This window comes from Bacillus sp. MUM 116 (genome assembly GCF_001866655.1).
Taxonomy (GTDB): Bacteria; Bacillota; Bacilli; order Bacillales; family Cytobacillaceae; genus Neobacillus.
In genome coordinates, this window is record NZ_MLYR01000046.1 from 1 (window position 1) to 57,671 (window position 57,671).

At 39.5% G+C, this 57,671-nt stretch carries 53 protein-coding genes (1 of these 53 running past the window's edge); all 53 read right to left on the reverse strand.

Annotated features, from left to right (window positions below; genetic code table 11):
* Positions 1 to 188: 188 nt before the first annotated feature.
* The gene (locus BIV60_RS12505) at positions 189 to 1,427 is read right to left on the reverse strand and encodes a M16 family metallopeptidase (protein WP_071356072.1); all 1,239 of its coding nucleotides are present in this window, start codon (positions 1,425 to 1,427) and stop codon (positions 189 to 191) included.
* A 66-nt stretch (positions 1,428 to 1,493) separates the two neighbouring features.
* Complete coding sequence (locus BIV60_RS12510) at positions 1,494 to 2,444, reverse strand: polysaccharide deacetylase family protein (protein ID WP_071356073.1); 951 nt, start codon at positions 2,442 to 2,444, stop codon at positions 1,494 to 1,496.
* Between the two features lie 157 nt (positions 2,445 to 2,601).
* Positions 2,602 to 4,719 carry a polyribonucleotide nucleotidyltransferase gene (gene pnp / locus BIV60_RS12515; RefSeq protein WP_071356074.1) on the reverse strand — a complete coding sequence of 706 codons (2,118 nt, stop codon included), beginning with the start codon at positions 4,717 to 4,719 and terminating at the stop codon, positions 2,602 to 2,604.
* Between the two features lie 230 nt (positions 4,720 to 4,949).
* Positions 4,950 to 5,219: a 30S ribosomal protein S15 gene (gene rpsO / locus BIV60_RS12520; protein WP_071356075.1), complete on the reverse strand. Its 270-nt coding sequence runs from the start codon at positions 5,217 to 5,219 to the stop codon at positions 4,950 to 4,952.
* A gap of 133 nt (positions 5,220 to 5,352) precedes the next feature.
* On the reverse strand, positions 5,353 to 6,339 hold the full coding sequence (gene ribF, locus BIV60_RS12525) for a bifunctional riboflavin kinase/FAD synthetase (RefSeq protein ID WP_071356076.1): 987 nt from the start codon (positions 6,337 to 6,339) through the stop codon (positions 5,353 to 5,355).
* A 29-nt stretch (positions 6,340 to 6,368) separates the two neighbouring features.
* Positions 6,369 to 7,292, reverse strand: coding sequence for a tRNA pseudouridine(55) synthase TruB (gene truB, locus BIV60_RS12530; RefSeq protein WP_071356077.1), 924 nt, complete (start codon positions 7,290 to 7,292; stop codon positions 6,369 to 6,371).
* A gap of 53 nt (positions 7,293 to 7,345) precedes the next feature.
* Positions 7,346 to 7,717 carry a 30S ribosome-binding factor RbfA gene (gene rbfA, locus BIV60_RS12535; RefSeq protein ID WP_071356078.1) on the reverse strand — a complete coding sequence of 124 codons (372 nt, stop codon included), beginning with the start codon at positions 7,715 to 7,717 and terminating at the stop codon, positions 7,346 to 7,348.
* Between the two features lie 17 nt (positions 7,718 to 7,734).
* On the reverse strand, positions 7,735 to 8,016 hold the full coding sequence (locus BIV60_RS12540; RefSeq protein ID WP_071356079.1) for a DUF503 domain-containing protein: 282 nt from the start codon (positions 8,014 to 8,016) through the stop codon (positions 7,735 to 7,737).
* The gene (infB, locus tag BIV60_RS12545) at positions 8,013 to 10,280 is read right to left on the reverse strand and encodes a translation initiation factor IF-2 (RefSeq protein ID WP_071356080.1); all 2,268 of its coding nucleotides are present in this window, start codon (positions 10,278 to 10,280) and stop codon (positions 8,013 to 8,015) included. Before infB ends, BIV60_RS12540 begins: the two co-directional genes overlap by 4 nt.
* Before the next feature lie 19 nt (positions 10,281 to 10,299).
* Positions 10,300 to 10,602, reverse strand: coding sequence for a YlxQ family RNA-binding protein (locus tag BIV60_RS12550; protein ID WP_071356081.1), 303 nt, complete (start codon positions 10,600 to 10,602; stop codon positions 10,300 to 10,302).
* Positions 10,599 to 10,883: an RNase P modulator RnpM gene (rnpM, locus tag BIV60_RS12555; protein WP_071356212.1), complete on the reverse strand. Its 285-nt coding sequence runs from the start codon at positions 10,881 to 10,883 to the stop codon at positions 10,599 to 10,601. The genes BIV60_RS12550 and rnpM overlap by 4 nt, the downstream gene beginning before the upstream one ends.
* 19 nt (positions 10,884 to 10,902) lie before the next feature.
* Positions 10,903 to 12,027 (reverse strand): transcription termination factor NusA, encoded by a 1,125-nt coding sequence (gene nusA, locus BIV60_RS12560; protein WP_071356082.1) that lies wholly within the window; start codon positions 12,025 to 12,027, stop codon positions 10,903 to 10,905.
* A gap of 38 nt (positions 12,028 to 12,065) precedes the next feature.
* A complete protein-coding gene (gene rimP / locus BIV60_RS12565) occupies positions 12,066 to 12,536 on the reverse strand; it encodes a ribosome maturation factor RimP (protein WP_071356083.1) in 471 nt (156 codons plus the stop codon).
* A 331-nt stretch (positions 12,537 to 12,867) separates the two neighbouring features.
* Positions 12,868 to 17,193: a PolC-type DNA polymerase III gene (locus BIV60_RS12570; RefSeq protein WP_071356084.1), complete on the reverse strand. Its 4,326-nt coding sequence runs from the start codon at positions 17,191 to 17,193 to the stop codon at positions 12,868 to 12,870.
* Positions 17,194 to 17,343: 150 nt separating this feature from the next.
* A complete protein-coding gene (gene rseP, locus BIV60_RS12575; protein WP_071356085.1) occupies positions 17,344 to 18,603 on the reverse strand; it encodes an RIP metalloprotease RseP in 1,260 nt (419 codons plus the stop codon).
* A gap of 88 nt (positions 18,604 to 18,691) precedes the next feature.
* Positions 18,692 to 19,834: a 1-deoxy-D-xylulose-5-phosphate reductoisomerase gene (gene dxr / locus BIV60_RS12580; protein WP_071356086.1), complete on the reverse strand. Its 1,143-nt coding sequence runs from the start codon at positions 19,832 to 19,834 to the stop codon at positions 18,692 to 18,694.
* Between the two features lie 144 nt (positions 19,835 to 19,978).
* Positions 19,979 to 20,770, reverse strand: coding sequence for a phosphatidate cytidylyltransferase (locus BIV60_RS12585; protein WP_071356087.1), 792 nt, complete (start codon positions 20,768 to 20,770; stop codon positions 19,979 to 19,981).
* 15 nt (positions 20,771 to 20,785) lie between these two features.
* Complete coding sequence (locus BIV60_RS12590; RefSeq protein ID WP_071356088.1) at positions 20,786 to 21,568, reverse strand: undecaprenyl pyrophosphate synthase; 783 nt, start codon at positions 21,566 to 21,568, stop codon at positions 20,786 to 20,788.
* 270 nt (positions 21,569 to 21,838) lie between these two features.
* Positions 21,839 to 22,396 (reverse strand): ribosome recycling factor, encoded by a 558-nt coding sequence (gene frr, locus BIV60_RS12595; protein WP_071356089.1) that lies wholly within the window; start codon positions 22,394 to 22,396, stop codon positions 21,839 to 21,841.
* Entirely contained in the window at positions 22,396 to 23,121 is a 726-nt protein-coding gene (gene pyrH / locus BIV60_RS12600; RefSeq protein ID WP_071356090.1) for a UMP kinase, read from the reverse strand. Before pyrH ends, frr begins: the two co-directional genes overlap by 1 nt.
* Positions 23,122 to 23,207: 86 nt before the next feature.
* A complete protein-coding gene (tsf, locus tag BIV60_RS12605; RefSeq protein ID WP_071356091.1) occupies positions 23,208 to 24,092 on the reverse strand; it encodes a translation elongation factor Ts in 885 nt (294 codons plus the stop codon).
* A 126-nt stretch (positions 24,093 to 24,218) separates the two neighbouring features.
* Positions 24,219 to 24,929 carry a 30S ribosomal protein S2 gene (gene rpsB / locus BIV60_RS12610; RefSeq protein WP_071356092.1) on the reverse strand — a complete coding sequence of 237 codons (711 nt, stop codon included), beginning with the start codon at positions 24,927 to 24,929 and terminating at the stop codon, positions 24,219 to 24,221.
* 212 nt (positions 24,930 to 25,141) lie between these two features.
* Positions 25,142 to 25,921 carry a GTP-sensing pleiotropic transcriptional regulator CodY gene (gene codY / locus BIV60_RS12615; RefSeq protein WP_071356093.1) on the reverse strand — a complete coding sequence of 260 codons (780 nt, stop codon included), beginning with the start codon at positions 25,919 to 25,921 and terminating at the stop codon, positions 25,142 to 25,144.
* A 114-nt stretch (positions 25,922 to 26,035) separates the two neighbouring features.
* Positions 26,036 to 27,442, reverse strand: a complete 1,407-nt coding sequence (hslU, locus tag BIV60_RS12620) for an ATP-dependent protease ATPase subunit HslU (RefSeq protein ID WP_071356094.1) — start codon at positions 27,440 to 27,442, stop codon at positions 26,036 to 26,038.
* A 20-nt stretch (positions 27,443 to 27,462) separates the two neighbouring features.
* Positions 27,463 to 28,005: an ATP-dependent protease subunit HslV gene (gene hslV / locus BIV60_RS12625; protein ID WP_071356095.1), complete on the reverse strand. Its 543-nt coding sequence runs from the start codon at positions 28,003 to 28,005 to the stop codon at positions 27,463 to 27,465.
* Positions 28,006 to 28,267: 262 nt separating this feature from the next.
* The gene (trmFO, locus tag BIV60_RS12630; RefSeq protein ID WP_071356096.1) at positions 28,268 to 29,575 is read right to left on the reverse strand and encodes an FADH(2)-oxidizing methylenetetrahydrofolate--tRNA-(uracil(54)-C(5))-methyltransferase TrmFO; all 1,308 of its coding nucleotides are present in this window, start codon (positions 29,573 to 29,575) and stop codon (positions 28,268 to 28,270) included.
* 172 nt (positions 29,576 to 29,747) lie between these two features.
* Entirely contained in the window at positions 29,748 to 31,826 is a 2,079-nt protein-coding gene (gene topA, locus BIV60_RS12635; RefSeq protein WP_071356097.1) for a type I DNA topoisomerase, read from the reverse strand.
* 462 nt (positions 31,827 to 32,288) lie between these two features.
* Positions 32,289 to 33,179, reverse strand: a complete 891-nt coding sequence (dprA, locus tag BIV60_RS12640; protein WP_071356098.1) for a DNA-processing protein DprA — start codon at positions 33,177 to 33,179, stop codon at positions 32,289 to 32,291.
* 295 nt (positions 33,180 to 33,474) lie between these two features.
* The gene (gene sucD, locus BIV60_RS12645; protein WP_071356099.1) at positions 33,475 to 34,377 is read right to left on the reverse strand and encodes a succinate--CoA ligase subunit alpha; all 903 of its coding nucleotides are present in this window, start codon (positions 34,375 to 34,377) and stop codon (positions 33,475 to 33,477) included.
* 23 nt (positions 34,378 to 34,400) lie between these two features.
* Entirely contained in the window at positions 34,401 to 35,561 is a 1,161-nt protein-coding gene (sucC, locus tag BIV60_RS12650; RefSeq protein WP_071356100.1) for an ADP-forming succinate--CoA ligase subunit beta, read from the reverse strand.
* Between the two features lie 252 nt (positions 35,562 to 35,813).
* Entirely contained in the window at positions 35,814 to 36,590 is a 777-nt protein-coding gene (locus tag BIV60_RS12655) for a ribonuclease HII (RefSeq protein ID WP_071356101.1), read from the reverse strand.
* Positions 36,591 to 36,643: 53 nt separating this feature from the next.
* Positions 36,644 to 37,516, reverse strand: coding sequence for a ribosome biogenesis GTPase YlqF (ylqF, locus tag BIV60_RS12660; protein WP_071356102.1), 873 nt, complete (start codon positions 37,514 to 37,516; stop codon positions 36,644 to 36,646).
* 22 nt (positions 37,517 to 37,538) lie between these two features.
* On the reverse strand, positions 37,539 to 38,099 hold the full coding sequence (gene lepB / locus BIV60_RS12665) for a signal peptidase I (RefSeq protein ID WP_071356103.1): 561 nt from the start codon (positions 38,097 to 38,099) through the stop codon (positions 37,539 to 37,541).
* A 211-nt stretch (positions 38,100 to 38,310) separates the two neighbouring features.
* A complete protein-coding gene (gene rplS / locus BIV60_RS12670) occupies positions 38,311 to 38,655 on the reverse strand; it encodes a 50S ribosomal protein L19 (protein WP_071356104.1) in 345 nt (114 codons plus the stop codon).
* Positions 38,656 to 38,798: 143 nt separating this feature from the next.
* Positions 38,799 to 39,539, reverse strand: a complete 741-nt coding sequence (gene trmD, locus BIV60_RS12675) for a tRNA (guanosine(37)-N1)-methyltransferase TrmD (protein ID WP_177177290.1) — start codon at positions 39,537 to 39,539, stop codon at positions 38,799 to 38,801.
* The gene (gene rimM / locus BIV60_RS12680; protein WP_071356106.1) at positions 39,539 to 40,057 is read right to left on the reverse strand and encodes a ribosome maturation factor RimM; all 519 of its coding nucleotides are present in this window, start codon (positions 40,055 to 40,057) and stop codon (positions 39,539 to 39,541) included. The genes trmD and rimM overlap by 1 nt, the downstream gene beginning before the upstream one ends.
* Positions 40,058 to 40,065: 8 nt before the next feature.
* A complete protein-coding gene (locus tag BIV60_RS12685) occupies positions 40,066 to 40,458 on the reverse strand; it encodes a YlqD family protein (RefSeq protein ID WP_071356107.1) in 393 nt (130 codons plus the stop codon).
* Positions 40,459 to 40,553: 95 nt separating this feature from the next.
* On the reverse strand, positions 40,554 to 40,784 hold the full coding sequence (locus BIV60_RS12690) for a KH domain-containing protein (RefSeq protein ID WP_071356108.1): 231 nt from the start codon (positions 40,782 to 40,784) through the stop codon (positions 40,554 to 40,556).
* A gap of 10 nt (positions 40,785 to 40,794) precedes the next feature.
* On the reverse strand, positions 40,795 to 41,067 hold the full coding sequence (gene rpsP / locus BIV60_RS12695) for a 30S ribosomal protein S16 (RefSeq protein ID WP_071356109.1): 273 nt from the start codon (positions 41,065 to 41,067) through the stop codon (positions 40,795 to 40,797).
* Between the two features lie 88 nt (positions 41,068 to 41,155).
* The gene (gene ffh, locus BIV60_RS12700) at positions 41,156 to 42,508 is read right to left on the reverse strand and encodes a signal recognition particle protein (protein ID WP_071356110.1); all 1,353 of its coding nucleotides are present in this window, start codon (positions 42,506 to 42,508) and stop codon (positions 41,156 to 41,158) included.
* Positions 42,509 to 42,520: 12 nt separating this feature from the next.
* Positions 42,521 to 42,853: a putative DNA-binding protein gene (locus tag BIV60_RS12705; protein WP_071356111.1), complete on the reverse strand. Its 333-nt coding sequence runs from the start codon at positions 42,851 to 42,853 to the stop codon at positions 42,521 to 42,523.
* Positions 42,854 to 43,020: 167 nt separating this feature from the next.
* Positions 43,021 to 44,010 carry a signal recognition particle-docking protein FtsY gene (gene ftsY / locus BIV60_RS12710; protein ID WP_071356112.1) on the reverse strand — a complete coding sequence of 330 codons (990 nt, stop codon included), beginning with the start codon at positions 44,008 to 44,010 and terminating at the stop codon, positions 43,021 to 43,023.
* Positions 44,011 to 44,027: 17 nt separating this feature from the next.
* On the reverse strand, positions 44,028 to 47,594 hold the full coding sequence (smc, locus tag BIV60_RS12715) for a chromosome segregation protein SMC (RefSeq protein WP_071356113.1): 3,567 nt from the start codon (positions 47,592 to 47,594) through the stop codon (positions 44,028 to 44,030).
* Between the two features lie 35 nt (positions 47,595 to 47,629).
* The gene (gene rnc, locus BIV60_RS12720; RefSeq protein ID WP_071356114.1) at positions 47,630 to 48,373 is read right to left on the reverse strand and encodes a ribonuclease III; all 744 of its coding nucleotides are present in this window, start codon (positions 48,371 to 48,373) and stop codon (positions 47,630 to 47,632) included.
* Positions 48,374 to 48,531: 158 nt separating this feature from the next.
* A complete protein-coding gene (gene acpP / locus BIV60_RS12725) occupies positions 48,532 to 48,765 on the reverse strand; it encodes an acyl carrier protein (RefSeq protein WP_071356115.1) in 234 nt (77 codons plus the stop codon).
* 217 nt (positions 48,766 to 48,982) lie between these two features.
* Positions 48,983 to 49,726, reverse strand: a complete 744-nt coding sequence (gene fabG, locus BIV60_RS12730; RefSeq protein ID WP_071356116.1) for a 3-oxoacyl-[acyl-carrier-protein] reductase — start codon at positions 49,724 to 49,726, stop codon at positions 48,983 to 48,985.
* A complete protein-coding gene (gene fabD, locus BIV60_RS12735) occupies positions 49,723 to 50,670 on the reverse strand; it encodes an ACP S-malonyltransferase (RefSeq protein ID WP_071356117.1) in 948 nt (315 codons plus the stop codon). The genes fabG and fabD overlap by 4 nt, the downstream gene beginning before the upstream one ends.
* A gap of 14 nt (positions 50,671 to 50,684) precedes the next feature.
* The gene (gene plsX, locus BIV60_RS12740) at positions 50,685 to 51,689 is read right to left on the reverse strand and encodes a phosphate acyltransferase PlsX (protein WP_071356118.1); all 1,005 of its coding nucleotides are present in this window, start codon (positions 51,687 to 51,689) and stop codon (positions 50,685 to 50,687) included.
* 12 nt (positions 51,690 to 51,701) lie between these two features.
* Positions 51,702 to 52,268, reverse strand: a complete 567-nt coding sequence (fapR, locus tag BIV60_RS12745) for a transcription factor FapR (protein ID WP_071356119.1) — start codon at positions 52,266 to 52,268, stop codon at positions 51,702 to 51,704.
* Positions 52,269 to 52,399: 131 nt separating this feature from the next.
* On the reverse strand, positions 52,400 to 54,448 hold the full coding sequence (recG, locus tag BIV60_RS12750; RefSeq protein WP_071356120.1) for an ATP-dependent DNA helicase RecG: 2,049 nt from the start codon (positions 54,446 to 54,448) through the stop codon (positions 52,400 to 52,402).
* Positions 54,445 to 55,329: an L-serine ammonia-lyase, iron-sulfur-dependent, subunit alpha gene (gene sdaAA / locus BIV60_RS12755; protein ID WP_071356121.1), complete on the reverse strand. Its 885-nt coding sequence runs from the start codon at positions 55,327 to 55,329 to the stop codon at positions 54,445 to 54,447. Before sdaAA ends, recG begins: the two co-directional genes overlap by 4 nt.
* 95 nt (positions 55,330 to 55,424) lie before the next feature.
* On the reverse strand, positions 55,425 to 56,087 hold the full coding sequence (sdaAB, locus tag BIV60_RS12760) for an L-serine ammonia-lyase, iron-sulfur-dependent subunit beta (protein ID WP_071356122.1): 663 nt from the start codon (positions 56,085 to 56,087) through the stop codon (positions 55,425 to 55,427).
* A gap of 127 nt (positions 56,088 to 56,214) precedes the next feature.
* Positions 56,215 to 57,671, reverse strand: partial view of a DAK2 domain-containing protein gene (locus BIV60_RS12765; protein ID WP_071356123.1) — the 3' portion only. Its footprint extends 226 nt past the window's final position; only the last 1,457 of its 1,683 coding nucleotides appear in the window; its start codon lies beyond the right edge, outside the window; its stop codon occupies positions 56,215 to 56,217.

The following is a 57,671-nucleotide window of genomic DNA, read 5'->3' on the forward strand; positions in this document are numbered from 1 at the left end:
CAAGAAATCGGAAGCGCATTGTTCAGCCTCGGGCATAGTGCTTTAGGCCCTTCGGTGAAGTCGTTCTTTGACTTCATCGTCAGGGCCTAAGCAACCTAGGAAAAAAGCAGTTCATTTTTTCCCTCGAGGGGCAGGACGCTTGCGCTAGACTATAAAAAAACAGTTCGAGTTCACGAACTGTTCCCTTTTTATTTTAGGTCCTTTGGAAGCTCTCCATCAGGACTGATTAATGTAATTGAATATTTATCGGTAAAAACCGAACTTGCCATCTCATTAGCACTTTGCTTGGTTACTTGATCAATTTGTTCAATAATTTCATCTAATGAACGATGACGCTTCAACAATAATTCATTTTTCCCATTACGGCTCATTCTGCTGTTGGTGCTCTCCAAACTCAGCATTAAGCTTCCTTTTAATTGTTCTTTTGTATTGGTAATCTCTTTATCAGTAATACCATCCTGTTTTAATTTTTCTAGTGTTTCTTGGATTGTATCATATAATAAATCAAGCTGTTTGGCCCCTGTTCCCCCATAAACTGTAACGATCCCACTATCTTGATAAGCAGAATGATAGGAGAAAACTGAATAGGCTAACCCCTTCTGTTCCCGAACATCCTGGAACAATCGACTGCTCATACTGCCGCCAAGGACATTATTAACGATAATTAAACTATAAATATCCTCATGTCCAATCTTTAGTCCTTCAAAACCGATGCATAAATGGGCCTGTTCAGTATCTTTTTTTCTGGATATACGATTGGAATGAAACACTGGTGTATTTTCATGGGTCTCATGATTACCCCCAGAATAGGAACCAAAATATTTTTCTACCTCGTAAATAAATGCATCTGAAACATTTCCGGCAATGGAAATGACGACGTTTTCCGGAGTATAGCGGTCATGGATATATTCCTTTAGCTTTTCACCCGTAAATGTATTAAGTGTTTCTTCTGTTCCAAGGATTGGGTAGCCTAGTGGATGATTCTCATAAACAGCACGGCTTAATAAATCATGTACGATATCATCAGGAGTATCTTCATACATTTTAATTTCTTCTAAAACAACATTTCTTTCTTTGTTTAATTCTTCTTCAACGAAAGTTGAATTAAAAAACATATCCGCTAATACATCCAGAGCAAATTTAGAGTGTGTATCAAGGACTTTCGCATAATAGCATGTATATTCTTTTGAAGTAAAAGCATTTACCTGACCACCAATGCTATCAAATGATTCGGCAATTTCTTTTGCAGACCGTGTGGTTGTACCTTTAAAAAACATATGTTCTAAAAAGTGGGAAATCCCATTGTTTTCGGGACTCTCGTTCCTGGACCCGGTTCCTATCCATACACCAATTGCTACAGACCTCACGGTAGGAATTTGTTCTAATACAATTCTTACTCCATTTTGGCATGTGTATTTATTTATCATCGAATTCCTCCTGAATATAACGACTCTAAAAACTCATACTTCTATTTTATTCTATTCTCCCGAATGTTATTTCATCAATCTTTCCTCGCTCATTAACTCTGAGACGGTACCAATGGTAAGATTTTTTTTCTCAATTAATGTGATTAAACTGTCAAGCGATTTTGCTGTAGCTTCAGTTGGATGCATCAAAACCATTGAACCATTCCCGATTTTACTCATTACACGGTTAATCAATGTATCCGGAGTTGGTTTTTTCCAGTCCACTGTATCAACAGTCCACATGACGGTTTCCATATTAAGATCATTTGCGACGCTAACTGTTTCATCCCTATAGCTTCCGCTTGGAGGTGCAAACCATTCACATTTGACTCCTGTTGCAGCCTCAATTACTTCATTCGTTTTAATCAATTCAGATCTCGTTTGTCCAGCAGTAAGCCTTTTCATGTCCGGATGGGAATAAGAATGATTGCCGATTTCATGGCCAGCACTCACAATCATTTTGGCAAGTTCAGGATTTTTTTTAACCCAATTCCCTTCCAGAAAAAAACTGGTTGTGACATGGTGTCTTTTTAAAGTGGCGAGCATATCTGACAAATATTCATTTCCCCATGCTACATTAATTATAAAGCTAACCATCGGTTTATCCGGGTGTCCTTTATAGATAGGTGAGGGAGGTAAATCCCTTAAATGTACCTTTGGATTTATTTGGGTAAAGACCAATTTCTTTTCATCATATTGGTCTTTATTTTTCATCTTTTTATAAGAAGCTAAAATATCAACCTTCAACCCATTATATCCTGGAATTGCCTTCCAAACCCGATCTATTTTGGCATCAGAGGGTGGAATCTCATATTTGGCAGCGTTTTTTACAATATTTTCATAAAGAGGATTGGAATTTTGCTTTGAAACCATAATTGCGGATTCCTTCAATGTTTCCACATATGGATTTACAATTGGATTATTTACCGAGATCCACCCAGCCAAACAAATAAGCATAAAAGTAACAGCTTTTTTCATCTTTCCTTTCCCCCTTCCATAAACATTATGAAAGAAGGGGACAAGGTAGAACTTCAAAAGCGCAAGCACCCTGATCCGTCAAATAGTACATGGAAAAAGTCAGGGTGAACCCTGACTTTCTAATTCCTGGAAGCTTTAACAAGACCAGGGCTTTCCATTATTGCTGTTCTTCAGCCTTTTCTTTCTGTTCTTTCAAAACAGCTTTCCGTGAAAGGTTAACGCGGCCTTGTTTATCAATTTCAGTGACTTTAACTAGAATTTCATCACCAATTTTCACAACATCTTCTACTTTTCCTACCCGCTCTTCGGCAAGTTCGGAAATATGGACCAATCCATCTTTTCCGGCAAAAATTTCAACAAATGCGCCGAATTTTTCAATCCGTTTTACTTTGCCGAGATACATTTGACCAATTTCAACTTCACGGACAATATCTTCAATAATCTTCTTCGCTTTTTGATTCATTTCCTGGTCTGCTGATGCGATAAAGATGGTTCCATCTTGCTCAATATCAATTTTCACACCAGTTTCTTCGATAATTTTATTAATTTGTTTTCCACTTGGTCCAATAACATCGCGGATCTTATCCGGGTTAATGGTCATGGTTAAAATTTTCGGTGCAAATTTTGATAACTCAGTTCTAGGTTCACGAAGGGTTGCCAGCATTGAATCTAAAATTTGCATTCTTCCTTTTTTCGCTTGTTGAAGTGCCTCTTCTAAAACTTCACGGGACAGACCTTCAATTTTAATGTCCATTTGAAGTGCAGTTACCCCTTTAGACGTTCCTGCTACTTTAAAGTCCATATCGCCAAGATGGTCTTCCATTCCTTGGATATCCGATAAAACAGTGTAATGTTCACCGGATTTTACTAGACCCATAGCAATACCTGCCACCGGGGCTTTAATCGGCACACCTGCATCCATCATGGCTAGAGTACTTGCACAAATACTTGCCTGCGAGGTGGAACCGTTTGATTCTAAAACTTCTGATACCAGACGAATTGTATAAGGAAAATCTGTTTCAGATGGAACAATTGGTTCAAGTGCCCTTTCTCCCAATGCCCCGTGACCGATTTCCCGGCGGCCTGGACCGCGGATTGGACCCGTTTCCCCAACACTAAAGGAAGGAAAATTATAATGATGCATAAAGCGTTTTTCTTCCTCAATGCCTAAGCCATCAAGAATCTGAACATCTCCCATTGCACCAAGTGTACAAATGCTTAAAGCCTGAGTCTGACCGCGTGTAAACAATCCGGAACCATGTGTACGTGCAAGCAGTCCAACTTGTGATGATAATGGACGGATTTCATCTATTTTACGGCCATCAGGACGAACTTTTTCAACTGTAATTAAGCGGCGAACCTCACCTTTAACAATTTTGTCAAGGATTTGTTTCACTTGCTTTAAATTCTCTTCTGTTGTTTCTTGTTCTTCATATTTGGCTAAAACATGTTTTTTCACTTCTGTAATTGCAGCTTCACGGGCATGCTTTTCTTGAACTTGAATGGCGTTAATCATATCTGCTTCGCAGATTGCTCTTACTTCTGCTTCAAGTTCTTGATTAATTTCGAAAAGCGTGATCTGCATTTTTTCTTTGCCGATTTCAGTAGCAATTTTCTCTTGGAATTCAATTAAGCGTTTGATTTCTTTGTGTCCAAACATAATGGCTTCCAGCATAATTTCCTCTGGTACCTCGTTTGCACCTGCTTCAACCATGTTGATTGCATCTTTTGTACCAGCAACGGTTAAGTGGATGTCACTAAGTTCTGATTGCTCCACAGTCGGATTAATCACAAATTCCCCATTTACCCGTCCGACTACAACTCCGGCAATTGGACCTTCAAACGGTATATCAGATGTGCTTAGCGCTAAAGAAGAACCAAACATCGCTGCCATTTCAGTAGAGCAGTCTTGATCTACACTCATGACAATACTGATAACTTGTACATCATTACGGAATCCATCAGCAAATAATGGACGGATTGGTCGGTCAATTAAACGGCTGGCTAAAATGGCTTTTTCACTTGGACGGCCTTCGCGTTTAATAAAACCTCCTGGAATTTTCCCAACAGCATATAAACGTTCCTCATAGTTTACAGTTAGCGGAAAAAAGTCTAGATTTTTTGGTTCTTTTGATGCAGTTGCTGTACTTAAAACTGCTGTATCACCATAACGGACAAGGACAGCTCCATTTGCTTGTTTTGCTAATTGTCCAATTTCGACAGTCAGCTTGCGGCCTGCCCACTCCATGGAATACTCATGTTTCGTTTGTTCCATATTGTTACCCCTCTCAGGTCAAAATCATTTCAGAGGATGATTCGAAAATTTTTTTCGTAGTATCATCTTTTTTCATATATAAAAAGCCGTAAATAGCTTATGTTAGAAATTCCAAATATAAAATTAGTATGCACATAATTTCGCGATTTTAAATATGTATAGAGGATTCTTTAATAGAAAACTTCGTTAAAAAACTAACAAAAAAGCGGGAAAAATCCCGCTTCTGTTGATTATCGACGAAGACCAAGCTTATTGATTAGCACACGGTAACGTTGAACATCTTTGTTACGTAGGTAAGTTAAAAGATTACGACGCTTACCAACCATTTTCAACAAACCACGACGTGAGTGGTGATCCTTTTTATGAGTACGTAAGTGCTCATTCAAGTTGTTGATTGATTCAGTAAGGACAGCGATTTGAACTTCTGCAGATCCAGTGTCGTTTTCATGAGTTTTATACTCAGCGATAATTTCATTTTTACGCTCTTGAGTGATTGCCATCCTAATTCACCTCCAAAAATAGAATCCCCTGTTACTGAGCAAGCGTCGGTGACTCGACTTGCCAAGCAAAGGTTTTTTAATACGTTAATAAGAATACAATGTTTCCATGAAAAATGCAAGAGAAACCTTGATTTTAATGTAAGAAAGAGGTTGATTCACTACAATTTTCGGAGACTTTGTCGAATTTTTTAAAGTAATTTACCGCATATTGTTTATCTCTTTCAATTTGAGCGATTAATTCTTCAATACCCGAAAACTTTTGTTCTTTCCGTAAAAATTGATGCCATTCGATCTTAACCTCTTTACCATAAATCATTTGATTAAACTCAAATAAATGGACTTCAACTGAGGGTTTGATTTCTTCTTTATTAAAGGTAGGTTTATATCCAAGATTACAAACCCCATTATACCACTTACCATCTACTTCCATTCTTACCGAGTAAACTCCAATTGGAGGCAAAAGATATACATCCTCAACACTCACATTGGCGGTAGGAAAACCAATGGTCCTTCCCCGTTTATCGCCATGAATAACAGACCCTGTCGTTGTATAGTATCTACCTAAAAAATCGGGAAGCTCATTCGTCATGCCTTCTTTTAATAATTTCCTTATCCGGGTTGAACTTACCTTTTTTTTCTTCTTAGTTAACTCTGGAATGACTGAAAAAGTGAATTGACCTCTTGAATGGAATGGCAATGTTTCCATTGTCCCTTTCCCCATCCTGCCGTAGGTAAAATCAAAACCAGCTACGGCATGTTTTACATTTAAATTAATGAGATATTGATCGATAAATTCCTGTGGAAGGAGGTTGGCGAACTCTATTGTAAAATGAACGACGAATACATAATCAATTCCCATTTTTTCAAGAATTTGAATTTTTTCTGTTATTGGCGTAATATATTGAACATGCTGTTCAGATTTCCCCAGCACCACGGATGGATGCGGGTCGAATGTCATGACCGCACTACTCAGTCCTTTTTCCTTCGCTTGTCTCTTTGCTTCTAAAATGACTTGCTGATGTCCAAGATGTACCCCGTCAAAATATCCAAGTGCCATTGATAATGGCGGTAATTCACTTTTCTCTATATGATTCGGAAAATTAAGCTTCTTTACTTCCACTTGAAACTCACTCTTTCTATACCGTACCCTTATTGATCTTGATTGTTTCTTAGCACCTTAACTGGTTTTAACAAATCAGACTTGCTAGGATGCTTTGCATAGATAGCAAGTGCCTGTCCTTCCCTCGTTTCAGTGACTATAGGTCCGTTACTATTTTTTAGATGTTCTGGAATCGGTAAAATTGCACCATTCTTTACTTTCTCTGCTACTGTATCATTTATTACGTATTTCGGCAAATGGGAAATTGCTGATTCAAGGGGTCTTAATTCACTTGTTATAGTACCCGACTGCATTAAATTTTCTATTTCATCAAATGTGAGGCAATCTTCTAACTTAAATGAAGCGGACTGGATTCTGACTAGCTTTGACATATGTGCTGGGAATCCTAATTGTTCCCCAATCATTACTGCAAGTGTCCGAATATAGGTCCCTTTGCTGCAGCTGACACGAAAACGAAAAGTGATTGTTTGTCCACTAAATTCTTCCCTTTTATCAAGCAATTCGATTGAATAAATCGAAACCTTACGTGTAGGGCGTTCCACAATAATCCCTTTTCTGGCATATTCGTAAAGGCGTACACCATCGACCTTTACTGCTGAAAACATCGGGGGTGTCTGTTCAATTTCTCCTGTCAGGGATTGTAAGACTTGAAGAATTTCCGCTCTGGAAAACGAGCGGTCAACTGGTTTTTCCTCAACTACCTCTCCTGATGCATCCTCGGTTGTCGTTGAATACCCGATTGTCACTTCTCCCTCATACGCTTTGCCGGCATCTGTTATGTATTCCGCTATCTTTGTTGCCTTTCCAATACAAATTGGCAAAACTCCGGTTACATCCGGATCAAGTGTCCCAGTGTGCCCAACTTTTTTTGTCTTCAATATTTTTCGTAATTTAAAAACACAATCATGTGACGTCAATCCGGCTGGCTTAAATAATGGTAAAATACCTTCCAACTAGCTCACTCCTTATCAAAAAAATGGATAGACATTTGTCTATCCATTGATATCTAGTCTTCATCATTTTTATGAAGTGGTTTTTCTTCATGGTGTAATTGATGAAGAAGGTTTTCAATTCGATTTCCGTAATCAATGGATTCATCGAATTCAAAGATAATTTCAGGTGTTTTCCGCAGTCGAATACGATGGCCGATTTCTGTGCGAATAAAGCCTTTGGCTTTTGCAAGACCTTTTAAAGTATTCTCCTTTTGTTCATCATCACCCAATACAGATATATATACTTTAGCTTGTTGGAGATCTCCTGTAACTTGGACATCTGTAACCGTCACAAAACCAATCCGAGGATCTTTAATTTTACGTCCGATGATGTCACTCAGCTCTTTTTTCATTTGTTCTCCCACACGATTTGCTCTGTGGCTCATCAAATTCACCTCTTAATCTAAAGCCATTCAATATCGGTGATCGTCCTCTCTATCTCTGGAAACGAATCAATAAACCGTAAGGCACTTTGCAGTTCCTGCTCAGTCGAAACCCTTGCACAAGTAACCACAACAATGGCAATCTTGGTCCTTTGCCATACATCCTGATAATCAACTTCCGAAACAGAAACATTATATTTTTGCCTTAACCGAGTAAGGATTCGCTGCAGAACGGAACGCTTATCCTTTAAAGAATGGGCATCATAGATGATGCATTCACATACGGCCGTGCCGATGATCATTTCCGTTCTACTTCTTCCATTACAAATGCTTCAATAATATCTGCTTCTTTGACATCATTGAAGTTTTTAATCGTAATCCCGCATTCGTACCCTTGGGAAACTTCTTTTGCATCGTCCTTAAATCGTTTTAAGGCATCAATTTCACCTTCAAAAATAACAACCCCATTACGAATTAAACGAACGCCGCTGTCACGGGTAATTTTACCATCTGTAACATATGAACCGGCAATCGTTCCCACTTTGGAGACCTTAAAGGTTTGGCGGACCTCAGCTTGACCAATGATTTTTTCTTCAAATTCAGGGTCAAGCATACCCTTCATAGCCGCTTCAATTTCTTCAATTACTTTATAAATAATGCGGTGCAGACGTACGTCTACATCCTCTGCATCAGCTGCACGCTTAGCGTTTGCATCCGGACGTACATTAAAACCAATCACAATCGCATTCGAAGCCGCAGCTAGCGTAATATCGGACTCATTAATCGCACCTGCTCCGCTGTGAATAATTTTAATATTAACGCCTTCTACATCAATTTTCATTAAGGAAGCAGCAACAGCTTCGGCTGATCCTTGAACGTCCGCTTTAATAATAACATTCAAGTCCTTCATTTCGCCTTGTTTTAATTGCTCAAATAAGTTTTCTAAGCTAACGCGGGACTTTTCACCACGTTGCGCTGCAAGTGCCTGCTGTGCACGTGCTTCCCCAACTTGACGAGCTGATTTTTCATCATCAAAAACAACAAAACGATCTCCAGCCTGAGGCACTTCGTTTAACCCTGTAATCTCAACAGGAGTCGATGGACCAGCATCTTTAACACGGCGTCCTTTATCATTCACCATTGCACGAACACGGCCAAAAGTATTTCCAACAACAATTGGATCTCCAATTTTTAAAGTACCGTTTTGAACCAATAAAGTTGCAACTGACCCGCGCCCTTTATCTAATTGAGCTTCTATAACAGTACCTAAAGCCTTCCGGTTTGGATTCGCTTTATATTCCTCTACTTCACTTACAAGAAGAATCATTTCTAATAGGTTATCGATTCCATCCCCTGTTTTTGCAGAAAGTTGTACAAAGATAGTATCCCCGCCCCATGCTTCTGCAACCAAGCCATGTTCTGTTAATTCTTGCATAACACGGTCAGGGTTTGCGGCTTCCTTATCCATCTTATTAACAGCAACAATAATTGGAACCTCGGCAGCCTTCGCATGGTTAATCGCTTCAACTGTTTGTGGCATTACACCGTCATCTGCGGCAACAACAAGAATAGTAATATCGGTAATTTTTGCACCACGAGCACGCATCGTTGTAAAGGCAGCGTGTCCCGGTGTATCTAAGAAGGTAATTTTCTTACCATTTTCAACTACTTGATAGGCACCGATATGCTGGGTGATTCCACCTGCTTCTCCTTCAGTTACCTTTGTATTACGAATAGAGTCAAGTAATGTTGTTTTCCCATGGTCAACGTGTCCCATAATCGTAACAACAGCAGGTCGTTCTATAAGCTCTTCAGCGGTATCCTCAGAAAAATAAACCTCTAAATCGGTTGTATCGATTTTGATTTCTTCTTCAACCTCAACACCGTATTCACTTGCAATCAATTCAATCGCATCTTTGTCTAATACCTGGTTAATTGTAGCCATTACACCAAGTAAAAAGAGCTTTTTAATAATTTCCGATGGCTCACGGTATATTTTTTTAGCAAGCTCTCCAACAGTCAAAGATTCGCTAAACGTAATTTTAGCCGGAAGTTCTTTTTCTTTCTTCTTTTGTGGCTGTGCTTGTTGAACAGGTGCGTGGTTCTTTTTACGATTGTTATTATTATTGCGATGTTGATTATTATTAAAAGGCTTTTTATTACCTTTTCCAGAATTGAATACTTTATTTTCCTTTGATTGGAATTCCTGGTTTTGCTTTTTACCTTCACCCGTTTTTGGAGGAGAGACTACTTTTACCTTGCTTGGAGCAGCGCTCTTTGAGTCATCATCCTCAAAAGCCTTTGGACTTGTTTTACTCTGCACCTGTGGCTTTACTCCCTGCTGTTGTCTTTGATTGGGACGATTTTGTTGTTGCGGCTTTGTTTGCTTCTGTTGTGTATTGCTTGTGTTTTTATTATAGGTTGCGTCCAGCTTTACGATATCTGCATCTTCTATTGTTGCCATATGGTTAGAAACCTCAATATTCATTTCTTTTAATTTTGTAATTACGTCCTTGCTTGAAACATTATGTTTTTTTGCATATTCATAAACACGTATTTTACTCATTCTTTCACCCCCGCTAAATTTAATCGAGCAACGTCACCAATTTTTTAGCAAATCCATCATCCAATACAGCTACAACAACGCGGGCTTCTTTACCAATTGCCTGGCCAAGAAGATGGCGATTTTCCACAATTTTTAATGGAACATTATATGATTTACACTTATCTGTAATTTTTTTGGTTGTATTTCCAGATGCATCTGCTGATAATAAAATGAGCTTTGCGCCACCCCTCTGAATCTGTTTGACGGTTAGCTCCTCACCTGATGTGATTTTACGTGCTCGATTGGCTAAGCCAAGCAATGACATCCATTGTTGCTGGTTCATTTGGATAGTCTGTTCTCCTTCTCTATCAACTCTAATAGCTCTTCGTACAATGATTCATCTATAGAAACCTGTAGATGGTTTGATAAGATATTCTTCTTCTTGGCTTGAAGGACAGCTTCTTTGTCCTTTGAAAGATATGCACCCCTGCCTGATTTTTTACCTGTCAGGTCAATGGATACTTCACCTTCCTTTGAGCGAACGATGCGAACAAGTTCTTTTTTCGGCTTCATTTCACCTGTTGCCACACATTTACGCATTGGAACTTTTTTTTGAGTGTTCACAATCATTCACCTCCACCTGTTAATCTAATTCATCTTCAAAATCAAAAGTATCTTCATCAACTTGATCATCAAAGAGCCTTATTGGTTCTTCACGTGGATAAATCCCTAATTCACGTGCTTCTGTTTCCGATTTAATATCAATTTTCCAACCAGTTAATTTCGCCGCCAATCTTGCATTTTGACCGCGTTTACCGATTGCAAGAGAAAGTTGATAATCCGGTACAACCACTGTTGTTGCTTTATCCGCTTCATTTACCATTACATCTAAAACCTTAGAGGGGCTTAAAGAATTTGCAACAAACACTACGGGATCATCAGACCATTTGACAATATCAATTTTTTCCCCTTTTAACTCATTTACAACAGCTTGAACACGAGTTCCCTTTGGTCCAACACATGAACCTACCGGATCAACCTCATGATTATCGGAATGCACGGAGATTTTTGAACGATCTCCAGCCTCACGGGCAACTGATTTAATTTCAACCGTTCCATCATAGATCTCAGGTACTTCGATTTCAAATAATCGTTTTAGTAATCCTGGATGTGTACGAGATACAAAGATTTGCGGGCCTTTTGTGGTTTTTTCAACCTTTGTAATAAATACCTTAATACGATCATGCGGTTTGTATCGTTCATTTGGCATTTGTTCATTCACTGGAAGCAGTGCCTCGATTTTCCCAAGGCTTACATAGATAAATTTGGAATCAAGTCTTTGAACAATTCCTGTCATGATATCTTCTTCTCGGTCAATAAACTCAGAATAAATAATGCCTCTCTCTGCTTCTCTTACACGCTGTGTTACCACTTGTTTCGCAGTTTGAGCAGCAATTCTGCCAAAATCTTTCGGAGTTACTTCCATCTCTACTATATCTTCAACTTGATAGTTTGGATTAATTCTTCGCGCATCTTCAATTGAAATTTCAAGGCGAGGATCAAAGACCTGATCCACGACTTCTTTTCTGGCAAAAACCCTCATGGACCCTGTTTGTAAATTCAAATCGATTCTAACGTTTTGTGCCTGATTAAAATTACGGCGATAAGCTGAAATCAATGCCGCTTCAATCGCTTCGATTAGAACATCCCTGGAAATTCCTTTTTCTCTTTCCAGTATTGTAAGAGCATCTAATAATTCGCTGCTCATTTGCTTGTATCCCCCTAACTTTTATTTAAATTTCATAATTATGAAAAAGAAACAGCCAGGCGTGCATTAGCTACTTTTTCATACGGAATTTCAATGGTTTTTTTGCGGGTTTTTATTTTTACCTCTATTATTACGGTCTGCCCATCAAACCCTTGTAATACGCCTTCGAAGCTTTTTTCACCATCAATAGGTTCATATGTTTTTATAAATACATTTTTTCCAATCGCTTTTTCAAAATCCCTGCTTTTTTTCAAAGGACGTTCAGCACCAGGTGAAGACACTTCAAGGAAATAATTATGGGGAATCGGATCTAACTCATCAAGTTTTTCACTAAGACGTTCACTCATTACTCCGCAGTCTTCAATATCTACGCCTTTTTCTTTATCGATATATACTCGGAGAAACCAGCTTTTTCCTTCTTTTACATACTCAATTTCGACTAATTCCAAGCCAAGTTCTTGAAGAATTGGTTCTGCCAGCTTTTCTACTATTTCTATTACTTTGCTCATGCTTAACCTCCTTTTACCGATTTTTTCACCCATATTGTATGTAGTTCACGGAAAGAATTATCAATTACCCTTTTTACAAACAAGAAAGAGTGGGTTTCCCCACTCCTTGCATACGAGAGTATTTCTTAGTATTTCCAATAAAACTATACCATAGTCAACATATATATGCAAACACGAAAAGCGGAAGCGCCTTGGTCAGCCTCAGGTATAGCATAAGACGAGTTGGAGAGAAGGTTGCTCTTTACCTTCTTGACGGATCGGCTATAGACCATCGAGGGGCTAGGCGCTGGAGCTAGACATCAAGAAACGAAGAGGTTATTTTCATACGTCCCTAGAAAAGGGATAGCTGGTTTTGTTCAGGGAGGGATTCCAAGCACCCCTGTTTGTCCAAATATTCTAGAATGGTCTTGGATACTTTTCCGCGCTGCTGCAGGTCTTCTTTTGATAAAAATTCCCCTTCTTCCCTCGCCTTTACTATGCTTAAGGCAACGTTTGTTCCTAAGCCAGGGATGGAATTAAACGGTGGAATTAATGAATCTCCCTCTATAATAAACTCTGATGCGGAAGATTTGTATAAATCGATTCTTTTGAATGAAAATCCTCTTTCGCACATTTCCAGCGCTAACTCCATAACGGTCAAGAGGTTTTTCTCCTTGTTTGACGCCTCAAGACCCTTCGCATTAATTTCCTCAATTTTTGCCCGAATGGCTTCGGAACCGCGCGCCATTGCTTCCACATCAAAATCCTCAGCACGTACTGTGAAATAGGCTGCGTAATAAAGAAGCGGGAGATGGACTTTAAAATAGGCAATCCTTACGGCCATTAACACGTATGCTGCAGCATGGGCCTTAGGAAACATATATTTTATTTTTTTACAGGAATCAATATACCATTCCGGCACTTCATTTTTGCGCATTTCCGCTTCCATTTCTTCACTTAAGCCTTTCCCTTTACGGACGGATTCCATAATTTTAAAGGCAAAGGAGGGTTCAAGTCCTTGGTATATTAAATAAACCATAATATCATCGCGGCAGCCGATTACTTCACTTAGGTTACAAATTTTGTTATGGATTAATTCTTGGGCGTTTCCAAGCCATACATCCGTTCCATGGGAAAGTCCTGAAATTTGCACGAGCTCAGAAAATGTCGTTGGTTTTGTATCTTCAAGCATTTGCCGAACAAATCGTGTACCAAATTCAGGGATTCCCAAGGTTCCGGTTTTACACATAATTTGCTGTTCGGTTACGCCAAGCGACTCAGTTCCGCTAAATATCTTCATGACTTCCGGATCATCTGTGGGAATTGTTTTAGGGTCTATTCCACTTAGATCTTGAAGCATCCTGATTACAGTCGGGTCATCGTGCCCCAGTATATCAAGTTTTAAAACATTATCATGAATCGAATGGAAGTCAAAATGAGTTGTCTTCCACTCGGAATTTTTATCGTCAGCAGGAAACTGAATCGGTGTAAAGTCATAAACATCCATGTAATCCGGGATAACAATAATTCCCCCCGGGTGCTGTCCTGTCGTTCGTTTTACTCCCGTACATCCGGAAGCAAGTCTTTCTACTTCCGCATTTCTCATATGGAGATTATTATCCTGCTGATAAGCCTTTACATAACCAAAGGCAGTCTTATCGGCAACCGTTCCGATTGTTCCGGCACGATAGACATAATCCTCTCCGAAAAGGACCTTTGTATAGTTATGGGCACGAGGTTGGTACTCTCCTGAGAAGTTTAAGTCAATATCTGGTACCTTATCTCCTTTAAAGCCAAGGAAGGTTTCGAACGGAATATCATGTCCGTCCTTCCGGTATTTCCCGCCGCATTGCGGGCAATCTTTATCAGGTAAATCAAAACCTGAACCAACAGAACCATCATTAAAGAACTCGGAATGTTTACAGGTTGGACAAATATAATGCGGCGGCAGAGGATTTACCTCTGTGATCTCCGTCATCGTTGCAACTAATGATGAACCGACAGATCCACGTGAACCAACAAGATAGCCATCATCAAGCGATTTTTTTACAAGCTTATGAGAAATTAAATAAATAACAGCAAAGCCGTGGCCAATAATACTCTTTAATTCTTTTTCCAGACGGGCTTCCACAATCTCCGGAAGAGGTTCACCATAAATTTTCCGGGCCATGGCATAACTCATTTCTCTCATTTCCTCATCGGCGCCTTCAATTTTCGGTGTATACAAATCATCTTTAATTGGTTTTATAACATCAATCATATCCGCAATTTTATTTGTATTGGTTACAACTATTTCCTTCGCTTTTTCCGCACCTAAAAACGAAAATCCCTCGAGCATCTCATTCGTTGTCCTAAAGTGCACATCCGGAAGCTGATGACGGTTTAGTGGATTGGCGCCACCTTGAGAATTGATTAAAATTTTACGATAGATTTTATCATTTTCATTTAAGTAATGAACATTTCCTGTCGCAACAACGGGAATTCCAAGTTTGTCCCCAAGCTTCACAACATTTCCAATAATTTCTTCTAACGCTTTTTCATTACGGATTAATTCCATTTCGATCATTGGTGCATACACTGGTTTCGGCATCACCTCAAGATAATCATAGAAGCGGGCAAATGCTTCAACTTCTTCAGGAGATTTTTGCATCATCCCTTCAAATACTTCCCCTTTATTACAGGCTGAACCGACAAGGATTCCTTCGCGATATTTTTGAAGGACAGAGCGAGGAATTCTTGGTACACGATAAAAATACTCAAGGTGCGAGATCGAAATCAATTTGAATAAGTTTTTTAATCCAACATCATTTTGGGCAAGCAGCGTACAGTGATAAGGACGTGCTCTCTGATAGGCATTCCCTTTCCCCATGTTGTCATTGAACTGATCGTGGTATTCAATTCCTTTTTCATGGGCATCCTTAAGCATTTTTAACAATAAATATCCTGTTGCCTCTGCATCATAAATAGCACGGTGATGCTGGGTCAATTCGATATCAAACTTTTTAGTCAATGTATTTAATCGGTGGTTTTTGAGTTCAGGATAAAGAAAACGCCCTAACTCCAGCGTATCAATGACCGGATTTTTCGCTTTTTCAAGACCAATATTTTTGTAGCCGACATTTAGAAATCCCATATCAAAGGATGCATTATGGGCGACTAGAACAGAATCTGCAACCCAGTCGTGGAAATTTCTGATTACCTCCGCTACTTCTGGTGCATTTTCGACCATATCGTCGGTAATCCCTGTCAAATTAATCGTTGTTGCCGATAATCGGTGATGAGGGTTTGCAAATGACTCAAAACGATCGATGATTTCTCCATCTCTTACTTTAACGGCAGCAAGTTCAATGATTGTATCGTATACCGCTGAAAGTCCAGTGGTTTCGACGTCAAAAACAACATAGGTGTCTTCTGTAAGGAGTCGATGTGCATCATTATAAGCAATCGGTACACCGTCATCGATTAAATTGGCTTCAATACCAAATAGAATTTTTATATCATTCTTCTTTCCTGCTCCAAATGCTTCCGGAAACGATTGGGCCCCCGCATGGTCGGTAACGGCAATCGCCTTATGGCCCCATTTTTTGGCTTGTGCAATTAGGGCACTTACTGGTGTAACAGCATCCATTTGACTCATCGGTGTGTGCAGATGGAGTTCAACCCTTTTCTCATCTTCCGGTGCTGTATCCTTTCGGCCGTTTGGTTTTATTTCATTGATATCATTTCCAATCATCACAAGGTCTCGGACGAATGTATCATTTTGGATACTTCCTCTTACCTTAACCCACATACCTTTTTTAACAAGCTGAAATAATGCTGCATCCTCTTTATCTCTCGAGAACATTTTCACCATAATTGAGCTCGTATAGTCGGTAATTTTAAAGGTTAACAGGGTCCGGCCGCTTCGAAGTTCCTTCGTTTCTGCATCAAAAATATACCCTTGGAGTGTCACTCTTCTTTCCTCGTCCACGATATCAATCATCGTGCGGTAATCTTGATCATCCTTAATGGTAAGACCAATATTGAGCGGTCCTTCCGGAACTTCAACTCCAGATTGCTCTTTTTCAGCTTCCTTCTTCTGCAGCTCAATAAGTGCTTGAACACCGCGTTCGTGGTCCTCCTTTTGTTTCGCCAGTAAAAACTTTTCGTACTCCTCGTTCTTTTCCTTACTTTGAATTGTTGTATCAATTGTAAGAACCGGAAAACCAAATGATTGATAGATATTACTGATTACCCCGCCATATTTTCGCGATAGTGCAAGCCCTTCCGTTTCATTTCTTACTGAAATTGAAAGTTTATTCCCGTTCACGCTAGGGATTTGTTCATTTAATAGCTTTAATAAAGGCGGGGCTATACCATCGATTTGTTGGATGCAATGGTTCCAGTATTCCAATAATAACTCTGGTGAAAAGGTGGGCTCCGTAACATTAATATCATACGTAATACGGGCAATATTTGAAAATGCTCTTTCCAATTGGGTCGTAAAGCGAGTGTATACATTATAGGGAAGGATTTTTTCTAATAAAAATTGAAAATGCCACTTGCGGGCTTTTTTTTCAACGATCAGTTTTTCAATTTGTGCATTTGGAAAATGTGCCACCACAGCATCTTCTTGCATTTGGAGCTGCTGGAGCAAGAGTAAGAATCGCTCTTTATTGCCTAAGGCATTTTCGCTCATCATTCTCTCTCCCATCTATTAAAAATCTCATGTCTCTATTATTCAGAAAGTAATTATATCATAACTAACAAAATGATTCGGCTAAATTCGACAGGAAACTTCAACAAATTTTGATCAAAAAAATAGGCACCATAAAATGGTGCCTATACTTTATAAGAAAAATCTTTGAATATCATTCCACGTTACGACAAGCATTAAGAGCATCAATAGGGCGAACCCGATAAAGTGAACCATCCCTTCTTTTTGACGGTCAATTGGTTTCCCTCTAAGTGCTTCGACTGCAAAAAACATTAACCTGCCGCCGTCAAGCGCCGGTATTGGCAGTAAATTCATGATCCCTAAATTAATACTTAAGATTCCAGCCCATTTCATTAAATAATAAATACCTGATTTCGCTACTGTATCGGTAGCTTGATAAATCCCGACCGGTCCAGAAAGCATATTTATAGAAAATTGACCAGTAACCAATTTTCCAAGCATCATGATAATTTGCGTTGTCCAAGAATACGTATCTTTAAATCCCGATGAAATGGCTTGAATTGGTGATTTTTCAACAGGGCTGTAAACACCAATTAACCCCATTTTCTTTCCATCAACCGTTTTTTCAATTGGTGTTACTTGAACATCCATTTCTTTTCCATCACGGGTAATGGTAAAATCTAATTTTTTATTTGGGCTATTTCGAATAATTTCCACTACATCAGCCCAACTGCTTACCTCTGCACCATTAATACTTTGAACCACATCACCCTTATGAAGTCCTGCAGCTTTTGCAGCTCCGTCAGAGGTAATTTCTCCTAATTTGGAATCATTGGTAGGAACCCCTTGTAAAAGAGCTATCACAATAAAAATGATAAATGCCAGTACAAAATTCATCATTGGTCCTGCAAAAATGGCCATCGTTCTTTGCCATAACGTTTTCGATCCAAATTGGCGATCAAGCGGAGCAATTTGGGATTCAATTCCATTTTCAACAATCATTGCTTTTGGATGAATCTCAAAGGTATTGAGTTGATCATCCTCGTCATCCGGGTATCCTTTGATGATAAGATCCTTCTCCACATCAGCATATTCAACCTCGATGATCCGGCAATCAGGGTACTTTTCTTTATTGTTAAGAATTATTTTATTTACCTTTTCATCTTTATCAAATAATAAACCAATACGGTACCCTGGCTTGATTTCAACCATTTCAGGGTCCTCACCTGCCATACGGACAAATCCACCGATTGGCAGCAAGCGAATGGTATACGTTGTTTCCCCTTTTTTATGTGAGAAGACCTTTGGGCCGAAGCCAATTGCAAATTCCCGGCAAAGAATACCTGCCCTTTTTGCAAAAATTAAGTGACCTAATTCATGAAAAAAGACAAGTGCGCCAAAGATTACAATAAAGGCTATAACTGTTGTCAATAGTAAAACCACCTTTTATCAGGATAAGGAAGTAACTTTTAACTTCGATAACGATTCAGCACCATTACCCAGGCGCCAGGATCTTATCTTATAGAAGTGAGCGTACATATTGTCTCGTTTCTTTGTCAACCTCTTGAATGGTAGCCAAGCTCGGGTGTTCAATTGTTTGATGTGCATTTAATGCTTTTTCAATCAATTCTTCAATTTGCAAGAAACGAATTTTCCCTTCCAAAAATGCTGCAACAGCCACTTCATTTGCAGCGTTCAAGGCAGTTGGCATCGTTCCTCCCTCATTACCGGCATGATAGGCAAATTGCAAACAGCGAAAGCGTTCTACATCCATTTCCTGAAAATGCAGTTTTCCTATTTGCGCTAAATTTAACCGATTTGAGGAAGGTAGCGGGGCACGATCTGGATAGGTGAGAGCAAATTGAATGGGCACTCTCATATCCGGTGTCCCCAATTGGGCAATTATGCTGCTGTCATGATATTCAACCATTGAATGAATAATACTCTCTTTATGGAGCAAGACATCAATTTTTTCATAAGGCATATTAAACAGCCAATGGGCCTCGATTACTTCCAAGCCCTTGTTCATCATCGTTGCCGAGTCGATGGTAATTTTTGCACCCATTGACCAGTTTGGATGATTTAACGCATCCTCCACCGTTACATCTTGCAATTCTGCTCGGGAACGATCTCGAAAACTGCCGCCTGATGCCGTTAAAATTAATCTTTCAATATTCTTATGTTTTTCCCCTTGTAAGGCTTGAAAAATTGCTGAGTGCTCACTGTCGACAGGAAGAAGGGGTACATGATTTCTTTTCGCAGCATCCATGACAAGATGACCTGCTGTAACAAGCGTTTCCTTGTTGGCAATTGCGATAACTTTCCCATTTTCAATTGCTTGTAATGTCGGGTTAAGTCCTACACTCCCAAGTACCGCATTCACTAGGATCTCCGCTTGCTCGTAAATCGCAACCTCAATCAATCCCTCATCACCAAATGTAAATTTCGTATTGGGAAATTCAGCATTTAACGTTGTACAATCTTGATAATTCTGTACCGAAACAAGCCGCGGCTTGAACTCGTGGATGAATTTTCTTGCCAATTCAATATTCTTTCCAACAGACATGGCACCTAACTGAAAGCGATCAGGATGCTCACGAATTATATCTAGAGTTTGAGTGCCAATCGATCCTGTGGCTCCCAATAAACTAATTATTTTCAACTATATTCAACTCCTAAAAAGAAAGCGGAAGTGCCTTGCTCAGGGGCGACAAGCATTAGACGAGCCAGCGGGAAGGTTGCTCTTTAACCTTCTTGACGGATTGGCTTATGACTCGAGCCCCTAGGCGCTGTAGCTAGGCTAAAATTAGCCCCAAAGGTGGAAAAAGTGCAGCAATGGCCAGACAAATAATAAACTGTCAAATCGATCTAGAATCCCGCCATGTCCAGGTAAAATCTTTCCGGAATCCTTTACATTAAAGTGACGTTTAAATGCCGATTCAACTAAATCTCCAATTTGTCCAAAAATGGATAACACAATGGTAATCCCTAATATTTCAATCAATGTTGCATTAAAATTAGAAAATAAAGCAAATAAAACACCGACAACAAGAGCGCAAATAACACCGCCAATGGAGCCTTCAACCGTTTTATTTGGACTGATTTCCGGCCACAATTTGTTCTTACCAGTTGCTTTACCGATAAAATAAGCACCTGAATCCGTAGCCCACATGATAAATAAGGAATAAAAAATATAAACAAGACCAGCATCACGTGCTTCCATGAAGAAATAAAACCCTATCCCGACATAAACCGCTGACATTAAAGAAAATGCTGCATCTTCAAAAGTAAATCTATTTTTTGTAATCACCGTATAGGCCAAGAGTAACAGTACAAAAGCAATCGCCAATTCTGTTTTTGAATAATAAAAAGTATTCATAACGTGTTCATACTGCTTCGGGAATAAGAGTACCCAAAGAAACAATGTTGCCAAAAAGCCATGCACGGTAAATAATGAGAGATTTTTCATTTTTAATAACTCATACAAACCAATAGTGGCTAAAAAATAAGATAAAAGGACAAATGGAAGTCCTCCATAAAACACAATTGGAATAAAAAGAGCGGCAGCGACGACTGCTGTTATAATTCTTTGTTTCATCTAATTTTCACACCTTTATGGACTAACTCCTCCAAACCGGCGCTGACGATTCTGAAATGTTTTAATTGCCTCAAGCAGATGCTCTTCACGAAAATCCGGCCACAATACATCGGTAAACCAAAATTCTGTGTAGGCTAATTGCCAAAGCATGAAATTGCTCAAGCGAATTTCACCGCTTGTACGAATTAATAAATCAGGGTCCAACATGTTTGCTGTCATCAGATACGAAGAAAAAACCTCTTCATTTAAATCATTTTGATTCATTATACCATTATTGCAATCATTTACTACTTGTTTGACTGCATCAATGATTTCAGCCCTGCTTCCGTAATTCAGCGCGAAGTTTAAGACAAGTCCATTATTATTTTTTGTTTCTTCAATAGCTTTTTCAATCGCGTGTAATGTATGTACAGGGAGCATATCTTTATATCCCATCATTTTCACTTGAACATTCTCTTCAATTAATTCTGGAAGGAATGTACCTAAAAACTCCTCAGGTAATTTCATGATATATTCAACCTCATTTTTTGGACGCTTCCAGTTTTCAGTTGAAAAGGCATATAAGGTTAAGGTTTTAATTCCAAGTTCATTGGCAAGCCGGGTTGTTTTGCGGACAACCTTCATACCCTCATGGTGACCCGCCACACGTGGTAAAGCCCTTTTCTTTGCCCATCGCCCATTCCCATCCATAATAATGGCAACATGCTCAGGTATTTGGAATTTTTTAACTTCTTCTATTTTTTCTCGGAGTGTGGAAGAGTTATTTTGATTCTTCCAAAGCCTTATTTTATTAAACATGACAATGCTCCTCCATATTAAGTTAATCATATACTCCGATAATAGATTTTTCTCTAATCGAACCAGTAAATAAATCCTATGAATTATTATTTTAGCATGTTTTTATCATACCAAAAAACCGTAAAGATATCTTCTAATAACTAACTTATGTAAAATAAAAGGAATTAAGAATAATATTCAGAAACTTCCATATAAATCTTCAAAAGGAATATTCGCTTAAATAGTGAAAAAACCCCCTAAAATAGAGGGTCCCCCTGCTTTGTAATTTGTTTATACTTCCATAATTTCTTTTTCTTTGTCTTTTGTTATTTTATCTATTTTGCTAATATTTTCATCTGTTAATTTTTGAATATCATCAGAATATCCACGAAGATCATCTTCAGTAATCTCGCCATTTTTCTCTAGCTTTTTTAAGTCCTCGTTCGCATCACGGCGGACATTGCGAATGGCGACTTTTGCTTCTTCTGCTTCTTTTTTCACTACTTTAACAAGCTCTTTGCGGCGTTCTTCCGTTAATTGTGGAATCGCAATCCGAATTATCGAACCATCATTGGAAGGATTCAAGCCTAGGTCAGATTTAAGGATCGCTTTTTCAATATCACCAAGAATTGATTTATCATAAGGCTGAATGACAAGTAGTCTTGCCTCAGGAGTTGTAATTCCGGCAACTTGATTCACTGGAGTAGCTGCTCCGTAATAATCAACGGTTACTCGGTCTAATAGAGATGCACTGGCTCTTCCAGCACGAATGCTTGCAAGTTCTCGCGAAAATGCTTGAATCCCCTTCGACATTTTATCTTTTGCGGTGGATAGGACTTGTTTTGGCATTAGTTTTTCCCCCTAACAATTGTTCCAATTTTTTCACCCATAACTGCGCGTTTAATATTTCCTTGTTCCATAATTGAAAAAACAATAAGCGGAATATCATTATCCATACATAAAGAAGAAGCAGTGGAATCCATGACGGCCAATCCTTCTTTGATTACATCAAGATAAGAAAGTTCCTCATATTTTGTTGCATTTTTGTCTACACGAGGGTCTGCGGAGTATACACCATCCACATTATTTTTTGCCATTAAAATGACTTCTGCATCAATTTCTGCTGCCCTTAATGCTGCGGTTGTATCTGTCGAGAAATATGGATTTCCAGTACCTGCTGCAAAAATTACTACACGATTTTTTTCTAGATGTCTAATAGCACGACGTCTTATATAGGGTTCTGCCACCTGGCGCATTTCAATCGATGTTTGTACACGTGATTCTATCCCTAAATGTTCTAAGCTATCCTGAAGTGCCAAGGAATTCATCACTGTTGCTAGCATTCCCATATAATCAGCGGTTGCCCGGTCCATCCCCATCTCACTTCCGATTTTCCCACGCCAAATATTGCCGCCGCCTACAACAACAGCTACCTCCACTCCAAGTTCAGCAATCTCTTTTACTTGAACAGCAATGGATTTAATCACGGAAGGTTTAATTCCAAAGCTTGATTCTCCTGCAAGTGCTTCCCCGCTTAATTTTAAAACGACGCGTTTGTACTTAGGACTTTCCATATAAACCTCCGTATTTTTATGTATTATTAACTTTTGAGTTTTCAGTTCCTTCAAAAATAGGGAACACAATGTGCTCCCTATTTAAATTATTTTTTATTTACTTGGTTCATAACTTCTTCTGCGAAGTTATCTTCACGTTTTTCGATGCCTTCGCCTACTTCATAACGAATGAATTCGCGAACGGTAGCACCTTTTGATTCAACAAACTGACGTACTTTTTGATCAGGGTTTTTAACGAAAGCCTGGTCAAGAACACAAACATCTTCAAAGTATTTTCCAAGACGTCCTTCAACCATTTTCGCTACGATATTTTCAGGCTTTCCTTCATTTAAAGCTTGTTGTGTTAAAATTTCGCGTTCACGTTCAACTTCCTCTGCGGAAACCTGATCACGAGATACATATTTTGGATTTAATGCAGCAATATGCATTGATACATCTTTTGCAGCATTTGCATCAGTAGTTCCTTCAAGCACATTTAAAACAGCGATACGGCCGCCCATGTGAAGATATGCACCGAATGCATCGTTATCAGTTTTTGATACGATTGTAAAGCGGCGAAGGGAAAGCTTTTCACCAATTTTTGCGATTGCAGCATTAATATGTTCAGTAACTGTTGCACCATTATCCATTTTTTGTTCAGCAGCTTCTTCTACAGTTGCTGGTTTATTGTTTAATAGATGTTGTGAAAGTTCCTTAACAAGTGTTTGGAAACCTTCGTTTTTAGCAACAAAGTCTGTTTCTGAGTTTACTTCAAGGATAACAGCTTCGTTACCTTCAGTTAAAATGGAAGTGATTCCTTCAGAAGCGATACGATCTGCTTTCTTTGCTGCTTTTGCAATTCCCTTTTCACGTAGGTAATCAATGGCTTTGTCCATATCACCGTTTGTTTCTGTTAAAGCTTTTTTACAATCCATCATACCTGCGCCTGTTTTTTCACGTAGTTCTTTAACCATTTGAGCCGTTACTGCCATAATGTACTTCCTCCTTATATCCTATGTATTCATATCTTTGCCAATCAATCCTAAGATAAACCTTCTTTAAAAAAAGGTGATAAAGGGTCTCCCTCTTATCACCTTTTTATCGTTCACTACATTAAATTAAGCTTCAACTTCTACAGCTGATTCTTCACCTTGTTTTGCTTCAAGGATTGCATCTGCCATTTTACCAGTTAAAAGTTTAACTGCACGGATTGCATCGTCATTCGCAGGAATAACTACATCAATTTCATCCGGATCACAGTTTGTATCAACGATTCCCACGATAGGAATGTTTAATTTTTTAGCTTCTGCAACTGCGATACGCTCTTTACGAGGATCAATGATGAATAATGCATCTGGAAGCTGTTTCATATCTTTAATTCCGCCTAGGAATTTTTCAAGACGTTCTTGTTCTTTCTTCAATTGAACAACTTCTTTTTTAGGTAATACATCAAATGTACCATCCTCAGCCATTCTTTCGATATCTTTTAATCGGCCGATACGCTTTTGAATGGTTTCAAAGTTTGTTAATGTACCACCTAACCAGCGTTGGTTAACATAGTATTGACCAGAACGAGCTGCTTCTTCTTTAACAGAATCTTGAGCTTGTTTCTTTGTACCTACGAAAAGAACTGTTCCGCCGTTTGCAGCAAGTTCCTTTACCCAGTTGTAAGCTTCTTCTACCTTCTTAACTGTTTTTTGAAGGTCGATGATGTAGATACCGTTTCTCTCAGTGAAGATATATTTCTTCATTTTTGGGTTCCAACGGCGAGTTTGGTGTCCAAAGTGTACACCAGCTTCAAGCAATTGTTTCATAGAAATAACTGACATGTTTTGTTCCTCCTAATGGTTTGTTTTCCTCCGCTCATCTCATTTTTAAACAGAAACTGTTCATTAAACAGCACCGTCTGCTTAAATCAACAAGCGTGTGTATTAACACCATGAAATAATATAGCATAACTATTGATTACAAATCAAGAATTACTTAAAGAAAATATAATCCCCTATTTTTCCAATAGGGGATTCGTCTTTAGCATCTGCTTTTAATTGGATCTTAATTTATCAAGTTCAACGAGGAACTTATCATTTAAGACTTTAATATACGTACCTTTCATACCAAGAGAACGAGACTCGATTACTCCCGCACTTTCAAGCTTTCTTAAAGCGTTGACAATAACGGAACGGGTAATCCCAACACGGTCAGCAATTTTGGATGCAACTAATAAACCTTCATGACCATTTAACTCTTCAAAAATATGTTCAATTGCTTCAAGTTCACTATAAGATAATGAACTAATTGCCATTTGTACAACCGCTTTACTTCTTGCTTCTTCTTCGATTTCTTCTGCTTTTTCACGTAGTATTTCCATACCTACTACAGTTGCACCATACTCTGCAAGAATTAAATCATCATCAAGGAATTTTTCTTGAACTCTTGCAAGGATTAATGTTCCTAAACGCTCACCGCCGCCAATAATCGGAACAACAGTTGTTAACCCTTCAGGGAAAAGGTCTTTATTTTCAACCGGGAAGGCAGTATATTCACTGTTCACGTCAAGGTTTGGAGATGTTTCTTGAATATTAAATAAACCTTTCGTATACTCCTCAGGGAATTGACGCTCTTCTAACATTTTTGACATGCGTTCATTTTCAAAATGCTGACTAACTGCAAACCCTAATAATTTACCACGACGGCTAACAACATAAATATTTGACTCAATCACTTCACTAAGTGTTTCAGCCATTTCTTTAAAGTTTACCGGCTTTCCTGCAGCCTTTTGTAATAATGCATTGATTTTTCTTGTTTTAGACAGTAAATCCATTTAATTCTTCCTCCTAATTATCTGCAACCAATATTAAATTTTATATGACAATCATTTTTTAACTTATTAGGTGTTTTTTTGTTTCCCCATAAGAAAGGGCTGGTAACACCCTCTTTAAAGTATAAATTGACTTAAGTCCTTATTTTTTGAAATTGCTCCGAGTTTATCATCGACATATTGTGGCGTAATCGTAATTTTCTCCATTGTAATATCAGGAGCTTCAAAGGATAAATCCTCTAAAAGCTTTTCTAATATGGTGTGGAGTCTTCTTGCTCCAATATTATCGGTATTTTGATTCACATCAAAAGCCACTTCAGCTATTCTACGAATAGCATCGTCAGAAAATTCAATTTGTATACCTTCTGTTTCCAATAATGCTTGATATTGCTTAATTAGAGCATTATCCGGCTCAATAAGGATTCTAAAGAAATCTTCGATATTTAATTTTGTTAATTCAACCCGGATTGGGAAACGGCCTTGTAATTCCGGAATTAAATCGGAAGGCTTTGCCATATGGAATGCCCCTGCTGCAATAAATAATACATGATCTGTTTTAACCGAACCATATTTGGTTACCACTGTTGACCCTTCTACAACAGGTAAAATATCTCTTTGCACTCCTTCACGAGAAACATCTGCAGAAGAACCACCAGAATTTTTACTTGCAATTTTATCAATTTCATCAATGAAAATAATACCATTTTGTTCAGCTCGATAAACAGCTTCTGACGTTACTTCATCCATATCGATTAACTTTTGTGCTTCTTCACCCGTTAAAACCTTTCTTGCTTCCCGGACCGTTAATTTTCTTTTTTTGCGCTTTTTTGGCATAAAACTGCTAAGAGCATCTTGCATATTCATGCCCATTTGCTCTATTCCGGACCCTTGTAGCATGTCAAACATGGAAGGGGCCTGCTCCTCTACTTCGACGGTAACCATTTCATCTTCAAGCTGTCCTAATGCAAGCTTTTCCTTCACAATTTTCCGCTTTTCATTAATTGAATAATCATCTGCTTGTGTGGATTCGTATTCATTTTGAGAGTTTCCTCCACCAAACAACATTTCAAGCGGATTTTTATAACTTGCAGATTTTTTACCAGATGGAACGAGCAAATCAACGAGTCTGCTATTGGCATTTTCTTCTGCACGTTCTTTGACACTCAGCATTCTTTCTTCTTTCACCAATCGCACGGAAGTTTCTACCAAGTCACGGACCATAGATTCTACATCGCGGCCAACATATCCAACTTCAGTAAATTTGGTAGCTTCGACCTTTACAAATGGAGCACCGACTAATTTGGCAATTCTGCGGGCAATTTCTGTCTTACCAACACCAGTAGGTCCAATCATCAAAATATTTTTCGGAATAATTTCATCCCGTAATTTTTCACTTAATAGGCCTCTTCTATATCGATTCCTAAGGGCAACAGCTACAGCTTTTTTCGCATCCTTTTGCCCTATAATATATTGGTCGAGTCTCTCTACGATTTGGCGCGGGGTTAAATTGGTTGTTTTTTCCATGAATTAGGTCTCCCTTCCCGTTATAGCTCTTCAACGATAATATTGTGATTTGTGTACACACATATTTCAGCGGCTATTTCTAAAGAAGCTTTGGCAATTTCTTTTGCAGACAAATGATCCCCTGAGTATTTCTTTAAGGATCTTCCTGCTGCTAATGCATAGTTACCGCCTGACCCAATCGCCAGAATCCCATCATCAGGCTCAATCACTTCACCTGTACCGGAAACAAGCAACAGGCTTTCCTGGTTCATAACAATCAACATCGCTTCAAGCTTTCGCAACATTTTATCACTGCGCCATTCTTTTGCAAGCTCCACTGCAGCTCTTTGAAGGTTTCCGTTATATTCCTCTAGCTTTCCTTCAAATAACTCAAACAATGTAAAAGCATCGGCAACGGATCCGGCAAAACCCGCCAAAACCTTACCATTAAAAATCTTTCTTACTTTTCTTGCAGTGTGCTTCATCACAACAGCATTTCCAAATGTTACTTGCCCGTCACCAGACATCGAACATTCACCGTTATGGTGAATTGCAAAAATCGTAGTAGCATGAAATTGCTCCATAAATTAAGACCCTCCTCTTTTGGAGTATTCTATATTTTCCCGTTAACCTAAAAAATGAAAAAACACTGTGAATCCTTGTTCAAACGTGAACAATAAATTCATTATTTTCATATTGAAAATGTTCAATTGTATATTTTGAATAATTCTTCTCCATTTGTAAATATTCAAGAAGGAATGTTAATAAAACATTCACATTTGACATGCTTTTACTGCGCAAGGCCTACTAAATCGTAACATACTTCCATAGCGCTTGCAAGAAATTTTACAAAACTTTCACAAAGTTCTGAATTGTTTCAAGCGCTCTATTTGCATGCTGTAAATTTCTCTCCTGTTTCCCCTTAATTTTGACAGGTAAATCAGGAAAAAGGCCGAAATTGGCATTCATCGGCTGGAATGTTTTTGCATTGGTCGCAGTGATATAATGGGCCATGCTGCCAATTGCGGTCTCCACTGGAAACTCAAGCGGTTCCTTCCCTTCAATCATTCGGGCTGCATTGATCCCCGCAACTAATCCACTTGCTGCTGACTCGACATATCCTTCAACCCCTGTCATTTGCCCAGCGAACAATAAATCATCCCGCTCACGAAATTGATAGGTTGCCTTTAAAACCTTTGGTGAATTGATAAATGTATTGCGGTGCATTACCCCATAACGAATGATTTCAGCATTTTCCAACCCTGGTATGAGCTGGATAACCTCTTTTTGTGCACCCCATTTTAAATGCGTCTGAAACCCAACAATATTAAATAGGGTTCCGGCCGCATCATCCTGCCTCAACTGAACAACAGCAAAAGGTCTTTTCCCCGTTTTCGGATCCTCTAAACCAACTGGTTTTAATGGGCCAAAAAGCATGGTTTTCTTGCCTCTTGCAGCCATTACTTCTATTGGCATGCAGCCTTCAAAGAAAATTTCCTTTTCAAATTCTTTTAATGGGACGGTTTCAGCAGAAATTAAGGCTTCATAAAACCGGTTAAACTCTTCCTCTGTCATCGGACAGTTCAAATAGGCAGCTTCTCCCTTATCGTAGCGTGATTTTAAATATACCTTATCCATATCGATGCTTTCTTTTTCAATTATAGGTGCTGCAGCATCATAAAAATAAAGATATTCTTCTCCAGTTAAATTTTTTAATTTAGCTGAAAGTTCAGGACTTGTCAGCGGTCCAGTGGCAATCACTGTTGGTCCTTCGGGAATTTCTCTGACTTCTTCATTGATGACCGTGACATTCTCGTGGTTTTTAACCATGTTCGTAACTTTTGCCGCGAATTCATGCCGATCCACCGCTAAAGCACCTCCTGCAGGCACTGAGCAGGCATCAGCAGAGGCGATTATCACCGAATCAAGCCTTCTCATTTCTTCCTTTAACACACCAACTGCATTCGTTAGGGTGTTCGCTCTTAACGAATTACTGCAGACTAATTCTGCAAATTTATCTGTATGATGAGCAGGCGTTTGCTTAACAGGTCTCATTTCGTAGAGATGAACTTTAATCCCTCTTTTTGCAATTTGCCAGGCTGCTTCACTGCCTGCTAAACCGGCGCCAATTACATTTACTGTAATATCTTTCATGAATTTCCTCCTAAAGCCGCTTTCTTATTACTCTAATCACCTATACTATACTTTTCCCCCAAATAAGTCCATCTTGCATTGTACTATACGAATGAAAAACAAAAAAGTTTTTTGGTTTAAAAAGATTGTAAAAACACTGTAAAATTAAAAGAGCAGGCCCTTGGCCACGCTCTTAGCTTTGTTGCTCTTCTTTGTAATCACAATTTGGACACTGGACTTGAACACCTTTTTTTAATTTCTTCTCAACTAGATACGAATCACATTTCGGGCAGTTTCTTGGCAACGGTTTATCCCATGAAATGAAATCACATTCAGGGAAGCGATTGCATCCATAGAAAAGGCGTTTCTTCTTACTTTTTCTTTCGATAATGGATCCTTCTTTACAATTTGGACAAGTAACTCCAATTTCCTTGACAATTGGCTTTGTATTTCGGCAGTCCGGAAAATTGCTGCAGGCCATAAATTTTCCGTATCGTCCCATTTTAAAAACCATTGGGCTTCCACAATTTTCACAATCCTCACCTGCAGGTTCATCTTTTATTTCAACCGATTCCATTTCCTTTTCGGCTTTCTCTAAATCAATCTTAAAGTCCTTGTAAAATTCATGGATAATTTCCACCCAAGGGACTTTGCCGTCTTCAATATAATCTAATCCCTTCTCCATCCGGGCGGTAAATGCAACATCCAGAATATCGCGGAAGAATTCTAGAATCGATTCTGTGATAATCTCTCCTAATTCAGTTGGCACAAAACGTTTGTTATCAAGGGCGACATATCCCCTTTTTTGAATCGTATCCAATGTTGGGGCATATGTAGATGGACGGCCGATGCCAAGTTCCTCAAGGGTTTTGACGAGCCTTGCTTCCGTGTATCTTGGCGGAGGCTGCGTGAAGTGCTGCTTTGGTTCAATATCCTTTTTGAACACTTCGTCGCCCTCTTTTAAATCTGGAAGCATATTATTTCTTTCTTCTACTTGATCGTCACTGCCCTCCACATACACCTTCATAAATCCCGGAAATTTAATTTTCGAACCTGTTGCCCGGAATAGAACCTTACCATTCTGTAAATCCACACTCATCGTATCCATTACAGCCTGGGCCATTTGACTGGCCAAAAAACGTTCCCAAATTAATTTATATAGGCGTAATTGGTCTCTCGATAAATATTCTTTTAAACTGTTCGGATCCCTATATGTGCTGGTCGGACGAATTGCTTCGTGTGCATCCTGAGCCCCAGCTTGTTTTTTCTCTTTTCTTTGCTGCTCTTTTAAATATTGCTCACCATATTCTTTTAAAATATATTCAGACGCCTCTGCTTGGGCAACATCCGAGATACGGGTTGAGTCTGTTCTCATATATGTAATGAGACCGACTGTTCCTTCTTTGCCAAGTTCTATCCCTTCATACAACTGCTGTGCCAACATCATGGTTTTTTTAGCACGAAAATTAAGTTTCCGCGCTGCTTCCTGCTGTAAGGAAGAAGTGATGAACGGCGGAGCAGGATTTCTTTTCCGCTCTTTCTTTGTGACAGCGGTTACCGTAAATTGATTACCTTCGATCAGATTTAAAACATTTTGAACATCATCTTCCGAACGTAATTCAGTTTTTTCTTCACCCAAAATCGAATGGAAACCGGCACGGAATTGATTTTTCCCTTTTACTACTTCACTTTCAATAGTCCAATATTCTTCAGGAACAAAGGCTTGAATTTCCTTTTCCCTGTCAATAATCAACCTTACGGCAACAGATTGAACCCGGCCTGCGCTTAACCCTTTTTTGACCTTTTTCCAAAGCAGCGGGCTAATATTATAACCAACCAAGCGGTCAAGAATCCGTCGGGCCTGCTGGGCATCGACAAGGTCCATATTGATTGGACGGGGGTGCTTAAAGGATTCCTTTATAGCATCCTTAGTAATTTCATTGAAGACCACACGGCAGTCAGAATGTATATCAACATCCAAGCTATGGGCAAGATGCCATGCAATAGCCTCCCCTTCGCGGTCGGGGTCAGCCGCCAGATAGACTTTCTTCGCTTTTTTAGCAGCGGATTTTAATTCCTTAAGAACAGGACCTTTCCCGCGAATGGTTATATATTTGGGCTCATAGCTTTTTTCAACATCTACGCCCATTTGGCTTCTTGGCAGGTCACGGACATGACCCATCGATGCTTTTACTTTATATTTATTTCCCAGATACCGTTCAATCGTTTTCGCTTTTGCTGGCGATTCTACGATTACAAGATAATCAGACATTCAAGTAATCCTCCTTAAGAGGGATAGAAGAACTGTGGAAGCGCCTTAAAATCGGCAAAAGCCTGTTTCTAAGATGCTTACAATTTGACAAGCTTTCCTTTTATTCCAGTATTAAAAATATGGATTGGAAAAATACTTTACAAAAATGACTTATCCCAAAGTTTTCGTTTTATCGACAATATTATTTTGCTGATATTCAAATTATGCTTAAAATGAAAAATAAATATCAAAATATCCATTATTATTGAACATATTCCTTGATCTTGTCAATGAACATGTCATTTTAAGAAATCGTTGTTACCTGTTACGATTCATTTTTCCATGAAACTTCTGATGGAAAATGTATAACAGAATAGAAATAATTTCAAGTTATTTTAGGTAATTTCTCCAAAAAATACGAAAAAACCTTCTATTTTTCAAATTTTTTAGTCATTATTTGCTTCAATATTGGTAAATAGGGTTTTATAATTTCAGCTCTTCTAAAATATCTTCCGCACTTGTCACAAGCTTTGCTCCTTGCTGAATTAGATCATTTGTCCCCATAGAAAAGGGATTAAAAATACTTCCTGGGAGTGAAAAAACCTCACGCCCTTCATTCACTGCATAATTCGCTGTTATTAGCGAGCCGCTTTTACGCTTAGCTTCTATTATAAAAGTGCCATTTGAAAGTCCGCTGATAATTCGATTTCGGGCGGGAAAATGCCATTTAAGCGGCTTTGTGTCAGGTGGATATTCTGAAACAATCAAATGATTTTTCATCATCTCCAATGCCAGATTCATATTTTCCTTTGGATAAATATGATAAATTCCTCCAGCGATTACGCCAATCGTCTTCCCGCCATTTTTAATGGCAGTTTCATGTGCCAAGGCATCAATTCCTTTGGCAAGTCCACTGACAATCAGGATCCCTTCATCAATTAATTTAGGAAATAAAAGCCGGATTGCATTTTTTCCATAAAGCGTTGCCTGCCTCGATCCCACAACTGCCAGCTTAGGCTGTTTTTCCAATAAAGATACATTTCCCTTTGCAAATAGTGCCCATGGAGGCTGATAAATCTCTTTTAAAACAGCTGGGTACTCCTTGTCAAAAATCGAAATTACAGTAATTTCATTTGTTTCATATTGGCGAATTTGTTCATGAATGATTTCAGATTGGAAAGTAATAATTGAAGGCTGTCCCGTCTCTTGAAAGGTATTTAATAGCGGAAATGAAGATTGTTGTTGTAGTGATTGTGGTCGCAGGTGATAGAGAGAATGGAGAGTGGGATCTTTTTTCAACATTTGATAGACAGCATTCCATGAAATATTGGGGTAATGGAGCAAGTGAATTAATTTTTCCTTAAAATCGTCCAAGATTGGATCCTCCCTTTTTAATTTTTGGCTGTGTTAAACTAGTCTGTTGATTTCAGCTCCAGGCACTTCGCGCACCTTAGGGCGGGTCCGAGGAGTCTCCTCGTCGCTTACGCTCCTGTGGGGTCTCCTCAGCCCCGTACTCCAGCAGGAGTCTTGGTACCTTCCACTCCAGTCAACAATGTGTTAAAAAATCAACAACGTCCTTTAACACAGCCTAATTTTTTTAAGTAGAAGAAATAGCCCCTCACAGTATGAGGGACTATCTGTTGGTCTTAGTTGTCTTCTATGTTAGTTCTTAGTGCGTTTTGCACTTTTCATATAAGCCTTGTTCTTTTAATACTTCGATTAATGTTTCACCCATTACAGATGGAGTGTCAGCCACTTTAATGCCGCATTCGTTCATGACACGGATTTTTTCGTCAGCTGTTCCTTTACCGCCTGAAATGATGGCACCTGCATGGCCCATACGCTTTCCTGGAGGTGCAGTACGTCCGCCGATAAAGCCGACAACTGGTTTTGTCATGTTTGCTTTAACCCACTGAGCTGCTTCTTCTTCTGCTGTACCGCCGATTTCACCAATCATAATAACTGCATAAGTTTCAGGGTCTTCATTAAATGCTTTTAAAACATCAATAAAGTTTGTACCATTTACAGGGTCTCCACCAATACCAACAGCTGTTGTTTGACCGATACCAGCTTGTGTTAATTGATGAACCGCTTCGTATGTTAATGTTCCGGAGCGTGAAACAACACCAACATGGCCCTTAGTATGAATGTATCCAGGCATAATGCCAATTTTACACTCGTCAGCAGTAATAACACCTGGACAGTTAGGACCAACAAGACGAGTTTTCTTGCCTTCCATATAACGTTTTACTTTAACCATATCCAATACAGGAATATGTTCAGTAATACAAATAGCCAGATCTAATTCTGCATCCACAGCTTCAATGATAGAATCTGCTGCAAATGGTGCAGGAACATAAATAACTGAAGCAGTAGCGCCTGTAGCATCAACAGCTTCTTTAACTGTGTTAAATACAGGTACTCCTTCTACCTCTTGTCCACCTTTACCAGGTGAGGTGCCCCCAACAATTTTTGTACCGTATTCAAGCATTTGTTTAGTATGGAAACGAGCCGTTCCACCTGTGATCCCTTGAACAATTACTTTGGTATCTTTATTAATAAAAACGCTCACGTTAATTCCCCTTTCTTAAGATCCTATTTCACTAATGAAACGATTTTTTGTGCTCCGTCTGCCATGGATTCAGCAGCAGTAATGTTTAGGCCTGACTCTTTAAGGATTTTCTTTCCTAAATCAACATTTGTTCCTTCTAAACGAACAACTAGAGGAATAGAAAGACCAACTTGTTTTGCCGCCTCGACAACACCCTCAGCAATAACATCACACTTCATGATTCCACCAAAGATATTAACAAAAATACCTTTTACGTTTGGATCTGAAAGGATAATTTTGAATGCTTCTGTTACCTTTTCAGCTGTTGCACCGCCCCCAACATCAAGGAAGTTAGCAGGATCTCCGCCGTAATGTTTTACAATATCCATAGTTGCCATTGCAAGACCGGCACCGTTAACCATACAACCGATGTTTCCGTCTAACGCGATGTAGCTTAAATCGTATTTAGATGCTTCGATTTCTTTTGTATCTTCCTCTTCAAGGTCACGATATTCTAAAACATCTTTTTGGCGATATAGTGCATTAGAGTCAAAGTTTAATTTTGCATCTAACGCCATAACTTTTCCGTCACCAGTTACAACTAATGGATTGATTTCAGCAATCGAGCAGTCCTTTTCAACAAAAGCATTGTATAAACCAGTCATGAACTTAACAGCTTGGTTAACTAATTCTTTTGGGATATTGATATTGAATGCGATACGACGTGCTTGATATGGCATTAAGCCAAGAATCGGATCGATTACTTCTTTAAAAATTTTCTCAGGGCTATTTGCCGCAACTTCTTCAATTTCTGTTCCGCCCTCTTCAGAAGCCATTAACACTACAGCAGAAGTTGCACGGTCTAATACTAAACCAACATAGTATTCTTTTTTAATATCGCAGCCTTCCTCAATAAGCAAGCGTTTTACTTCCTTACCTTCAGGACCTGTTTGGTGTGTTACTAAGGTTTTACCAAGAATTTCGTTTGCATATGTACGAACTTCATCAAGGTTTTTTGCCACTTTAACACCGCCGGCTTTACCTCGTCCGCCAGCATGGATTTGCGCTTTAACAACGCATACTTGTGTGCCTAGTTCTTTTGCAGCTTCCACCGCTTCTTCAACTGTGAACGCGACTTTACCATTTGGAACTGCTACCCCATATTTTCTGAGGATTTCTTTCCCCTGATACTCATGGATATTCATTTCCCATCCTCCTATCAAACTCTTCTAAAAATTGACTCCGTTTACATTGTATATAATGTCACATACCTTGTCCACCAATATACTTAAAAATTATATTCATTATACAAATACAATTTTAACCAATGTTAAATTGCCTGTTTTCGTCATATAATTCCTTCCATTTATGGTAGACAATTGTTTTATAGAAATAATAAAAACAGGCCTAGGCCTGTTTAATATCATTTACCCTTTATCCTTTTTTATGTGCTTCCATCAATATTTTGCAATAGAATCTTTAATGGGTGCAAAACTTTTTCGATGGTAAGGGGTAATCCCATGCTGTTCTATGGCTAAAATATGTTCTTTCGTGCCATAGCCCATGTTATGTTGAAATCCATATTCAGGAAACTCTATCGATAATTCTATCATCAGTCTGTCCCTCGCAACCTTTGCAATGATGGAGGCTGCAGCAATGGAAACACTATTGGCATCCCCTTTAATGATCGACTCAGCAGGATAAGGGGTGTCAAGTTTCATGGCATCAATCAACAAAAAATCCGGTTTAGGCTCTAAGGACACAATCGCGGATTTCATCGCTTTTTTTGTCGCCTGATAAATATTTAGTTCATCAATCTCTTTTGCATGAACCATTGCAATACTAAAGGCAATTGCTTCTTTCCGAATGATTTTATCATATTCTTCCCGCTTTTTTTCAGTAAGTTTCTTGGAGTCATCAATACCCGGTAAGAAAAAATCTTCTGGTAAAATAACTGCGGCGCATACAACCGGACCAGCAAGCGGTCCTCTTCCGACTTCATCCACACCCGCAATAAGCTGAAACCCCTCAGCATGGTATTTTCGTTCATAGTGATTCATTTCAAAAAATTTCGCTTGAAGAAATTGCTCTTGTTCCTGTCTCTTTTTCCATTTCTTAATACAGGTTTGGACCCCTTTGCGCTCATCATTTTCTAACATGAGTAAATAAGGATCCGATTCATCTGTTATCTTCATCAATTGTTGTTCAATTTCAGGAATCGATTGTTTTTTCATTTAGTTCACCTAGTTTTCCTCATAAATAAAGCTCCCCAAATGGAGAGCCAGATTTATTTGGTTTCTTCGTTAGCAAATATATCTTTTGGCCGTTCAAACGTGATTGAACCGAATTTCTCGGATCTTACTTCCCGAATTACGAGCTCGGCTACTTTATCATAGTCCACTAAGCCTCCGGCCATTAAACAGCCCCTTAATTTCCCAATATGATCAAACACTTCGACAACATCTTCCGGGACTGTATCAAGTTGATACCTCTCCTTTAAGCGTTCAGGGTAGTTTTTTTCCAAAAACTTGATGGTGTAAATCGTCAGCTCCTGCAGGTTTAAAAGCGTATCCTTGATTGCACCTGTAATCGCGAGCTTCATTCCGACCTCTTGGTCCTCAAATTTAGGCCATAATATCCCTGGGGTATCCAATAATTCCATCTCTTTACCGACTTTAATCCATTGCTGGGATTTTGTTACTCCCGGAGTATTGCCGGTTTTGGCAATATTTTTTTTGGCAAGCCGATTAATCAGCGTAGACTTACCTGCATTGGGAATCCCGACAATCATTGCCCGAATCGCCCTTGGTTTCACACCCCTAGCTTTTAACCGCGCAAATTTCTCTTTTAAAATTTCTTGAGCCGCATGAGCAATTTCTCTCATCCCGACTCCTGCATGTGAGTTAATCGCAAGTGCATGTATGCCCTTTTCGGCAAAAAAGGCAATCCATTCCTTTGTTGTCTCTTGGTCGGCCATATCTGCTTTATTCAATAAAACCAGTCTTGGTTTATGCTGAATAATTTCATCAATCATTGGATTCCTTGAAGAATATGGGATTCTTGCATCCACCAATTCAAAAATGATATCAACCAGCTTTAATTTCTCCGTGACCTCTCTGCGAGCCTTGGCCATGTGGCCCGGAAACCATTGGATCGTCAAATTAGCCACCACCTCTCATCTTCTATTTCACTTTGACAATATGTGCATCTTTAAGCGGCCAGTAAACAATGCTTGTTTTGCCGATTACCTTGCTCATTGGGACGGCACCAATATGGCGGCTGTCCTTACTGAAACGACGATTATCTCCCATGACAAATAATTCACCCTTTGGAACGGTCTTTTGACCAACAGCCGTTTCCTCAAGTTTAAATGACTCTGTTAATGGTCCATCTGTAACTTGTTTTTTATATTTATCTAAATATGGTTCTTTATACGCTTTCCCATTTACATATAAAGTATCGTTTTTATATTCAATTCGGTCTCCAGGAAGGCCGATTACGCGTTTTATGTAATCTTTGTGCTCAGGAGCATGAAAAACAATGATATCAAACCGATGCGGCTGCCCAACTTTGTAACTGAACTTATTTACAATCATTCGGTCCTGGTCTTTAAGTGTCGGCATCATCGACAATCCATCTACCACAATTGGAGCAAATAAAAAATAGCGAATTACCGCCGCTAAGATTACCGCAATCAGAAGTGCTTTCGTCCATTCCCAAAGTTCATTTTTCTTTTTTGTCATTCATTTTCCCACCAATCTTTTGCTAAAAAATAAGTTTATAAAGCATATTTTACATAACTTCAAGAGATTTAACACGATGGGACAAGTTTTTTAATTAAACTTTAATATTTTTATCAACATACTACCTGATTAATGTCTAGCTCCAGCGCCTAGGAGCTTCAGCTTTTCTACAGAAAAAAGAGCTTGCAGAGCAAGCTCTTTTATTTTCATATTAACGAATTTCTTTAATTCTTGCTTTTTTACCACGAAGTTTACGCAAGTAGTAAAGCTTAGCACGGCGGACTTTACCGCGGCGAATTACTTCTAGCTTCGCAATTTTTGGTGTGTTTACAGGGAAAGTACGTTCAACGCCTACTCCGTAAGAAACTTTACGAACTGTAAAAGTTTCGCTGATTCCACCACCACGACGCTTAATCACGACACCTTCAAACAACTGAATACGTTCACGAGTACCCTCGATAACTTTTACGTGTACACGTACAGTATCCCCGGGACGGAACGCAGGAAGATCAGTGCGAAGTTGTTCTTTTGTGATTTCTTCGATTAATTTATGCATCGTATTCAACTCCTTCCAACAGATGCTCTTGCATATCTATTTACCTATTTCTTGCAGCGGAACATCGTTATAAGACCAGCCTGACAAAATATCAGCTCAAGTCACAAGAAGTATCATAACATAAACAGTTTATCTGTGCAATACTATTCAGACTCATTTTTCACTTCTTGCAGCCATTTTTCCTGTTCACACGTCAATTCTATTTTGTCTAATAAATCCGGCCGGCGTAATAGCGTTCGCCTTAAAGCTTCTTTATTTCGCCACTCCTCTATTAACTTATGATTTCCGGATAATAAAACATCCGGAACCTTTACCCCGCGAAAATCAGCCGGACGTGTGTAATGCGGGTGTTCAAGAAGTCCTGTGCTAAAGGAGTCTTTCAAGTGGGATTCTTCGTTACCTAATACTTCCGGCAATAACCGTACAACACTATCAATGACAACCATTGAGCCTAATTCTCCACCTGTCAAGACATAATCCCCGATGGATATTTCATCTGTCACAATGTGCTCACGAATTCTTTCATCATAGCCCTCATAATGTCCGCAAATGAAAATTAAATGTTCCTCGCGTGCCAATTCTTCCGCTTTTCTTTGGTCATACCGTGACCCCTGCGGGCAGAGTAAAATGACTTTCGGATTCAGACTGGCTGCTTTTTCTTTTAGGTCCGCCACGGCATCAAAAATCGGCTGTGGCTTGAGAACCATTCCTGCACCGCCTCCATATGGATAGTCATCAACTGTGTTATGTTTGTTATCGGCATAGTCACGGAAGTTTACAACATTATACTCAACCGCAGATTTTTCTGCAGCCTTGTGTAAAATGGATTGCCCCAATACTCCTGTAAACATGTCCGGAAAAAGAGTGAGGATATCGATTTTCATCATGAAAGTAACCCTTCCATCGGTTCGATTAAAATGACCTTCTCTTTCTTATCCACTTTCTTTACAACATCTTGAATATAGGGAATTAAGGTCTCCTTACCGCCCTTTCCTTTTACGACCCAGACGTCGTTTGCACCTGGGGTTAGGATTTCAGTTACCTTACCAATTTCTTCGCCTTCAGTGGTCGCCACCAGACAGCCAATGATTTCATGAAAGTAAAATTCATCTTCTTCCAATTCACCAAGCTGGGATTCGGGAACTTTGAGAATTCCATCTCGAAACTTTTCCACATCATTGATATTTTCCAAGCCTTCAAATGTAAGTAAATCAAAGTTTTTATGGGTACGGTGGCTTTTTACCGTTAATTCAATCGGCTCCGATGCTTTCGGTAAAAATAAGTAAAGAACATTTCCGGTTTTGTATCGTTCATTAGGGAAATCTGTTTTTGAAATAACTCTTACTTCCCCTCTGATACCGTGAGTATTGACAATCTTTCCGACATTAAACCATTTCTGCATGCCGTCCTTCACCTCAATCGTATTTCATCAATAATCCCATCTCGGATAATAATCGTAGGTTGTCCGTTTTCGTCTCCCCATATGTCTCCAACCTTAATCTCGATAAGGGCTTGAACTTCTTTTTCCTTTAATTCACTGCCTATGGGCAGAATATGTAATTGTTCGATTTGAAAATCAAGGAGTTTCTCTTTATCCTGGCGCATTTGAATTTCTTTTTCAAAATGTTTTTTCAGTGCGCCCGCAGAAAAATTCTTTGATTTTTCCAGACGTTTCATTTCAAAGAGCAGCTGGTCGCGTTCCTTTTGAAGCTGCAGTTTTTGAGCACGAAATGTCTCAAATAGTTTTTCTTTGCTCTTTTCTGTTAAAACCTGCTTAACCACAACAGATTGAATAATTTGCATTAGTAGGTCTCCTTTACCCATCCTATAAGTGAGCTAAAAAAGTTTATCAAAAAAGGGAGGATGTTTATCCCTCCCTTTTATCTAGATGCAAAAAGCTATTCACCAATTTCTAGAAAAATTTTCTTCTGTTGTGATGATCCTGCTGCATAAACAACAGTTCTAATGGCCTTTGCAACGCGCCCTTGTTTTCCAATCACTTTACCAATATCAGTCTTATTAACAGATAAATGATAGGTGATTCGCTGATCCTCTTCATTTACATCGACACGGACGTCATCCGGAAAATCAACCAGGGGCTTAACAATTGTTTCGATCAATTGTTTCATTTGCTAACCCTTACTTGCTTAATTTTGCATTATGGAATTTTTCCATGATGCCTTGGTTAGAGAAAAGGTTACGAACTGTATCAGATGGTTTAGCACCATCTTGTAACCATTTAAGAGCTAATTCTTCGTTGATTTGAACTTGAGCTGGCTGTGCAACTGGATTATATGTTCCAACGATTTCAATGTAACGTCCATCACGTGGTGAACGAGAATCTGCTACTACGATACGATAGAAAGGAGTTTTCTTAGCTCCCATACGTTTTAAACGAATTTTAACTGCCATTTTAAATAAGCACCTCCGAATATGTTTCACACAAGAAATAATATTATCAGAAAGAAATTAGCTTGTAAAGGTTTTTCTCTTTACGCGTTTAGAAAGGTTTAAACGGAAATTTAAATCCGCCTTTTTTCTTGCCTTTCATTTGCATTCCTGACATTTGTTTCATCATTTTTTTCATGTCTTCAAATTGTTTCAGTAAGCGGTTTATTTCAGGGACTGTTCTTCCGCTTCCTTTGGCAATTCTTCTTTTGCGGCTCGAGTTCATAATTTCAGGATGAATTTTCTCTTCTTTTGTCATTGAGCGGATAATCGCCTCAACATGGGCAATTTGTTTTTCATCGATTTGAATATTATTCAAGCCTTTAATTTTATTTGCACCTGGCATCATTTTCAATAATTCATCAAGTGGACCCAGTTTACGAACCTGACCCAATTGCTCCAGAAAGTCATCAAGAGTGAATGATGCTGTCCGCATTTTTTGTTCAAGTTCTTTCGCCTTTTCCTCATCGACATTGGCCTGTGCTTTTTCAATAAGTGTCAGCACATCCCCCATTCCAAGAATACGCGATGCCATCCGTTCAGGATGAAACGGTTCAATGGCATCCATTTTCTCGCCTAGTCCGACGAATTTAATCGGGGTTTGGGTAACGGCACGAATTGAAAGTGCGGCACCGCCGCGGGTATCCCCATCCAGCTTGGTTAAAACAACACCAGTTAACCCTAGAGTCTCATTAAAGCTTTGGGCAACATTAACGGCATCCTGACCTGTCATCGCATCGACAACAAGGAAGATTTCATCCGGTTTTGTAAGCTCTTTAATATCCTTCAACTCGTCCATCAAGGCTTCATCAATATGGAGCCGTCCAGCTGTATCAATTAAGACATAATCATGATGCTCTTCCTTTGCCTGTGCAATGGCCTGCTTGGCAATTTCCACTGGACTTACTTGATCGCCCAGCGAGAATACCGGCATGTCTAATTGCTTACCAAGTGTTTGCAGCTGCTTGATAGCAGCTGGACGGTAAATATCGGCAGCAACTAGTAATGGCTTCCGGTTATACTTTTTCCGTAGAAGATTGGCAAGTTTACCAGTCGTGGTTGTTTTACCAGCCCCCTGCAACCCCACCATCATGATTACAGTCGGCGGACGATTAGAAACGGCAATTTTACTTTGCTCTCCACCCATTAATTCCGTTAACTCTTCATTAACGATTTTAATGATTTGCTGTCCTGGAGTTAAGCTTTTCAGTACTTCCTGCCCTACGGCACGTTCACTGACCTTTTTAACAAATTCTTTGACAACCTTGAAGTTTACGTCTGCTTCCAATAAGGCAAGACGGACTTCCCTCATCATTTCTTTTACATCCGCTTCGGAGACCTTCCCTTTGCCGCGGATTTTTTGAATGGTACTCTGCAGTCGGTCGGCTAATCCTTCAAATGCCATTCATGCCGCCTCCTAATCCAATTTCTCAAGCTCGGCTACTGCTTCTTGCATTGCCAGTTTTGAAGGGTGTTCCTCATTAAGCAATTCTCTTACACGCTTTAATAGATTGCTGCGCTCTTGAAATTTTTGAAACAGCAGCAGCTTTTCCTCATACTCCTCCAGCATTGCTTCTGTCCGTTTTATATTGTCATAAACGGCTTGCCTGCTGACATTATACTCTTCAGCAATTTCTCCAAGTGAGTAATCATCTAAATAGTAGAGAGACATATAGCTTTGCTGTTTTGGTGTTAACAGCGAATAGTAAAAATCATAAAGATAATTCATCCGCGTTGTTTTCTCAAGCATGCTAATCCCCCCTTGTTAAGTGAAAAGCCTTTACAAAAGTAGTTTACACAGTGAGACTGTCTCTGTCAAGATTATGCCTTTACAACGATAAGTATTTGATATTTTAACAGATTGGCAATTTTTATATAGGAAAAGCAGTACTTTGAAAATACTGCTTTTGTTAGAAATTATTCTTCTGTCTTTTCCACTTGATCGGCGAATAAGCCGTATACATACTGTTCTGCATTAAATTCCTGCAGATCATCCATTTTTTCACCCAGACCGACAAATTTCACCGGAATTTTCAATTCATTGCGGATCGCAAGGACAATTCCGCCCTTTGCCGTTCCATCTAATTTTGAAAGAACAATTCCGCTGACATTGGTTACTTCTTTAAAGTTTTTTGCCTGAATAAGTGCATTTTGTCCTGTAGTCGCATCAAGAACAAGAAGTACCTCGTGCGGTGCCCCAGGAATTTCTCGTTCGATTACCCGCTTGACTTTCTCCAATTCCTTCATTAAATTTACTTTATTTTGCAAGCGGCCGGCTGTATCACATAATAATATGTCTGCCTTGCGGGCCTTGGCTGCTTGAATGGCATCATACATAACCGCTGCCGGGTCAGAACCCTCAGTTTGCTTGATGACATCAACTCCTACCCTTTCACCCCATACCTCCAGCTGCTCAATCGCACCGGCGCGGAAGGTATCGCCGGCGGCCATCAGGACATTCTTCCCTTCACTCTTGAATTTATGGCCCAGCTTTCCAATTGTCGTTGTTTTTCCAACCCCGTTTACACCGACAAATAAAATAACAGTAAGCCCCTCCGGTTGAATATTTAATTGGGAAGATTGCTCTCCAACTGCATTATAAATATCCACTAATTTTTCAGAAATTACACTTTGAACTTCCTTCGGGTCTTGGATATTGCGTCGTTTTACTTCCATTTTCAGTTCATCAATTAATTCCATCACGGTTTCAAAGCCAACATCTGCCTGAATTAAGATTTCTTCCAATTCTTCAAAAAATTCCTCATCGACTTTTCGGTATCTCGCAACAAGGTCGTTTACTTTTCCGGAAAAACTATCGCGTGTTTTGGTAAGGCCTTCCTTAAACTTTTCTGTTACAGAATCTGCTTGTTTCGTAATTTTATCTTTTAATTTTTTAAAAAAGCTCATGATTTCACTTCCCTATCTTAAGATTCAACAAGCTCCTGTGTATTCTCTAACCGAACAGACACTAGCTTTGAGACACCCGATTCCTGCATCGTTACCCCGTAAAGAACATCCGCCTCCTCCATCGTCCCTTTGCGATGGGTAATGACGATAAACTGGGTTTCCGAGCTGTATCTTTTTAAATATTGACTGAAGCGGTGAACATTCGCCTCATCAAGGGCTGCCTCAACCTCATCAAGAATACAAAATGGCACCGGCCTAACCTTTAAGATTGAAAATAGCAGGGCAATGGCGGTCAGCGCCCTTTCGCCTCCGGATAACAACCCAAGGTTCTGCAATTTTTTTCCCGGCGGCTGCGCAACAATTTCAACTCCTGTATTTAATAAATCTTCAGGTTGAGTTAGCTTTAAATCGGCACGTCCACCGCCAAACAAGGTGCGAAATACCGGTCCGAAATGATTGCGAATTCCTTCAAAGGTCTGCTCAAAGCGTTTTTTCATTTCCATGTCCATTTCTTCAATTACTTGGAAAAGCGTTTCCTTTGCTTCTTGAAGATCATTTTTTTGTTCCTTTAAAAATTCATATCGCTCTGATACACGTTCATATTCATCAATTGCCCCAAGATTTACATTGCCAAGTTCATCAATGGCTAATTTAATTAATTTAACCTTTTTGCGTGCTTCCTCAATTGGAACGGTTAATGGGAATTGTTCTTTTGCTCCCTCAAAGGATAATAAATACTCTTCTCTTAGGTGGGTAAGACGGTTTTCAAGCTCAACATCCAAACGGTTAATCTTGACCTCTTCATCCTTTAACACTTCCGTCATACCACGATGAAGCCGTTTGAGCTCTTTTGCTTCGAGCTCAAGATCTTCAAGGCTCGTTTGAAGTTCTAAACGTTCTTGTCTTCTCGATGAAATAAGTTCAATCGTTTCTTGTTTGTCCTGTTGCTTCCTGACCACCTGTTCCTCTAATAGTTCTTCCCCGGAAGAACTATTTGTCATTTCTGAAGATAACAATTGCAAATCGTCCGTTAGAATTGCTAACTTTTGTTCACTTTCACCCAAATCTTCATTGGTAATGGACAATCGTTCTTTTGCATTCGTCAACTGCTCATTTTTAGAAGCAAACTCAACCTTTAATTCATTCATTTCGTTTGTTAATGTTTCTTTCGAAGATAAATCATTGGTCTTTTGTTCAGTTAACTTTGCAATAAGTTCTTCCATACCGGCAATCTTGTCTTGATAGTTTAAGAGTGCAGAGGACAATTCGCTTTTTCTCTGCGCCAATCGATCTTGCTCTTCAAGGAATTGCCCTTTTTCCAAATCATAAATGCTTAAACGCTCATTGATGTTTTTTTCCTCAAGCTCTGCACCAAGTAAATCCCCTTTTAGCGATTGCTCGTTTACCCTTAATTCCTCACCCGTCTTGCGGATATCCTCAAGAAGAATCTCATTTATTTGAACTTCTTCTTTTAACGCTTTTACCGTTTTTTCTAAAGCAGTTGTTTTTTCCTCCATTATGGCAAGCTTTGCTTTTAAAGCTTCCAGCTCACCTTTTCGTGATAAAAGCGAGGAATTTTTTTGTTTAAGGGCACCTCCGGTCATAGAACCGCCAGGATTTACAATATCCCCGTCAATTGTAACGAGGCGGCAGCGATATTGCAGGATTTTTGCCAATTCATTGGCTCCCTTTAGGTCCTTGGTTATGACTACATTACCAAGAAGATTGTTCATTACTTCCGCATATTTTTGTTCAAACTGAACCAGACCCACAGCAGTCCCAATAAAAGAAGAATGATTTTCAATAGATGACAATTGGGAAGATGACAACGGCCGTCCTTTTATGACACTAAGCGGCAAGAATGTCGCGCGTCCAAACGAATTTTGTTTTAGAAATTGAATGGCTGCCCGTGCATTTTGCTCCGTATCAACAACAATATGCTGCAAGGCACCTCCCAGGGCTGTTTCCAGTGCAGTCTCATATTCCTTTGGTACTGAAACAAGCTCGGCAACAGCGCCTTCAATTCCAGTTAATTTTTTCCCGCGCGCCTTTAAAACCTCTTTAACCCCTTGGAAAAAACCTGAAAAGTCTTCTTCCATTTCTTCAAGCATTTCTTTTCTTGATTTTGCCTGTTGGAGAATTTGATAGGCCTGGTACAAGGTTTTTTCTTGCTTTTGGTAATTGTTTTTAATTGACTCCAGCTTTTTTTGCTGGTCGCGGAATAAAACAACATGTTCTGCCAGTTTTTCCTGGATTTCTTCTAATTTGGTTTGAATCGTTAATTTCTTATCTGCCGCAAGCTTTCGTTCCTCAATAAATCTGCCATTTTCCTCATCAAGCCGTAAGCTTTTCTTTTCTTGCTGCTCAAGTTGCTGAATCGTCATCCTCAATTCATTTTTAGCCCCTGCTTGATCATTCAGAAGTTCAATATATTCACTTTTTAATGATTCAATCTTTTCATCAATGTTCTCCGTAAATAATTGGAGCTTCTCCTGCTTTTGCTTTAACTGAGACTTTAGTAATTGGGCCTGTTCACTAAAAGTCCGAACTGATTCTGTTTGAGTGTCGCGGTTTTTTTTAAGTTGTTCTACTTTCTCCGTTAATTCAGCAATATTTTTAATTAATTGTTCTTTATTCTGAGCGGCATTTTTCTTTCGTTCCTTTAAAACCTGCTTCCTGCCTTCCAATTTTTCTAACTCTTCGCTTGCATAAAGGAGAACATTTTGCAGATCGGAAATCGACTCATCGATTGCTGTAACATGGTCCCTTGTTTCGGCAATTTTTGCCTCTTTCTTTTGTAGCTCGGTCGAAAGCTTCAATTCTTCCTGTTGATGTTCCTCTAACTGCCGCTTTAGATTTTCCCACTTATGATGCAGGTCCTCAATTTCATACACCGTTAAGGCTACTTCAATTTTTTCAAGTTCTTCTTTTTTCTCCAGAAAGTCTTTTGCAATTGAGGCTTGAATTTTTAGCGGCTCCACCTGGCTTTCAAGCTCGTAGAGAATATCGGTCACACGATTTAAATTTTCCTGTGCTTCCTCAAGCTTCCCCTCTGCTTTTTTCTTACGGTTTTTATATTTTAATACTCCTGCCGCTTCTTCAAAGATTGTCCTTCGGTCCTCTGGCTTACTGTTTAAGATTTCCTCTACCTTTCCTTGGCTGATAATCGAAAAGGCTTCCCTTCCCAAACCGGAATCCATAAAAAGGTCTACGATATCCTTTAATCTGCAGGGCTGTTTATTAATGAAATAATCACTATCACCTGAACGTGTTACTCTTCTTGTTACACTTACTTCATTATAATCAATCGATAGCCCCTGGTCCTGATTATCTAAGGTGAGGGTTACTTCTGCAAAATTAAGCGGCTTTCTTGAATCACTGCCGGCAAAAATAATGTCTTCCATTTTTGCCCCTCTCAATGATTTTGCTGATTGTTCCCCAAGCACCCAGCGGATTGCATCCGTAATGTTACTTTTTCCACTGCCATTCGGTCCAACCACCGCCGTTACGCCGGGGACAAAATCCACTCCGATACGGTCAGCGAATGATTTAAATCCAATGATGTCCAACCGCCTTAAAAACACTTTGTCATCCTCCCTTAAAGCGCATTTCGATGAAATTACATGGTTGTTTTCCCTTTTAATACTTCAAGCGCCATCTGGGCTGCATGCTGTTCTGCTTCTTTTTTGGATTTACCAGTGCCCGTTCCTAATTCTTCCCCATTTAATGAGACTCTGGAAACGAACTCTTTGTTATGCGCCGGTCCAATTTCCTGCAGAACGCGATATTCAATCACGCCTGTCCCATCGCGTTGAATAAGTTCCTGAAGCTGACTTTTAAAATCCATCACATGAGAAAAAGCACCCGCATTTACTTTTGGAAAAACCACTTTTTCAAGAATCTCGATTACCGTATCAATTCCTTTATCCAAATAAAGCGCCCCAATAAAAGCTTCAAAAACATCTGCAAGTAATGCGGGACGCTCTCTACCTCCAGTCATTTCTTCACCTTTTCCCAATAAAATAAATTTGCCAAACGAAAGTTCGTTTGCAAAAGATACAAGTGATGGCTCACAAACTATTGCGGCCCGGAGTTTGGTTAATTCCCCTTCACTCATCATGGGATATTTTTTAAAAAGGAATTGTGAAACAGTGAGTTCAAGTACGGCATCTCCTAAAAATTCAAGCCTTTCGTTATCTTCATATGGCTTCCTGCGATGCTCATTCACATAGGATGAATGAGTAAAAGCTTGTTTTAATAACTTTTCATTTTCGAATTGAATACCAATAAATCTTTGAAAATCCTTGAATAGATTTTCTTTTGCGCGATTGCTTGTTTCTTTTTCCTTGCCATTTTTGCGCATGAAAGTCTCCACCTTGCAATTTATTTTCATACACCTGCTAGTAACAGTTTAAAAAAATTGCGTTAAAAACGCAAAGAAACTTGGCAGTGCTTTCGAAAACTGCCAAGTTGAAGAAAGCCCCGTTTGAAAACGGAGCCAACTTTTAAGAAATCCAACGATTATTTTTTGCTATTTATGTAATTAACAGCATCACCAACTGTGCCGATTTTTTCAGCATCATCGTCAGAAATTTCCATATCAAACTCATCTTCCAATTCCATTACTAGTTCAACTACGTCAAGGGAATCAGCGCCAAGATCTTCCTTAAAAGAAGCTTCAAGCTTAACTTGAGACTCGTCTACACCTAAACGGTCCACGATGATCTTTGTTACACGTTCTAATACCTCTGCCATGCTTGTTCACCTCCCCTCAAGCTATTATAGAGTATTTGCTTGAAATAATAAATGTCGTTTTAAAAAATTATTATGTTTTTGACTTTGATAACTGTCCAGCTCCAGCGCCTAGGGGCTCGATTCATAAGCCAATCCGTCAAGAAGGTTAAAAAAACAACCTTCCTCTCGGCTCGTCTTATGCTTGTCGCCCCTGAACAAGGCGCTTCCGCTTTTCTATTTACATTACCATTCCGCCATCGATGTGAAGCGTTTGCCCAGTCATGTAAGAACTGTCGTCTGATGCAAGGAATGCGGTAACTTTGGCGATATCTTTAGGCACTCCAAATCTGGCCAACGGAATTTGCTTAAGCATTTCGGTTTGGATGTCCTCTGTTAATTTATCCGTCATATCGGTAGTAATAAAACCCGGTGCAATCGCATTAACTGTAATATTTCTTGCCGCTAATTCTTTTGCCGTTGTTTTCGTTAAACCAATTACGCCGGCCTTTGCTGCAACATAGTTCGCTTGGCCAGGATTACCGCTGACACCAACGATGGAAGCGATATTGATAATTCTACCTGAACGCTGTTTCATCATTTGTCTCGTTACAGCTTTTGTGCAAAGGAAGACCCCTTTTAAATTAATGCTGATGACATCATCCCATTCTTCTTCTTTCATTCTCATTAATAAATTATCTTTTGTAATTCCGGCATTATTAACAAGTATATCCAGCTTTCCGAATCGCTCAATCGTCTCTTTGACCATTGCAGCTACTTCTTCAGAATTGGAAACATCACATTTTACTGTAAAAGCATCACAGCCAAGCACTTTTATTTCATCCACTACTTCATTCGCTTTTGCCTCATTTCCGGCAAAATTCACTGCCACATTTGCTCCCTGTCGCGCGAGCTCCAAAGCAATTTCACGGCCGATTCCTCTAGATGCCCCTGTTACAAGTGCTACTTTTCCTGCTAAACTCATATTTGCCCCTCCTTTAATGCTTCGATTACATCCTTGCAGCTTGCTTCATCTGATACGGAATAGGTTTTAACGGAACGATCAATTTTCTTGATTAATCCCGATAGAACCTTCCCTGGTCCGATTTCAATAAATGTATCTACACCCAGTTCAATCATTTTCTGAACGGAATCTTCCCATAAAACCGGGGAATATAGCTGTTCAATTAGTTTCTCCTTGATTTCAGCAGCCTGCTCCATTGGTTCTGCCGAAACATTTGCGATGACAGGAATCTTTGCATCCTGCATATTTAATCCATCTAAAACACCCTTTAACTCAGTTGCCGCCGGTTTCATAAGTGAAGAATGAAAAGGCCCGCTTACTTCAAGTGGAATTACGCGTTTAGCACCTGCTCCTTTTGCCTTTTCCCCCGCAAGCTCGACCCCTTTTCGTGAACCGGAGATCACAATTTGGCCAGGACAATTTAAATTAGCCAGTGATACAGGAAAACCTGAATCATCCACTTCCTTACATGCAGCTGAAAGCTTTTCACGGTCAAGACCTAATATTGCCGCCATTGTTCCCTCACCATTCGGAACAGCAACTTCCATAAACTCTCCTCTTTTTCTGACGGCATACACTCCCTCCTCAAAAGTTAGAGCACCCGAAGCAACAAGAGCCGTATACTCTCCAAGGCTGTGTCCTGCAAGATAATCAGCTTGAATCCCTGATTTTTGAAACAACGATAAAAGTGCTATGCTGGTTGTTAACAATGCCGGCTGGGCATTCACCGTTAATGTAAGTTCCTCCTGGGGTCCTTCAAAAATGATTTTACTTAAAGGGATATTCAGTTTTTCATCGGCTTTTGTAAAGTAACTCATAATTTCGGTATTTTGGTCCGCGGCTTCTTTTCCCATTCCTACTGTTTGGGAACCCTGTCCCGGAAACACAAATGCAATCTTACCCATTTTCGCACTCCTTCTTACAGTTCAATTTTAGAAACATTTGTTTCCTCTACTGCATTTTTTATCAGTCCAACGACATCATTTCCTGCCATTTCTCTCGTTTGGCGGATCGCACTAAAAATAGCCTGTGCATTTGATGACCCATGTGCTTTAATCACAGGTGCTTTTATGCCAAAAAGAGCTGCACCGCCGTATTCTGAATAATCAAGCTTAGATTTCAGTGAATACAAATTTGGTTTTAAAACAGCAGCGGCCAGTTTGCTTGTAAAGCTGCTCATTAAAGCTGTTTTTAACATTTTCATCATGGAAAGGGCAGTTCCTTCGATTGTTTTTAATACCATGTTTCCTGTAAAACCATCTGTTACAACCACATCAGCCGCGCCCTCTAGCAAGTCCCGCGCTTCAACATTGCCAATAAAATGGATGTTGGCTGTTTTTAATATTTCAAAGGTGGCTTTCGTAAGTTCATTGCCCTTCTTTTCTTCTGTACCAATATTCAACAATCCGACTCGAGGTTTTGCAATTCCTCGTACTTTTTCACTATAAATCGATCCCATGATGGCATATTGCAATAAATGTTCCGGCTTTGCATCGGCATTTGCTCCAACATCCAAAAGAAGGAAACCTTCGCCACCGATCGTTGGTAATGTCGGCGAAAGAGCTGGACGATCAATCCCTTCAATTCTGCCAACCACAAACAGTCCTGCCGCCATCAATGCACCTGTATTACCGGCAGAGATGCAGGCATCCGCATTGCCTTCAGCAACTTGCCGGGCCGCTAACACCATCGAGGCATTTTTCTTCCGGCGTACTGCCCGTACTGGTTCATCCGTCCCAAGGATAACCTCGGTTGTATGGAGGATTGAAATTCTTTCATGATTTGTTATATGTTCCTTAATTTTGCTTTCATCGCCAACAAGTGTAATATGTATATCAGAAAATTCCTGAACCGCTTTTACCGCTCCAAGAACAATTTCCTTAGGGGCATGGTCGCCGCCCATTGCATCAATGGCAAGTTTCATTTGTCTCATCCCTTAATGATTTTTCGAACGGTACATTTCAAATTCTCCGGTAAAAACTAGCTCATTATTCACATAACTATTGACTTCAACAAAGGTTCTTCCGAGGTCTGCATCAATTTTCAAAACCTTTGCCTTCGCAATAACCCGTTCATTTTGCTTAACGGAAAGTTTAAATTGAATATTTGCTTTCGCAGTTAAGGCAAGTTCATCATTGATAACCGCGACGGCCAATGAGTTTGCCTGTGCAAATAAATGATGGCCGCGGGCAATCTTATTCCGTTTAAAAACATGCTCTTGCTTCACATCCAAAATGGAAATTGCACTTCGATCTAAGTCTATATCAATAATTTCACCTATAACTTCTTCAAGTGGCAATGAGCGAACCTCATCAGAAAATCGTTTTTCCGCTACATTTTTAATTCGCTCTCTAAGTTCAGGGATTGATAACTCTAATCGATCAAGACGGATCGTTTGAATACTTACTTGAAATTTCTCCGCAAGCTCTTCATCCGTCGTGAATGGATTTTCTTTAATGGTTGTGGTTAACAATTGCTGCCGTTCTTTTTTACTTCTTCTCATGATTTTACACCGTCCGAGCTCTTATGACTAGGTACTAATAGTAGTATAAAAGTAGAAAAAGCAGATTGCAAGAAATACTTTTTACACTTGCTCTCTGCTTTTCCTATTATTATTCATAAGTTTAATTAGATTTAGTCCAATTTTTCCCCTTCTAATACACCCGTTTCCTCAAGCTGGTTTCGTAAAAATTCATACTCGGGAGAAGACCAGAACGCATTTGACTGAATTAACAGAGCCGCATCGCTTCTGGCCGTTTCAAGCGCACGATAGTCATGGACCATATCTGCCACTTTAAATTCCGGAATCCCGCTTTGTTTCTTCCCAAAGAAATCCCCTGGTCCCCGCAGTTCTAAATCTTTTTCACTAAGAACAAAGCCATCATTGGTTTCCGTCATAATTTTCATTCTTTCCTGACCAACTTCGGATTTTGGAGCAGCAAGTAAGATACAATAGGATTGATCACTGCCTCTCCCAACCCTACCTCTTAGCTGATGCAGCTGAGAGAGTCCAAATCTTTCAGCATCGTAAATCACCATCATTGTCGCATTCGGAACATTTACACCCACTTCCACCACCGTTGTGGATACAAGGATTTGAACCTCATTTGCGCTGAAAGCCTTCATAACTGTATCTTTTTCATCTGAACTTAAACGGCCATGCATAAGCCCCACCCGATAACGATTTTGAAAGTACTGCGAAAGGGTTATATGAACATCAATGGCATTTTGAACATCGAGCTTGTCCGATTCTTCAATTAATGGACAAATGACATAGGCTTGATGGCCTTTGGCCAGTTCCTTTTCAACAAAACCAAGGACACGATCAAGCATTTCCGGTTTTGCCCAATAGGTTTCAATCGTTTTTCTTCCTGCCGGCATTTCATCGATAATGGAAACATCCATTTCACCAAATACGGTAATCGCCAAAGTACGGGGGATAGGAGTTGCGGTCATAAACAGAACATCGGGATTCTCACCTTTTTCCCGTAACACCCTTCGCTGTTCAACCCCAAAGCGATGCTGCTCATCGGTAATGACAAAACCAAGTTTTTTAAAGGATACATCGTCCTGAATGAGCGCATGTGTACCAATTAAAATGTCCACTTTTCCTTCCGCCAGGTCTTGGAGGATTTCACGCCTTCGTTTTCCCTTTACGGAGCTAGTCAATAGCTCGGTGCGAAATGCAAATGGGTCTAATAAACTCTTAAGCGATTCAGCATGCTGTTCTGCTAATATTTCGGTTGGCACCATTAACGCACCTTGAAAACCCGCTGTCACACTTGCATATAAGCAGATTGCAGCTACAACTGTTTTCCCTGAACCGACATCACCTTGCAGGAGGCGGTTCATCCGAAATCCGGATTTTAAATCTGCCAATATTTCGTTCACGACTCGTTTTTGAGCATTGGTTAACGGAAAAGGTAGAGAATCTATAAAAGTTTTTAATTTTGGCAGCGAATAGTTTTGCGTTAATCCTGGTGATTGCTCTCTTTCGAATTTTCTTAATGCCTGCATTTTAAGTTGAAATAAAAGAAATTCTTCATAAACAAAACGGCGCCTTGCTTGTTTGACATCATCCGAATTAACAGGAAAATGCATGGCTCGGAGTGCATCGCGGCGGTCTAGCAGACGATATTTATTCAATAGTGAAAACGGAAGATTTTCCTCAATCATATTTCCATATTGCTGATAAGCAAGGCTAATAAATTTCCGCATTCCTTTTGTCGTCATTTTTCCTCTTAAGGCATATACAGGCTCAAAGTCATGCGCCTTGGCATTTGGCCCCGCCTGCATTTCACTAGCTGTAATCGTTTGCCGGTGTGCATCCCATTTTCCCGTTACGGTAATAGTTTCATTGGGAACTAATTTATTTTTCAGGTAGGGCTGGTTGAAAAAAACTACCTTGATTAAATATCGGTCAACAAATAGTCGAATGGTCAGTTTGGATTTTTTTTTTCCATAATAGGCAAGAGAAGGCTCACTATGAACCTTCCCTTCTACCGTTATTTTTTCGTCATGCTTTACCTCTGTTAGGTCGCGGAGGCGATAGTCTTGATAACGATAAGGAAAATACTCCAATAAATCGTAAATGGTGTAGATTTTCATTTCCGCCAAGTTCTCTGCCGTTTCTTCGCCAATTCCTTTTAAAACGGATACGGATTGGGTTAGTTCAAGATTCACTTTTCTTCCAGCGGCATACCAAAGATTTTCGCTTCCAATTTGCGTCCTGTCGGTGTTGCCGCCAAACCTCCCTGCGCAGTTTCTTTTAATGCTGTCGGCATATTCTGTCCAATTTTATACATCGCCTCGATAACTTCATCACATGGGATTCGGCTGGTAACCCCCGCTAATGCCATATCGGCCGCAACCATGGCATTCGCTGCCCCCATCGCATTTCTCTTAACACATGGTACCTCTACTAAACCGGCAACAGGATCGCATACAAGACCTAGCATATTTTTCAATGTAATCGCCATTGCATGGGCACATTGGTCTGGTGTTCCTCCTGCCATTTCTACAATCGCTGCTGCAGCCATTCCTGCAGCTGATCCTACCTCGGCCTGACACCCCCCGGCAGCACCGGAAATCGAAGCATTATTTGCGACCACAAATCCAAAAGCACCTGCTGTAAATAAAAATGATACCATTTGCTCTCTAGTCGGATTCAATTTACTTTTTAAAGCGAATAGTGTACCCGGAACTACTCCTGCAGACCCTGCTGTAGGCGTCGCACAAATTGTCCCCATCGCCGCGTTCACTTCATTTGTGGCAACCGCTTTACTTACGGCATCAAGTACGGTTTCTCCTGTTAAAAAATTTCCTTTTTTAATATACTCTTGAAGAAGCACTGCATCCCCGCCGGTTAAACCAGAGTGGGATTTTACACCTTTGATTCCACGTTCAACCGCTTCCTCCATGACCCGCAAATTACGGTCCATAAAAGCAATGACTTCTTCTCTGGACCGGCCGGTTACTGTGACTTCTTGTTCAATCATGATATCTGAGATTTTTTTATTTTGGCTATTTGCAAGCTCCACAAGTTCAGCTACATTTCGAAACACAGGTTTTCCTCCTCTAGGATACTGCTATTGTCCAGCTCCAGCGCCTAAGGACTCTTGGTTTAAGCCCCCATACCAAGGCGTTTCCGTTTTTTCTTTTAATCAACGATTTTTGTTACTTTCAGTATATTCGGAAGCTGTTCTAATTCGTCAATGAGTTTATCATCAATATTTTGGTCTACTTCAATCGTCATTAGGGCTAATTTTCCAACCTCTTTTCGCGAAACCTCCATATGACCGATATTGATTTGGTATTTGGCAAGAGTGTTCGCAACGCTTGCAATCGTACCAAATTTATCATTATGAACCACTAAAATGGCCGGATGATTGCCCGATAGCTTAAGTTCAAATCCATTAAGCTCGGTGATTTCAATTTTCCCGCCGCCGATGGAAATCCCAACAAGTTCCAGCTCCCCATTATGATCACCTAAAATGATCCTTGCAGTGTTTGGATGATCTGTTACGGCGTCTTCCTCTATAAAGCGAAGCTTAATTCCTTTTTCCTTTGCAATATCCATGGCATTAATAATCCTGACATCATCGGTATCAAAATCTAATAGTCCGCCAACAATGGCAACATCTGTCCCATGCCCCTTATAGGTTTTCGCAAAAGAACCATATAAAGAAATATTCGCCCATTTCGGCTCTCTTCCGAACAAGCTCCTTGCTACCCTGCCGATGCGCGCCGCTCCAGCTGTATGCGAACTTGATGGTCCAATCATTACAGGTCCAATAATGTCAAAGACGCTTCTATATTTCAAATGAGTTCTCTCCCCTATTATTAATCTATCTATTCAATTAAAATTATTTTAAAAAACTTTAAAGAGAGGTAAGAACCTTCCGTGAATATAAAAAGAAGGGGCCCCCCCCTTCTATTGTATCTGTTCCTTATTCAATTGAAAAGATAAAAGAATATAATGGCTGAGCACCATTGTGGATCTCAATTTCAACCTCTCTATACTTCTCTTCCACAAATTCTACCAGCGCATCAACTTCCTCTTTTGATACATCTTTACCATAAAGAATCGTTAGAATTTCAGAATCTTCATCAAGCATTTTCAAAAGAAGCTCTTCCGCTGCTTTCACCTTTTCTTGGTTTTTCACAATAATTTTGCCTTCGGCGATTCCCATGAAATCACCTTTTTCAATTTCCAAGCCATCAATCTGAGTATCGCGGACCGCAAAGGTGATTTGGCCTGTTTTTACATGCTGCATGGCTTCCGTCATTGCTGCTTCATTTGTCTTTACATTTGCTGATGAATTGAAAGCCAATAATGCTGATAATCCTTGAGGTACCGTTTTGGAAGGAATCACATAAATGTCTTCCTCGGTAACATCTGCAGCCTGTTGTGCCGCCATAATAATATTTTTATTATTAGGTAAAATAAAAACTTGTTTCGCATTTACTTGCTTAACAGCTTTCACAATATCCTCGGTACTTGGGTTCATTGTTTGGCCGCCCTCAATCACAGCATTTGCTCCAATACTTTTGAATAATTGTGCAATACCTGAGCCCATTGAAACGGTAACAATCCCATATTCTGCTTTTTCTTTCTGTGGAGTTTGTTTATCCGAGACGAGGGGTGTATGTGTTTCACCAACAATATTGGAATGCTGCTGGCGCATGTTTTCAATTTTCATATTAATGAGACTTCCATAACGCTGTCCATAGGTCAAAACTTCTCCTGGCAGCTCTGAGTGGATATGCACTTTCACCAGTTCTTCATCAGCTATAACGAGTAATGAGTCTCCCAGTTTACTCAAATCATTACGAAATACTTCTTCTTTAAAAGGATTTTTCGCCACTTTTTCACTTTCAAATTTCACCATAAATTCGGTGCAGTATCCAAATACGATATCCTCCGTATTAATATGACTTTGCACACTTTTATGATGTTCCGCACTGACCATTTCTTCCAGAGTAGGCAGGGCAGCAGGTGAATCCGGGAGCTTTTCCCCTTTTAATTCTGCTAAAAAGCCTTCATAAACGAATACAAGACCTTGACCGCCGCTATCCACTACTCCAACTTCTTTCAAAACAGGAAGTAAATCAGGTGTCCGCTTTAAAGAAGCTTTTGCTTCCTTTAATACTTCCTCCATTATTTTAACAACATCATCCGTGTTTTGCGCAGCCTGGATTCCCTTTTTTGCTGAATCCTTGGCAACTGTAAGAATCGTTCCTTCAACAGGTTTCATGACTGCTTTATAAGCTGTTTCTACTCCCGATTCCAAAGCTTGAGCAAAATCCTTGCCGGAAATGACAGATTTATTTTCAACCGCCTTGGCAAAACCACGGAATAATTGAGAAAGAATAACCCCCGAGTTCCCGCGGGCACCCATTAATA

Coding starts and splice junctions, on each gene's coding strand:
- frr (WP_071356089.1), bottom strand. CDS start 22,396: ATGCCAAAACAAGTCCTATCCACCGCAAAAGATAAAATGTCGAAGGGG.
- rnc (WP_071356114.1), bottom strand. CDS start 48,373: ATGCGCAAAAATGGCAAGGAAAAAGAAACAAGCAATCGCGCAAAAGAA.
- rpsO (WP_071356075.1), bottom strand. CDS start 5,219: ATGGCAATCACTCAAGAGCGTAAAAATGAAATTATCGCTGAGTATAAA.
- BIV60_RS12510 (WP_071356073.1), bottom strand. CDS start 2,444: ATGAAAAAAGCTGTTACTTTTATGCTTATTTGTTTGGCTGGGTGGATC.
- fabG (WP_071356116.1), bottom strand. CDS start 49,726: ATGAGTTTAGCAGGAAAAGTAGCACTTGTAACAGGGGCATCTAGAGGA.
- BIV60_RS12685 (WP_071356107.1), bottom strand. CDS start 40,458: ATGCAAATTATTCAATCTGTTGTGGTTAAGCAGGTTTTAACAGAAAAG.
- rpsB (WP_071356092.1), bottom strand. CDS start 24,929: ATGTCAGTTATTTCTATGAAACAATTGCTTGAAGCTGGTGTACACTTT.
- rpsP (WP_071356109.1), bottom strand. CDS start 41,067: ATGGCAGTTAAAATTCGTTTAAAACGTATGGGAGCTAAGAAAACTCCT.
- rimP (WP_071356083.1), bottom strand. CDS start 12,536: ATGAGCAAAGTAATAGAAATAGTAGAAAAGCTGGCAGAACCAATTCTT.
- pnp (WP_071356074.1), bottom strand. CDS start 4,719: ATGGAACAAACGAAACATGAGTATTCCATGGAGTGGGCAGGCCGCAAG.
- BIV60_RS12540 (WP_071356079.1), bottom strand. CDS start 8,016: ATGATCATCGGCACGGCCGTATGTGAATGCATCATCTATGATGCCCAT.
- BIV60_RS12570 (WP_071356084.1), bottom strand. CDS start 17,193: ATGAGCGAAAATGCCTTAGGCAATAAAGAGCGATTCTTACTCTTGCTC.
- topA (WP_071356097.1), bottom strand. CDS start 31,826: ATGTCTGATTATCTTGTAATCGTAGAATCGCCAGCAAAAGCGAAAACG.
- infB (WP_071356080.1), bottom strand. CDS start 10,280: ATGAGTAAAATACGTGTTTATGAATATGCAAAAAAACATAATGTTTCA.
- rimM (WP_071356106.1), bottom strand. CDS start 40,057: ATGCAGAAATGGTTTAATGTCGGAAAGATTGTCAATACTCACGGTATC.
- trmFO (WP_071356096.1), bottom strand. CDS start 29,575: ATGAAAGATATTACAGTAAATGTAATTGGCGCCGGTTTAGCAGGCAGT.
- BIV60_RS12655 (WP_071356101.1), bottom strand. CDS start 36,590: ATGAAAAAACAATCGATTCCTGAAATTGAACAACAATTGATGAAGATA.
- rplS (WP_071356104.1), bottom strand. CDS start 38,655: ATGCATAAATTAATCGAAGAAATCACAAAAGAACAACTTCGCACTGAT.
- plsX (WP_071356118.1), bottom strand. CDS start 51,689: ATGAAACTTGCCATTGATGCAATGGGCGGCGACCATGCCCCTAAGGAA.
- lepB (WP_071356103.1), bottom strand. CDS start 38,099: ATGACAAAAAAGAAAAATGAACTTTGGGAATGGACGAAAGCACTTCTG.
- rbfA (WP_071356078.1), bottom strand. CDS start 7,717: ATGAGCCACAGAGCAAATCGTGTGGGAGAACAAATGAAAAAAGAGCTG.
- tsf (WP_071356091.1), bottom strand. CDS start 24,092: ATGGCAGTAACGGCTCAAATGGTTAAAGAACTACGTGAAAAAACAGGC.
- hslV (WP_071356095.1), bottom strand. CDS start 28,005: ATGGAGCAATTTCATGCTACTACGATTTTTGCAATTCACCATAACGGT.
- BIV60_RS12585 (WP_071356087.1), bottom strand. CDS start 20,770: ATGAAACAAAGAATTATAACAGCAGTCGTCGCTGCCGCTCTTTTTATT.
- fabD (WP_071356117.1), bottom strand. CDS start 50,670: ATGGGTAAGATTGCATTTGTGTTTCCGGGACAGGGTTCCCAAACAGTA.
- sucC (WP_071356100.1), bottom strand. CDS start 35,561: ATGAATATCCATGAGTATCAGGGGAAAGAAATCCTCAGAAAATATGGG.
- BIV60_RS12705 (WP_071356111.1), bottom strand. CDS start 42,853: ATGCTTGAGAAAACAACGCGGATGAATTATCTTTATGATTTTTACTAT.
- trmD (WP_177177290.1), bottom strand. CDS start 39,539: ATGAAAATCGATATCCTCACTCTTTTTCCGGACATGTTTACAGGAGTA.
- hslU (WP_071356094.1), bottom strand. CDS start 27,442: ATGGAAAAAACAACCAATTTAACCCCGCGCCAAATCGTAGAGAGACTC.
- fapR (WP_071356119.1), bottom strand. CDS start 52,268: ATGAGAAGAAGTAAAAAAGAACGGCAGCAATTGTTAACCACAACCATT.
- codY (WP_071356093.1), bottom strand. CDS start 25,921: ATGGATTTACTGTCTAAAACAAGAAAAATCAATGCATTATTACAAAAG.
- acpP (WP_071356115.1), bottom strand. CDS start 48,765: ATGGCAGAGGTATTAGAACGTGTAACAAAGATCATCGTGGACCGTTTA.
- ffh (WP_071356110.1), bottom strand. CDS start 42,508: ATGGCATTTGAAGGATTAGCCGACCGACTGCAGAGTACCATTCAAAAA.
- BIV60_RS12550 (WP_071356081.1), bottom strand. CDS start 10,602: ATGAACCAGCAACAATGGATGTCATTGCTTGGCTTAGCCAATCGAGCA.
- BIV60_RS12690 (WP_071356108.1), bottom strand. CDS start 40,784: ATGAAACAATTGATCGAAACAATTGTTAAGCCCCTGGTTGATTTTCCG.
- pyrH (WP_071356090.1), bottom strand. CDS start 23,121: ATGGAAAGTCCTAAGTACAAACGCGTCGTTTTAAAATTAAGCGGGGAA.
- ftsY (WP_071356112.1), bottom strand. CDS start 44,010: ATGAGCTTTTTTAAAAAATTAAAAGATAAAATTACGAAACAAGCAGAT.
- BIV60_RS12505 (WP_071356072.1), bottom strand. CDS start 1,427: ATGATAAATAAATACACATGCCAAAATGGAGTAAGAATTGTATTAGAA.
- nusA (WP_071356082.1), bottom strand. CDS start 12,027: ATGAGCAGCGAATTATTAGATGCTCTTACAATACTGGAAAGAGAAAAA.
- BIV60_RS12590 (WP_071356088.1), bottom strand. CDS start 21,568: ATGTTTAATAAAATAAGGCTTTGGAAGAATCAAAATAACTCTTCCACA.